This is a genomic window from Veronia pacifica (assembly GCF_001707825.1).
GTDB lineage: Bacteria > Pseudomonadota > Gammaproteobacteria > Enterobacterales > Vibrionaceae > Veronia > Veronia pacifica.
On record NZ_LYBM01000038.1, the window covers coordinates 1 to 50133 of the forward strand.

The 50133-nt window shown below is 45.1% G+C and carries 39 protein-coding genes and 3 pseudogenes; 22 read left to right on the forward strand and 20 right to left on the reverse strand.

Annotated features, from left to right (window positions below; translation table 11 throughout):
* A pseudogene (locus A8L45_RS25040) lies at nt 1–746 on the reverse strand (hypothetical protein); the annotation flags it as partial.
* A gap of 186 nt (nt 747–932) precedes the next feature.
* Between A8L45_RS25040 and A8L45_RS24650 the strand changes: the two are divergent.
* The 8 genes from A8L45_RS24650 (at nt 933) to A8L45_RS17525 (ending at nt 8674) form a co-directional block, all read left to right on the forward strand.
* Entirely contained in the window at nt 933–1106 is a 174-nt protein-coding gene (locus A8L45_RS24650; RefSeq protein ID WP_175402015.1) for a hypothetical protein, read from the forward strand.
* A gap of 480 nt (nt 1107–1586) precedes the next feature.
* Complete coding sequence (locus A8L45_RS17495; RefSeq protein WP_068904657.1) at nt 1587–2774, forward strand: UDP-N-acetylglucosamine 4,6-dehydratase; 1188 nt, start codon at nt 1587–1589, stop codon at nt 2772–2774.
* Between the two features lie 10 nt (nt 2775–2784).
* Entirely contained in the window at nt 2785–3945 is a 1161-nt protein-coding gene (locus tag A8L45_RS17500; RefSeq protein ID WP_068904658.1) for a LegC family aminotransferase, read from the forward strand.
* Nucleotides 3946–4012: 67 nt separating this feature from the next.
* Nucleotides 4013–5173 (forward strand): UDP-N-acetylglucosamine 2-epimerase, encoded by a 1161-nt coding sequence (neuC, locus tag A8L45_RS17505; RefSeq protein ID WP_068904690.1) that lies wholly within the window; start codon nt 4013–4015, stop codon nt 5171–5173.
* Nucleotides 5174–5183: 10 nt separating this feature from the next.
* Nucleotides 5184–6257: an N-acetylneuraminate synthase gene (gene neuB, locus A8L45_RS17510; RefSeq protein ID WP_068904659.1), complete on the forward strand. Its 1074-nt coding sequence runs from the start codon at nt 5184–5186 to the stop codon at nt 6255–6257.
* Nucleotides 6250–6918 (forward strand): acetyltransferase, encoded by a 669-nt coding sequence (locus A8L45_RS17515; protein WP_068904660.1) that lies wholly within the window; start codon nt 6250–6252, stop codon nt 6916–6918. Before neuB ends, A8L45_RS17515 begins: the two co-directional genes overlap by 8 nt.
* Nucleotides 6915–7970 carry a nucleotidyltransferase family protein gene (locus A8L45_RS17520; RefSeq protein ID WP_068904661.1) on the forward strand — a complete coding sequence of 352 codons (1056 nt, stop codon included), beginning with the start codon at nt 6915–6917 and terminating at the stop codon, nt 7968–7970. Before A8L45_RS17515 ends, A8L45_RS17520 begins: the two co-directional genes overlap by 4 nt.
* Before the next feature lie 2 nt (nt 7971–7972).
* Entirely contained in the window at nt 7973–8674 is a 702-nt protein-coding gene (locus A8L45_RS17525; RefSeq protein ID WP_068904662.1) for an acylneuraminate cytidylyltransferase family protein, read from the forward strand.
* A gap of 413 nt (nt 8675–9087) precedes the next feature.
* Here A8L45_RS17525 and A8L45_RS17530 read toward each other — a convergent pair whose 3' ends face one another.
* From A8L45_RS17530 to A8L45_RS17550, 5 genes are all read right to left on the reverse strand, one after another.
* Nucleotides 9088–10353: a phospholipase effector Tle1 domain-containing protein gene (locus tag A8L45_RS17530; protein WP_083228399.1), complete on the reverse strand. Its 1266-nt coding sequence runs from the start codon at nt 10351–10353 to the stop codon at nt 9088–9090.
* 262 nt (nt 10354–10615) lie between these two features.
* Nucleotides 10616–11098 carry a GNAT family N-acetyltransferase gene (locus tag A8L45_RS17535; protein WP_349267004.1) on the reverse strand — a complete coding sequence of 161 codons (483 nt, stop codon included), beginning with the start codon at nt 11096–11098 and terminating at the stop codon, nt 10616–10618.
* 49 nt (nt 11099–11147) lie between these two features.
* Entirely contained in the window at nt 11148–11720 is a 573-nt protein-coding gene (locus tag A8L45_RS17540; protein WP_068904665.1) for a hypothetical protein, read from the reverse strand.
* 181 nt (nt 11721–11901) lie between these two features.
* A complete protein-coding gene (locus A8L45_RS17545; protein WP_068904666.1) occupies nt 11902–13881 on the reverse strand; it encodes a methyl-accepting chemotaxis protein in 1980 nt (659 codons plus the stop codon).
* A gap of 437 nt (nt 13882–14318) precedes the next feature.
* Nucleotides 14319–15221, reverse strand: a complete 903-nt coding sequence (locus A8L45_RS17550) for an EamA family transporter (protein ID WP_068904667.1) — start codon at nt 15219–15221, stop codon at nt 14319–14321.
* Nucleotides 15222–15415: 194 nt separating this feature from the next.
* On the opposite strand from A8L45_RS17550, the pseudogene A8L45_RS17555 reads away from it, so the two are divergent.
* Nucleotides 15416–16791, forward strand: a pseudogene (locus A8L45_RS17555) (aminotransferase-like domain-containing protein).
* On the opposite strand, the gene A8L45_RS17560 reads toward A8L45_RS17555, so the two are convergent.
* The gene (locus tag A8L45_RS17560) at nt 16781–17242 is read right to left on the reverse strand and encodes a GNAT family N-acetyltransferase (RefSeq protein ID WP_068904668.1); all 462 of its coding nucleotides are present in this window, start codon (nt 17240–17242) and stop codon (nt 16781–16783) included. The pseudogene A8L45_RS17555 and the gene A8L45_RS17560 sit on opposite strands and share 11 nt — an antisense overlap.
* Nucleotides 17243–17398: 156 nt before the next feature.
* Here A8L45_RS17560 and A8L45_RS17565 point away from each other — a divergent pair, with 156 nt between their 5' ends.
* The 3 genes from A8L45_RS17565 to A8L45_RS17575 all read left to right on the forward strand — a co-directional run bounded on the left by A8L45_RS17565 (nt 17399) and on the right by A8L45_RS17575 (nt 19514).
* Nucleotides 17399–17623, forward strand: a complete 225-nt coding sequence (locus A8L45_RS17565; protein WP_068904691.1) for a ParD-like family protein — start codon at nt 17399–17401, stop codon at nt 17621–17623.
* Nucleotides 17616–18392, forward strand: coding sequence for a type I methionyl aminopeptidase (gene map / locus A8L45_RS17570; protein ID WP_068904669.1), 777 nt, complete (start codon nt 17616–17618; stop codon nt 18390–18392). The genes A8L45_RS17565 and map overlap by 8 nt, the downstream gene beginning before the upstream one ends.
* Nucleotides 18393–18698: 306 nt before the next feature.
* Nucleotides 18699–19514, forward strand: a complete 816-nt coding sequence (locus A8L45_RS17575) for an alpha/beta fold hydrolase (RefSeq protein ID WP_068904670.1) — start codon at nt 18699–18701, stop codon at nt 19512–19514.
* 111 nt (nt 19515–19625) lie between these two features.
* On the opposite strand, the pseudogene A8L45_RS25735 reads toward A8L45_RS17575, so the two are convergent.
* The 5 genes and pseudogenes from A8L45_RS25735 to A8L45_RS17600 form a co-directional block, all read right to left on the reverse strand.
* A pseudogene (locus tag A8L45_RS25735) lies at nt 19626–20224 on the reverse strand (pentapeptide repeat-containing protein).
* 93 nt (nt 20225–20317) lie between these two features.
* Nucleotides 20318–20758 (reverse strand): YtoQ family protein, encoded by a 441-nt coding sequence (locus A8L45_RS17585; protein ID WP_068904671.1) that lies wholly within the window; start codon nt 20756–20758, stop codon nt 20318–20320.
* Between the two features lie 215 nt (nt 20759–20973).
* On the reverse strand, nt 20974–21486 hold the full coding sequence (locus tag A8L45_RS17590; protein WP_068904672.1) for a lipocalin family protein: 513 nt from the start codon (nt 21484–21486) through the stop codon (nt 20974–20976).
* Between the two features lie 153 nt (nt 21487–21639).
* Nucleotides 21640–22332, reverse strand: coding sequence for an alpha/beta fold hydrolase (locus tag A8L45_RS17595; protein WP_068904673.1), 693 nt, complete (start codon nt 22330–22332; stop codon nt 21640–21642).
* A 115-nt stretch (nt 22333–22447) separates the two neighbouring features.
* Nucleotides 22448–23323 carry a CE1 family esterase gene (locus tag A8L45_RS17600; protein WP_068904674.1) on the reverse strand — a complete coding sequence of 292 codons (876 nt, stop codon included), beginning with the start codon at nt 23321–23323 and terminating at the stop codon, nt 22448–22450.
* A gap of 181 nt (nt 23324–23504) precedes the next feature.
* Here A8L45_RS17600 and A8L45_RS17605 point away from each other — a divergent pair, with 181 nt between their 5' ends.
* Together A8L45_RS17605 and A8L45_RS25045 are read left to right on the forward strand one after the other, a co-directional pair.
* Entirely contained in the window at nt 23505–24062 is a 558-nt protein-coding gene (locus A8L45_RS17605) for a GNAT family N-acetyltransferase (protein ID WP_068904675.1), read from the forward strand.
* 166 nt (nt 24063–24228) lie between these two features.
* The gene (locus tag A8L45_RS25045; RefSeq protein ID WP_217492179.1) at nt 24229–24474 is read left to right on the forward strand and encodes a VOC family protein; all 246 of its coding nucleotides are present in this window, start codon (nt 24229–24231) and stop codon (nt 24472–24474) included.
* 96 nt (nt 24475–24570) lie between these two features.
* Here the strand turns inward: A8L45_RS25045 and gcvP are convergent, their stop codons facing one another.
* The 4 genes from gcvP to A8L45_RS17630 form a co-directional block, all read right to left on the reverse strand.
* Nucleotides 24571–27435 carry an aminomethyl-transferring glycine dehydrogenase gene (gene gcvP, locus A8L45_RS17615; protein WP_068904676.1) on the reverse strand — a complete coding sequence of 955 codons (2865 nt, stop codon included), beginning with the start codon at nt 27433–27435 and terminating at the stop codon, nt 24571–24573.
* Nucleotides 27436–27450: 15 nt separating this feature from the next.
* The gene (gene gcvH, locus A8L45_RS17620; protein ID WP_068904677.1) at nt 27451–27828 is read right to left on the reverse strand and encodes a glycine cleavage system protein GcvH; all 378 of its coding nucleotides are present in this window, start codon (nt 27826–27828) and stop codon (nt 27451–27453) included.
* Nucleotides 27829–27887: 59 nt separating this feature from the next.
* The gene (locus tag A8L45_RS17625) at nt 27888–29183 is read right to left on the reverse strand and encodes a serine hydroxymethyltransferase (protein WP_068904678.1); all 1296 of its coding nucleotides are present in this window, start codon (nt 29181–29183) and stop codon (nt 27888–27890) included.
* 64 nt (nt 29184–29247) lie between these two features.
* Nucleotides 29248–30648 carry an L-serine ammonia-lyase gene (locus tag A8L45_RS17630; RefSeq protein WP_068904679.1) on the reverse strand — a complete coding sequence of 467 codons (1401 nt, stop codon included), beginning with the start codon at nt 30646–30648 and terminating at the stop codon, nt 29248–29250.
* Nucleotides 30649–31170: 522 nt separating this feature from the next.
* On the opposite strand from A8L45_RS17630, the gene A8L45_RS17635 reads away from it, so the two are divergent.
* From A8L45_RS17635 to A8L45_RS17650, 4 genes are all read left to right on the forward strand, one after another.
* On the forward strand, nt 31171–31830 hold the full coding sequence (locus A8L45_RS17635) for a helix-turn-helix domain-containing protein (RefSeq protein ID WP_083228402.1): 660 nt from the start codon (nt 31171–31173) through the stop codon (nt 31828–31830).
* 97 nt (nt 31831–31927) lie between these two features.
* The gene (gene gcvT / locus A8L45_RS17640; RefSeq protein WP_068904680.1) at nt 31928–33046 is read left to right on the forward strand and encodes a glycine cleavage system aminomethyltransferase GcvT; all 1119 of its coding nucleotides are present in this window, start codon (nt 31928–31930) and stop codon (nt 33044–33046) included.
* Between the two features lie 361 nt (nt 33047–33407).
* Nucleotides 33408–34016 (forward strand): DNA-J related domain-containing protein, encoded by a 609-nt coding sequence (locus tag A8L45_RS17645; RefSeq protein WP_068904681.1) that lies wholly within the window; start codon nt 33408–33410, stop codon nt 34014–34016.
* A 143-nt stretch (nt 34017–34159) separates the two neighbouring features.
* Nucleotides 34160–34429, forward strand: a complete 270-nt coding sequence (locus A8L45_RS17650) for a hypothetical protein (protein WP_068904682.1) — start codon at nt 34160–34162, stop codon at nt 34427–34429.
* On the opposite strand, the gene A8L45_RS17655 is transcribed toward A8L45_RS17650, so the two are convergent.
* From A8L45_RS17655 to A8L45_RS17665, 3 genes are all read right to left on the reverse strand, one after another.
* Nucleotides 34420–37446: a hypothetical protein gene (locus tag A8L45_RS17655; RefSeq protein ID WP_068904683.1), complete on the reverse strand. Its 3027-nt coding sequence runs from the start codon at nt 37444–37446 to the stop codon at nt 34420–34422. The two genes, A8L45_RS17650 and A8L45_RS17655, sit on opposite strands and share 10 nt — an antisense overlap.
* A 523-nt stretch (nt 37447–37969) precedes the next feature.
* Nucleotides 37970–39574, reverse strand: coding sequence for a hypothetical protein (locus A8L45_RS17660; RefSeq protein WP_175402016.1), 1605 nt, complete (start codon nt 39572–39574; stop codon nt 37970–37972).
* A gap of 29 nt (nt 39575–39603) precedes the next feature.
* Nucleotides 39604–40650 carry a hypothetical protein gene (locus A8L45_RS17665; RefSeq protein ID WP_068904685.1) on the reverse strand — a complete coding sequence of 349 codons (1047 nt, stop codon included), beginning with the start codon at nt 40648–40650 and terminating at the stop codon, nt 39604–39606.
* Between the two features lie 360 nt (nt 40651–41010).
* Between A8L45_RS17665 and A8L45_RS17670 the strand changes: the two genes are divergently transcribed.
* Nucleotides 41011–41280, forward strand: coding sequence for a hypothetical protein (locus A8L45_RS17670; RefSeq protein WP_068904686.1), 270 nt, complete (start codon nt 41011–41013; stop codon nt 41278–41280).
* Between the two features lie 177 nt (nt 41281–41457).
* The gene (locus A8L45_RS17675) at nt 41458–45306 is read left to right on the forward strand and encodes an ATP-binding protein (RefSeq protein WP_175402017.1); all 3849 of its coding nucleotides are present in this window, start codon (nt 41458–41460) and stop codon (nt 45304–45306) included.
* A gap of 506 nt (nt 45307–45812) precedes the next feature.
* Here A8L45_RS17675 and A8L45_RS17680 read toward each other — a convergent pair.
* Nucleotides 45813–47465: an AMP-binding protein gene (locus A8L45_RS17680; protein ID WP_068904687.1), complete on the reverse strand. Its 1653-nt coding sequence runs from the start codon at nt 47463–47465 to the stop codon at nt 45813–45815.
* 447 nt (nt 47466–47912) lie between these two features.
* Here A8L45_RS17680 and A8L45_RS17685 point away from each other — a divergent pair, with 447 nt between their 5' ends.
* Entirely contained in the window at nt 47913–48374 is a 462-nt protein-coding gene (locus A8L45_RS17685) for a TetR family transcriptional regulator (RefSeq protein ID WP_068904688.1), read from the forward strand.
* Nucleotides 48375–48655: 281 nt separating this feature from the next.
* Nucleotides 48656–49852 carry an acetate kinase gene (locus A8L45_RS17690; protein WP_068904689.1) on the forward strand — a complete coding sequence of 399 codons (1197 nt, stop codon included), beginning with the start codon at nt 48656–48658 and terminating at the stop codon, nt 49850–49852.
* Nucleotides 49853–50133 lie beyond the last annotated feature (281 nt).

Here is a 50133-nt window from a genome sequence, read left to right on the forward strand (position 1 = left end):
CTACCTTGGCATCCACAGTTACCATAGCCACCATAACTGCCGTAGCCGCCAAGTCCATAGCCATCAAAAAAGCCGTCGCCATAGCCATGGTTATAGCCATAACCGTACCCATGGTTATAACCGTTACCGTAGCCCTGACTGTAACCTTGGTTGTAGCCATTCCCAGCACCAGCTCCATGACCAGCTCCGTTTCCGTGTCCAACGCCATCTGGCTTGTAACCGGATGCACCAGCTGGGCCGCCTAATTCGAATTCTTTCTTTCGAATTTTTAAAATGTCAATTTTGAAATTTACTCTTTCAAGCAGGTGTTCTCTCTCTTTAATTTTGTTTTGTGCATTGTGGCGATTTGCTTTCGCATGCTTGAGGTTTAACTTGTATTTTTCAATGTGTTCTTGTCTTTTCGGGCTGTAGTGTTGTTTTTGCTGCTCTTCAAGGTGATGGATCTTATTCTCAAGCCTTTTGATCCGTGCAATGTGTTTCTGGAGCAACTCTTTCTTTTTGTTTAGTTGTTCTTCCAACACCTGTTTTCTGTGTTTCTGTTGTTTGAGTTTTTGTAGCGTGGTTGCTTTGTCAAAATGGTCGGCTTTTGTGGTGTAAAAGTGCTTAAAAGCCTCTATATCCTTTGGGCCATCGTAAATGCTTGTCGCACTGATGCCACCGTGTGTTGAATGATCATGATCGTCGTATGGATTATACGCTCCACCAGATCGGTAGTGTCCTCCTCCTACTCCACCTACTGCTACCATCTGTTATCCCCTCATTTTTACTGTTTTAAGTGGTCCTGAACATCAAATATATGCAACAAGATCTTCAATAATTTCCGATACTTTTTAACTGTTAACTCTACTTTAAGAGCTCAAAAAAGTGACTTCAGTTGGTATGTGACTCAATGAATCCGATAGTTCCCTGGTCAAAAAGAGAGACTGGCAAATATGATGCTTAAAGATTCGCCTGAAAAAATCGAATTAGCTGAAGTCATCGCTCTGTATGGACTAAAAATAATTATTAAATTAGAGAGTTATGAGGTGTTTTTTTTCGCTCAGATTCAGTGGTCTGCTATACAAGTTGAACGAGAAGCGTATAATTGGGCGAAAAAAAAATTTTAAAACAAATGCTCTATTCAGAATAAATTTATCACTTTAAATACAACCAGTTGCATTCAATCAATTGCATTATATTTACCGTGTCAGGACTTTGCAGCGCAGCGACTACCAGATAGCTATTATTTGGAAATCATTAGTCGGTTATCAGTGAAGTTTTGTGGCAGACGCATTTATTCATGAACCGCACAGAGATTTTATTACCTCGCTAGGTTACAGGTAAGCATTTTCACTCAATATTGTCTGGCGTGTCCGTGCCTTCATAATAACCCTCTGAGATAGGTTGATTAGTACTCAACAGATAAATGTTATTTGCATTTTCAGCGGTGATGTTTCATCCGAGATTAAAAACAGTGCGCAGGGTTCGGAAAACAAGATAAAAATTGGGTGGAAACTGCTCGTTGGTTGAATTAAGTATTACAGTAAAACATAGGTTTAACGTCATATCTGCCAGCGTTAGTCTGCAAAGTTAACCAAAGGAAAATTATGTCTACCATCTTGCCTCTTATCGGCCGTCAACATGCATTGTTTACATCAGATATTCTTGCCAGTGAGGAGCGTTTGTCCAAAGAGGTGTCCGGCTCACGTTTTCTGGTACTTGGAGGTGCTGGCTCTATTGGGCAGGCGGTAACCAAAGAGATTTTCAAACGGCATCCCAAGAAGTTGCACGTAGTCGATATCAGCGAAAATAATCTTGTTGAACTGGTGAGAGATATTCGTAGCTCCATGGGATATATCGAGGGCGATTTTCAGACATTTGCGCTCGATATTGGGTCAGTGGAATATGACGCTTTCATCCAGTCTGATGGTCAGTATGACTATGTATTAAATTTATCAGCGCTGAAGCATGTCCGAAGTGAAAAAGATCCCTTCACTCTGATGCGGATGGTTGATGTCAATATTTTCAATACCGACAAGACGATTCGTCAAGCGATAGAGAGAGGTGTAAAAAAATACTTTTGTGTCTCGACTGATAAGGCTGCTAATCCTGTCAATATGATGGGGGCGTCAAAGCGGATCATGGAGATGTTTCTCATGCGAAGAAGCGAGCAGATAGCCATTTCCACCGCTCGTTTTGCCAATGTAGCTTTCTCTGACGGCTCGTTGTTGCATGGCTTTAATCAGCGTTTGCAAAAACATCAACCCATCGTGGCACCAAATGACATTCGGCGTTATTTCGTCACTCCGGAAGAATCGGGCGAGTTATGCCTCATGTCTTGTATTTTCGGTGATAACAGAGATATTTTCTTTCCAAAACTTAGCGAGTCACTGCATTTGGTAAGCTTTGCTGATATTGCAGTCAGTTATCTGAGGCAACGTGGTTATGAGGCGTTGGTTTGCAAAAATGAAGAGGAGGCGAGGGCACTTGCCAAGGTGCCTCCTGAAGGCAAATGGCCCTGTCTGTTTACGACTAGCGACACGACAGGCGAGAAAGATATTGAAGAATTTTTCACTGCGAATGAACAGTTAGACATGCAGCGATTTGAGCATCTGGGGATCATAAAAAATGATCTCGATTACGTCTCGGAAACGCTGCTGATGTTTGAGCGGGAAATTGACCGTATGAAAGCCGAATTAAGCTGGACGAAAGATGATCTGGTGGCGTTGTTTCACCAGATACTGCCAGATTTTGGGCATCGTGAAACCGGCAAATACCTTGATGGCAAGATGTAAGGTGCCCGCAATGACTCCTAATGACCTTGTCGATTTTGTCAGAGACGTATATACCAGTAATGCGTTTATTCCTTTGCATGCGCCTGAATTCAATGGCAACGAGAAACAGTACGTGTCCGAGACCATTGACAGTACGTTTGTGTCCAGTGTCGGTCAGTTTGTTGATGAGTTTGAAAAGCGTGTTGTGAATTATACTGGCGCCTCTGCCGCTGTTGCGACAGTGAACGGGACAGCGGCACTTCACACGGCGTTACACCTCGCTGGCGTGCGTCGCGGCGAGATAGTTATCACTCAGGCGCTTACCTTTGTAGCAACCTGTAACGCTATTCATCATATGGGTGCAGAGCCAGCCTTTGTCGATGTGTCGCCACATAGTCTCGGCATGTGTCCTAAAGCGTTGGATGAGTTTCTTCATCAGCATGCTGTTTTACGTGACGACCACTGCGTGATTAAGTGCACAGGTCAAGTTGCTCGTGTCGTTATGCCCATGCATACCTTTGGTCACCCCGTCGAGCTGGATGAGTTATTGACTGTGTGTCAGAAGTGGAACCTGATATTGGTGGAAGATGCTGCCGAAAGTCTGGGTTCTTTGTACAAAGGCAGACATACGGGTACTTATGGTGATTATGCTGCGCTCAGCTTTAATGGCAATAAAGTTATCACAACTGGTGGTGGCGGTATGGTGCTGTGTAAGTCTGAGATATCTGCAGAGCGCGCCAAACATTTAACCACCACTGCTAAAATATCCCATCCCTACGAGTTTTATCATGATGAAGCGGGTTTTAATTACCGGATGCCGAACATTAATGCTGCGTTAGGGTGCGGGCAAATAGAAAAATTGGACACGCTGTTACAAAGGAAGCGGCGTCTAGCGTTAAACTACCTCTCTTTTTTTAATGGCACTGATTATCGCTTTGTTGAGGAACCGGATTATGCGCATTCCAACTACTGGCTCAATGCAGTTCTGTGCCCGGATAAAGAGAGTCGTGATCAGTTCTTGAAGGTGACCAATGACGCCGGGGTGATGACCCGACCGGCCTGGCAGTTAATGCACCTGCTTCCAATGTACTCCTCGGCCTTGCGCGGTGAGTTGACCCAATCTGAGTATATTGCAGCCAGACTGATTAACCTGCCAAGTTCAGCCCCACCATTCGAGCAACCTGCGCCATAAAGGAAATAACTCAATGCCGCAAAAGAACCTTTCTGTAACGCGCCAACACAATAACGAGAGCAAAAATGTGCCAGCAACAAACAAAAAGGTCGCTGTGTTTACTGGCACACGCGCTGAATACGGTTTGCTCTATTGGTTATTAAAAGATATCGAAGCTGACCCCGGACTTCACTTGCAACTTCTGGTTTCTGGATCTCACCTGTCGCCTGAGTTTGGTGAAACCTACCGCCAAATTGAACAAGATGGCTTCGCCACGAGTGAAAAGGTTGAGATGTTGCTGTCGTCAGATTCACCTGTTGGCACTGCCAAAAGTCTTGGGCTCGGTATTCTCGGTTTTTCCGATGCACTCAGTCGCATGCAACCTGACGTACTTGTCGTGTTGGGTGATCGCTTCGAAGCATTGGCGGTGACACAAACCGCATACATCCTAAAGATCCCGGTGTTGCACCTACATGGTGGTGAGATCACCGAGGGAGCCTATGATGATGCATTTCGCCATGCGATCACCAAACTCAGTTATCTTCATGGCACGTCAACCGAGTCGCATCGCCAGCGCGTGATCCAATTGGGTGAATCTCCGGACCGGGTTAAAAACGTCGGCGCAATAGGTCTCGATCATTTAGTTCGCGGCGAGTTTCTCTCACAACAAGCACTCTCTGACTCAATAGATTTTACCTTGGATCGTCCTTTTTTTGTGGTGACATACCATCCAGTGACGTTAGCCAGCGAGGATCCGGAAAAGAGCTTTGATGAGTTATTGGCCGCCCTCGATCATTTCCCCGATCACAAGGTCATATTGACTTATCCCAACGCTGATGACGGTGGAAGAAAAATTATCCCTATGCTCGAAACGTATGCAGCAGAGCATACTGACAGGGTGCTTGCTATTCCCTCTCTGGGCCAGGTCCGATACCTTAGCGCGATAAAACATGCCGACGCAGTGATCGGAAACTCTTCCAGTGGGATCATCGAAGTCCCTTCATTCGGTGTACCTACCGTAAATATTGGCAGTCGACAATTAGGGAGGGCAGCGGCAAATTCTGTCTTTCATGCCGAGCCTGAAGAGGCATCAATTTTGCAAGCGATTAATAGTGGTATTTATTGGCGTAATAAACATCCAAACCAGCCGGCCGATAACCCGTATGGGGAGGGGAAAACCAGTGAACAGGTGATTGCGATGATCCATGCTCTGGACTTCAATCCATGTAAAACATTTTTTGACCTTTAGAGAGAGTATCATGACCTTGATTATTGCTGAGGCGGGTGTCAATCATAATGGCGATGAAAAACTGGCCTTTAAGTTGGTTGATGCTGCTGCTAAAGCTGGTGCTGATATTGTTAAATTTCAGACGTTTAAAGCAACTGAGTTAGTCACAGAGCAGGCGGTACAGGCTGATTATCAGGTGGCGAATACTGGAAAAAAAGAATCTCAGCTCTCAATGCTTCGTCGTCTTGAACTATCTCCTTCCTGTCACTTTGCTCTGGCTGAACATTGCAAGAAGCGGGGGATTGAGTTTCTTTCAACCGCATTTGACTCTGTCAGCCTACGTTTTTTGGTGGATGAGCTCGGCATCCAACGTCTCAAATTGCCGTCCGGTGAGTTAATCAATGCCCCCTTGGTGTTGGAGCATGCCAGAACAGGGCTGGATATGATTGTCTCGACAGGTATGGCGACGCTCTCTGAGGTGGAAGCAGCATTGGCAGTGATTGCTTTCGGTTACACAGCGGGTCATGACGCGGCACCGAGTGAGGCGGCATTCCGGCAAGCTTATTCCTCTGTTGAGGGGCAGGAGGCACTCAAAAGTAAAGTGACTCTACTGCATTGCACCACCGAATATCCTGCACCAATGTCAGATATTAACCTGAGAGCCATGGATACCTTGTCTGAACATTTCTCGCTTGCTGCTGGATACTCAGATCACAGTGAAGGTATCACTATTCCGATTGCAGCTGTTGCCCGCGGGGCGGCAGTGATTGAGAAACACTTTACTCTTGATAAAACTCTTAATGGCCCAGACCACAAAGCATCCCTTGAGCCGGATGAACTTGTTGCTATGGTGACTGCTGTGAGACAGGTTGAAACGGCGTTGGGTGATGGAATTAAAGCGCCCGCAGCGTCAGAAATAAAAAACAAAGCCATTGCACGAAAGAGCTTGGTCGCGGCATCAGATATCAAAGCGGGAGAAGCCTTTTCTGACGCTAACGTAGCAATAAAACGCCCGGGAACAGGTATGTCTCCTACAGCCTATTGGCAAGTGCTTGGCTCTTGTGCAAGCAGAGCCTATCAGGCAGGGGAGTTGATTCATGAGTGAGGGCAAACACCTGCCGTTAGTGATCATTGGCGGGGGCGGACATGCCAGCGTATTGGTCGACATGCTCCGGCAGCAACAGCGACGCATTCTTGCGGTGATCTCTCCCGATCTCATTGATCGCGGTGAAGTATTTGGCGAGATAAAACAACTGACAAGCGACGAGGATATCCATCAGTTTGGCTGTGACGATATCAGGCTGGTAAATGGACTGGGGATGCTACCGGGGCAAAACCTCCGTCGTAAGGTTGGAGAAAAGTTCAGAGAACTTGGATATCGGTTTGAAACCGTCATTTCTTCGAAGGCCATAGTGTCACCATTCGCTACCCTCGCCGAGGGTGTGCAGGTTATGCCCGGGACGGTGGTTCAGGCTGGTAGTCAGATTGGCCAACACAGTATCATCAATTCCGGCGTGATCGTAGAGCATGACAGCCAGATTGGTGACTGGAATCATATCGCCCCCGGCGTGACCCTGTGTGGACATGTCAGTACAGGTGATGACGTATTTATTGGAGCAGGCGCAACCGTCACCCAGATGGTTTGCATTGGCTCTGGAGCTATTGTCGGTGCGGGTACGACGTTGACAGAAGAGCTGGCTGCCCATCACATCTGCTACCCGGCTAAAAATACACAGCAAGAGATAAAACCAAAGGTGACACTATGACACAGAGTTGGAGAAACGTTCTTATCCGCCCTGACAGATCAATTCGGGAAGCTCTGGAGATCATAGACAGAGAAGCATTGCGGGTGGCGTTGGTAGTATCAGAAGAAGATCACCTTTTTGGCGTAGTCACTGACGGCGACGTCCGTCGCGGATTATTGAATGATATTTCGATGTCAGAGCCTGTTTCCCGGGTAATGAGTACATCACCGATCACTGCCTCAGTCAGTTCCACCCGTAAGCAGTTAATTGATCTGATGGAGGAGAAAAATATCCTTGCGGTGCCATTGCTTGATGGCGAAAAAATCTGTGGCATGGAGACCTTGCATGGTGCGTTAAACAAACCCAAGTTAGACAATCCGGTGCTCTTAATGGCTGGGGGGTTTGGTACCCGCCTCAGGCCACTTACTGAAAGCAGTCCCAAGCCAATGCTCAAGATTGGTGATAAGCCGATTTTGGAGACGGTGATCCGAAGCTTTATGAAAGCGGGTTTTGAAAACTTTTTTATCTCCACTCACTACATGCCCGAAAAGATCCATGAGCATTTTGGCAATGGCTCGGTATTAGGCATAAACATTACCTACATCCATGAGGATCAGCCTCTGGGAACAGGGGGTGCTCTTGGGCTCCTGCCAACAGATTTACCTGACGACAAGCCGCTGATTGTGATGAACGGTGATGTATTAACAACTGTCGACTTCGAACAATTAGTCAATTTTCACACTGAGCATGGCGCAGATGCCACCATGTGCGTCCGTGAATATGAATATCAGGTTCCTTACGGCGTGATTAATGGCAAAGGCAATAAAATTGTCAGTATGGAAGAGAAGCCAGTTCAGCGCTTTCATGTCAACACTGGCATATATGTCGTTTCTCCCCATGTTTTCCGCTCTGTTGAAAAAAATGAAGCCATCGATATGCCGACATTACTTGAGCAGCAAATGCTGGAGCGCGATAACGTGCTAATGTTTCCGATTCATGAGTATTGGCTTGATATTGGCCGACCTGATGATTTTGACCGTGCACAACAAGACATTGTTCGACTGGGTATTTAGTTATGCTGTTCGGAAAAAAAGTGATGGCAGTGATACCCGCACGTGGCGGCAGTAAACGCCTGCCACGGAAGAATATTTTACCCCTGGCCGGCAAACCTTTGATTGGTTGGACCATAGAAGCCGCGCAGCAAAGCCAATATATTGATGAGGTTTTCGTCAGCACTGACTGCAGTGATATTGCCGATGCAGCCGCTTCCTTCGGTATTCGAATTCCTAAGCTTCGGGCAGCAGAGCTTTCGGGAGATACCGCAACAAGTGCGTCAGTACTCGTTGATGTGCTAACCACGTATGGCAAACATATCGATATTGTTGTTCTCCTGCAGCCAACGTCTCCACTCCGGCGAGCAGAGCATATCGATGAAGCGCTTGAAATGTTCGCTGAAAAACAAGCATCGAGCGTTATTTCGGTGACGCCGTGTGAGCACAGTCCTTTGTGGGCAAACACATTGCCGGAAGATCGATCTCTTTTCAATTTTATCCGACGAGAAGCAAGTGTACGCTCTCAAGACCTTCCGCAATATTATCGCCTCAATGGTGCCATTTATGCCCTTGATGCCCGACAGCTAGTCCGCTCAGGCAACATTGACTTCAATCTAAATGCGTTCGCATATGTGATGGAAACCACAAACTCGATTGATATTGATGTACAGCTTGATTTAGATTTTGCCGAATTTTGCCTATCAAAACTGCCCATCCCCAGATGAGAACTGGTTTCAACATGATATTGATTCTCGTTTGAATAATTTTCCTCAGTAAAAAAGTGGTTGAATTTTGTATCCGGAGAGAGATACTTCCGTGTGATATTCATTACAAATATTTACAATTTCGTGTTTCATTATTTTATGGTCATGGAGCGTTCGTTTTGATCCCGGATAAAAGACTGCTATTAACCCTATTTTGCTTCACTCTTGCCTTAGTGATGTATTTCGTCGGCCAACAATACAGTGCAATGTCTTTGTTGTTGCTAGGTGTCGTTTTTGAAGGCGCATTCTGGTTTGGCGTCTGGGGTACACGACATACACAGTCGGACTAGTCAAAGAGAGCGGTGAGCCAGTCAAGGCGTGTTATTTGTGGTAAAGCTGATTACTCATACATATCAGCTTTATGACTACTCTCCTTATTTGACGAGAGACAAACATCCACTTTCTGTCTTGTATCGCAATCCTCCGTTTACCGTCTCAAAGCAAGAGGCGAAAGCGTCTTCCTTATGCCATTGGAACTCAAAAGGTGCTGGCGCAATGTGTCTCAGCCGTTCAATGACTGAATGGTGAACCTTGAGTAAGTTATTGTTATAGCCACTATAGCGGGAGTAAGCCGCCAGGTTTCGGTTTTGCTTCCGATATACTAATCCCCATAAACCAGACTCTGGATCATGTGTTTTATCCTTAATGTCGGCAAATACCTGAGTATTATCTGGTGTCAGGCGATAGGCTTCGATCTGATTTAACATCCAGTTCAAAGACACACCACTGATATGGGTGTCATCATATCCGCCACCAACGTCAGAATGTGCGCCTGCAAACCAGACTTCGTCAACAACGTCATCAATCACTATCCACGGACAGGTGCGGGTCAGATCAGGATTGGTCAGCAATACAGGGGTAAATATGCGGGCTCTGCTGTCATCAATCGCTACAGCGTGCGCCGCTTTTTCAATATTACAAAGCTGGTCGCCATAACGTTGATTTGGGTCACGCCAGTTTTCCTCATAATCTGGAATACCCAGCGCCTCCACTGTATCCCACAATCCCATAAATTTTACATCGACTGGCACAGGGTCACGGCCCAATACGGCTTTGACTGCCTCTCGCCTCTCGTCTTCAGACTTTATCCCCTTATATGCGTTATAAATTGCTTCGATGTAGGCGTATTTTTGCTTTTGTGGAATGGAGGAGAGGTCTGGAAGGCCAGCAACGTAAAGCATCGCGGCGAGTATTCTTGCTGCAAATGCACCGCGACTGAAGCCAAAAAGATAAATGTTATCGCCACGTTCATGGTGATAGTTTTCGGCTAGAAATAAGTACGCCTCCCTGACATCGTGTCCAATACCCCAGCCAAGTGCCATCCCCAAGACTCGCCCATCAGTTCCCACGCCTTTTATGTAACTTGAGCGAATGAAAGGCGTATTCTGGAGTGTCACAAGATTATGTAACTTAGAGACATTGGTATGACTGGACTCGTTATTCGCGGTGCCATCCAGAAACACAGTGAGGCTGACTGGACCTGAACTGTCGCTAACAGGGATATGATTGACGGCTGTCATTGACTGACAGGCTGAAAGCGCAGAAATGCACAGCATTGCAATGAGTATCCGAACACAGGGGATAAATCTTGGCAGAGAATAAAAATAACGGACAGCCTGAACCGATGTCGTATTTTGCATACTTTATTTATAAGTTTTTATTTTTGATCATAGGCTTAGAATAGTAAATTTTTAAACCTGCGCCTGTCTTATAACAAAGATCTTGCCACCTTGATCAGCATCGTGAACATATTTAGTGACTGTCCATATTCAATTTCACTAAAACGCCGGATCGACATGGTCAGAGATGAAATCTCTATGTTGTCTGTAGATAGTTTTTAGAAAATGAAATACCGGACAAATGAAAGACTGAGCAAATGATAGATATTCTCTTAGGGGGCTACTAACTAGGCCATGTATCCAGAAAGAGCTCCATAAGCTGACCTTTTGGTCCCTCATGGCCTACTGGCCGCCAGCCGTGTTTTTGATAGAACTTTTTTCCACCTGTGTTGTTCCAATAAAAGCGTAATGTCGCTTTTTTGCAGCCTCTGGCTTTGAACGCATTCAATGCATATTGCTGCAACTGTTCCCCGAGTCCTTTATGGCGATACTCGGGGATCAGATAGAGCAAATTAATGTGACCAAACAAGACTCCTTCGTGATCCTCAAGCGCGTTCCTGAACTCTACCTGTCCAATGCACTCACCTTTGTTCATCACGAGATAAAAACCGACGTCCGGGTGTGTGCTGATTGCCTGATACCAGTTCTTTGTGATGTCTTCATCGAACCCTTCAGTATGACCAAAGCTTAACTGATAGGCATCTTTGCGGAAGCCAAGACACAGTGAAAGGTGGCGAGATAAATCGACGGGTACAAACTGCATCATGGCTCCTGGGTTGAACGTTTATAGGCGAAGAACAATTACAATCACAGTGTTATTTAAAGTTTATACTCCCCGTTTCAACCAGTAACGTAAGTGTAGAAGCAGAGGTTGACTGGGTATTTACCAAGGTACCTTCTGCACCCAGGGGGAATGTTCTTGATACCAATGAATAGGTGTTTTTGCCCTCAATACCGCCGATATCTACCTGCGCAAAAGCTTTTTTGAAGTTTGTAGAATGTCGGATATCTGGCGCATATATTTCGCCCAAATCCAGTGAAATAGAGTGACTATACTTAGGATCGATTTCAACCGTGATAATCGTCCCTTCGTTGCGGCCTTTGCCAAAACACGATGTCTTGTGTTCCACCTCAGAGTGAAGTCCCGATGTGTTGATGGCTAAATCAGGAACACACTTTCCTTGTGGCCGATAGCTAATGCGATGTGGCTCATCCATTGCGTGCTCAGCAATTTTTACCACCACGGTACCCTTGTCGATATTCACTGAGGGCGCAGAGAGATTCATCTCTGGTTGGCCGGAACACCCAATGGACAAAAAGCACAACAACAGGCAGCCACTTTTAAGATTTGCATTCACTTTTTTTACTGACGGTCTAGCTTTTGACATATGGTCCTCTGCCTTTTTTATTATTTTCTTCTCGCGGAAAATGTTAGCAAACCATGTTTACGACAGATGAAATATTATTTTGGTGTGACTCTAAAGGTAATTAAAAAGTGATTAGGTCTTTAGTGTGGAAATAAAAAATAGGGAAATTAAAACGGCTCGCTGAGAGCCGTTTTAAAGGTGGTCAGACTGTAAACTGATTCATTGAAGACTGGAGTTGTGCGTTGTTGGCATTAAGGTTTTGCGTTTCTTCGACTGCCTTATCCATCTTTCCTGCCGTCTCAGTGCTCAGGTCATTGACTCGGTTGACGTTCTGACTGATGTCCGCCACGACTTGCGTCTGTTCCGCAGTCGCGCAGGCAATCTGCTCTGCCTGAGCTTGAATACCCGTGATAGCGTCCATCATTTTTTCAAGCAATTGGGTCTGTTCACGTGCGCTTTCAACGGTATCGTTGGCCTGACTGCGGTTTTGCGACATGACAGCATCAACCTGATGGGTCTGGCTTTGCAGTTTTTCGATGATCTCGCGAATGCTTATAGTCGATTCCTGAGTTTTGCTTGCCAGGTTTCGAACCTCTGATGCCACGACTGCAAAACCTCGGCCCTGATCTCCTGCCCGAGCCGCTTCAATCGCTGCGTTGAGAGCCAGCAGGTTGGTTTGCTCGGCGATATCACCAATGACATTCAGAATCTGACCGATTTGATCGACATCCTGCCGTAACTGAGTCACCATTTGTTCAGCCGAGATAATATCAGCCGTCAACTGCTCAACTTTTGACGTTGATGCAGAGACACTGGCTTTACCGTTCGAGACCAATGTTTCTGCATCTGAGGTCATCTCCCGGGTACGATCTGCATTGTTTGAAATCTCATTCACAGCATGGCCCATCTCGGTGGCGGCGGCAGCAATAAGTTCCAGCTCATTTTTCTGAGCATTAATGGCGTCGTGGGTATCTACGACAACCCGCTGCATTTCTTCGCTGTTTTGTTGAACCGCCCCCGCCAGTGTTGTGCTGTCAGAAACCAGATGATGTATTTTTTCAGTGAACAGATTGAACGCGCTCGCGACCTGTCCAACTTCATCCTTACGTTCGTTGTCGAGGCGTTGTCGTAAATCGCCATCACCTTGCGCAATTTCGCGCATCGCTTCCGCGGCATTGTTCAGCGGGAGCAGTGCTCGCTTGGCGAATACGCCAATGGCTGCAACAAGCATGGAGAGACAGACAGCAGCAAAGAATAATGCGCTCATTGTCGCCGATTTAACAGGCTCGTTTATCAAGGTGGCAGGTACCATTAATGCCAAAGACCATTGCATATTAGGCCATTCTGACTTAATGGTGCGAACTGCAAGCACTTGCTCCTGTCCCATCCAGGTAACATGCTTAAAGGCGGTTTGATATTGAGCATCAACATTGACCAAAGATGAAAATCCTTCGCCCTGCTGATCCAATTTATTCAAGGTCAGCGACTTTAATTCCTCAGGTTTCTTACCTGAGAAGAGAACGACGTCGCCTTTTTCGTTGAAGACAAATGGAATGCCTGCTCCTTGATACCTGAGGTCGTCGAGTAGACTCTTTTGAATCCCGGTAACATCAATATCTGCTCCGCCAATGTAAAGCAGTTTTCCGGTCTGATCGTATACTGGCGAGTAAATTGCGCCACTGAGATTACCCGTCCGGATATCAATCGCGGTAGTGAGCCATGGTTTCTTTTCTTTGATTGAACGCTGCCACCAAGGTCTTGATTTGAGATTGACCTTAGGGTCGAAATAGCGACCTGATAAGTCATAGTACTCGCCTGTACTACCAACGGCGAAAAAGGTAGTGATTAGCTTTTGGTCCTGATCAGCCAGTGTTTTGATATCGCCCTGAATTTTTTTGAAAAGAGGGGTATCGTAGGGGATATCTTCGCTGGTTCTTTGTTGAGCAAAAGTACGAATATCACTATTGCTAAGAAATACATCGACGATGGCTTGATAGCGCTGGAAATAACCTCTGGCAAATTCCGCTTTATCGGAGATTTGCTCTGAAAGCGCGCTATGTGCGTTTTCTTCGGTTAAATCCGAGATCTGGCAAACAGCAATCCATGTGGCAATACCAGCGATAATTATCGCAAGAAAACTGGTTCCAAAAATCAGTTTCCTAACAATAGACATATTTTTCATTCCCGACTCCTTTGAAGGGGATAATGGCAAGTCCGTTTTGTACGGATCTGGGTATAAGCGTTTTACTTCGGGAGGTATGGGTTATATTTCTCCATTGCCGTCAATATTGCCCCAAGAATCCCCAGTGCATATCAACAATAAGAGAAAAAGTGAACCAAGATCTCTTCATGGAAATAAAAAGATTGTTTCATGAAGTAAGTTTTACATTACGTTTTACGTAACAGTTATCAGTAGAGCAGATGGTGAGCGAGAGTTTACCGGGGGATATGGCGTTCTTCGACAATGAAGTGCCACTTAGAATCTTCGTTTATATACAAAATCACAGGGTCAGGCAAATACGTTGTTTGTGTCATTGTATTCTTTGCCTGACACACGTGAATATAAAATCTGGCTTATCAATTATTGGTATCAGTCAACTAAAGGCTGTTATTAAAAACCTACCTTGTTGAATTAGCGTGTTGATGTTTTGCCGACGTATTTTGCTTTTTTACTGGCCCTATAACAATCATCAGTATCCCACACAGAAACAAACCACAGGCGATAATTTGAGGATTTGTAAGTGTCTCGCCATACATCAGATATCCGCTGAGCAGAGCAAAGATCGGTACCAAAAGGGTCAGCGGTGCTACGGTACTCAAAGGGTATCGAATCAGTAAATTATTAAACACCCAGTATCCGAAAAGGGTAGTGGGGTAGGCTTGAAATAGTATCGCCATACTTGTGTCCACATCCCACGCATGAAATGACTCTATTATCACAGCATCACCATTTATGAACAGGGTGAGAAGAACAAGCGGTATTGGAGCGAACGCCATTCCCCACACATTAAATGCAAAGGCCTGCTTCACTTTTGCTGATTTCACAATGACACCAACCAATGCCCACGAAATGGCCGAAAGCGTCACCAGAATAAGTCCAAATAGAGTCACGTTACCGTTGGTGTAGATAACTGACACTATTAGCCCTGCGATGGCAAAGGAGACGCCAAACAGCTTTCTTTTTGAGAGTCTTTCATTAAAAAAGAATACACCGACAAGAATGCTGAACAGTACATTTGTTTGCATCAGAACGGATGACATGCCAGATGATAATCCTGCAGTAATAGACCACGATGCCATGCCCCACACACCGACACCGAAAACGACACCATAAGCGACGAGGTAGCGCCATGCTACGTCGGGTTTGCGGATAAAAAAGATCATAGGAATAACTGCTGCTGTGAAACGCGCTGCTGTGGCGAGTAATGGATCGACAGCAGACACGCCCATCTTGATCATTGAAAAGTTAAAGCCCCATATCAGCATAACCAATGTTGCCAGAGCTAAGTCGCGTGTTGACATTGTTTCTCCTTAATCCGCGATACTGTTTGCTCAGTATGAACAGCATTTTTCTTTAGGTACAGATACAGATAAAGCAATAAATATCAGTACAGTTTGTAATGTGAGTACCACATTAATCTATAAAAATATCCGTTTAGTCTTATCTGAAAAAAGCGTACAGTTTTCTAAATGGATAAAATATGGGTACAGATAGGATGCGATACAAACAGCTGGCAGAATCTTTCATCAGAGATATTAATGATGGCAAGTTAACGCGGGGGAGTAAAATGCCATCGTTGAGGATGCTGGCTAATCAGCATGCAGTCAGTGTTTCGACGGCAGTCAGTTGTTATCAGGAACTGGAGTCTCTGGGTTGGATAATTTCTCGCCCAAAAGCAGGCTTTTATGTCGCGGCAAAACCCCTGCAGCATTGCAATAGGCCTGATCTTCTGCAGTTTGTCAGTCAGGTCACTGAACCCACTACCAACATCGTACAGCCTAACCCATTGAATGGGCCTCTTGGTGTATCCAGTACAACAATGGACAGCAAAGCAAAAACGGCTATTGAGAGGAGCTTTCGCTGCGCTTTCAAAAGGCTCGACGATCGTCTGAGTCACTACCCGGATTATCAGGGGGAGCCATTACTGCGGCAGGCACTTTCACAACATTTTTCTCATCACGGGTTTGCATTCAAATCAAATGAGCTGGTTATTACAGGCGGCTGTATGTCGGGAGTGAAGACAGCATTGGAAATATGTACCTCAGCGGGTGATGCCGTCGCCATTAGTTCTCCATGCTTTAACGGGCTTATCACCCTTCTGGCGACCATGGGGCGGAAAATAGTTGAGATCCCCTCAACAGAGAGTGGGATAGATCTTGACCAACTTGAGTGTCATCTTGAGCAAGGCCACATCAAGGCAGGGTTGTTTTGCACTACCCATATGAATCCGCAGGGCATTACCATGTCAATTGAACAGAAAAAGCGGCTGGTGGCGTTGGCAACTAAGTTTCGAACCCCCATTATTGAAGATGACGTGTACATTGAATTGTCTCATCAGGAAACATTCCCATTACCCGCAAAGTACTTTGACCGACACGGCTATATTTTGTGGTGCGGTTCGATTTCGAAAACACTCTCTCCCTCTTATCGATTGGGATGGTGTCTACCCGGGCGTATCTCACAGAATTCATCGATTTGTTCGCTGCGGGCAGTTATGGAATCTCCAGTCAGATTCAACTGACATTGGCAGACTTCATTTTAAACGGTAACTATTCTGCCTATTTACGACGAAAAAGATTTCAATTACAGGCCAGTAAACGGGAATACACCGCTTACCTAACCAATGAACTTGGCGATAAAATTCGTATCAGCCAGCCTGATGGAGGGTTGGTGCTTTGGCTCCAGATCCCCGGAGTGGATTCTGAGCGTTTGAACAAACACCTTGCTGAAGCATGTGTAGATGTCAGGCATGGCGCGTTGTTCACGTCTTTGAATTTATATCGAGATTGCTTTCGGATTAATATGGGTCACGATTTTACCGAGCCCGCACAAAGCGAACTGAAAAAGTTGGTTTCGGCCATTAATAATTGAGACTAAGAGCTTTTGCGTTGGTGGCATTCCAGCAATAGTAACTGTATTTGCTACATTCTTTGTACAAAATAAAACCGTGTCTCTGGTACAAAGATGCAGAAGGGTTGCCATGAAAAACGGCAAGCCGAATGCCAGTTGGTGATTCCGCGAACATTTTCTGAAGGCGTTTAACGACAGCAGTGCCAATACCTCTGTTTCTGAAATCGGCAGAGACAAAGAACTTACGTAAAAATGTCACCTCATCTTCCTTTTCCAGACAAAAAAATCCAGCTCTTTCACCATTGTACAAAATGATAACTGGCGGCGTTTTACGCCATTCTTCGTTGTAAAGTTGGTGTTGAAAATCGGTGTCCCAGCCAAAATGTCTAGTTATATAGGCGCACTCGCAATCAGTCCGAAGGTCAAATGCCCAGTTTTTATCTTCTTTTTTGGCAGCTCTAAATGTGATCATAGTTTCATTCTTCCATTTTTTTCAATAAGTTAACGCTAAATGGTCACCGGAAATACACTCATGATCATGACAGTTTATTTTTTCCGACATATTTCACAACAAGAATTATTTGATTTATATATATTTCATATATGTTTTATATACAAAGTGTCGACTATGGGTATTGTTAAGATTTCTGAAGACCTTCACGAAGAAATTCGAAAGGCCAGTAGTGTCATGTCGCGTTCAATTAACTCTCAGGCAGAGTTTTGGATCAAAATGGGTATGCAGGCGGAGCTTCATCCCAATCTGTCGTTTAATGACTTGGTGGCTCAGATGATGAGTCAGGCCAAAGTCTGTACCGATAATCTGGCATCTAAACCGGATCAAGCTGATGACTAGACCCGTGAATATTAAGTCACAGCAAGAGATTATGCTGATGAATAGGGCAGGCCAGTTACTTGCCACGGTTTTCAGAATGCTGGACAGCATAGTCAAACCGGGAATAACCACGATGGCTATCAATGATTGTGTTGAGTCATTCATTGTGAATGAACTGCGAGCACGTCCAGCGAGTAAGGGACAGTACGACTACCAGTTTGTACTCAATTCATCGCTTAATGATGTGGTATGTCACGGTGTCCCGAGCAGCAACCAGAAATTAAAAGACAGCGATATCTTGAACATTGATATCACGCTGGAGAAAGATGGCTTTATTGCTGATTCAAGTAAAATGTATCTTATGCCACATGCAACTCCCCTCGCTCGACATCTATCAGAGGTCACTTATCAGGCAATGTGGAAAGGCATTGAGCAGGTAAAGCCGGGTGCAACACTTGGGGATATTGGCCATGCTATTCAGCGATATGCGGTGAGTCATGGCTATAGCATTGTGCGTGAGTACTGTGGTCATGGTATTGGCCGAGAAATGCATGAAGCGCCTCAGATACTGCACTATGGTGAGCCGGGGACAGGAATGACGCTGAAACCGGGTATGACGTTCACGATTGAGCCGATGGTGAACCAGGGGAGCGCCAAAGTGAAAACGAAGAGAGATGGCTGGACAGTTGTCACCCGTGATAAAAAGCTTTCCGCCCAGTGGGAACATACAGTATTGGTTACTGGCTCCGGCTATAAGGTGCTGACGTTGCGTGAAGAAGAAAAGTGTTAAAACGCTTTTGGTCGTTTCTTTTGGTAGGTTAATGCGTCGTAGGTTCAGACTGTATCTATCTTGAGTAAAGTGCTGAATGGTTCGTGCGAGGTGAAGTTAGCCACGGAGAGGGGGGCTAAGAAGCGTTCAATAATGATGCAGTTGCCTCTCCGTTTGGTTTTAGCCGCAACACATCAAGGCTGTTTTCTTACAGTCTACGCTGCGAAAAACGTCTCTTTGTTATTGAACATTTTTCCAATGAAGACCGAGAGTTAGCCTTGATGTTAGTGGTATGATTGCCATGAATAACCATACATGGATACCACAATGAATACATTTGAAATTGAAGGTCAGAAGCTGGCTTATTTAGACAAGGGTGAGGGGCCGGTGTTGCTGTTTGGACACAGCTTTTTGTGGGATAGCCAAATGTGGGCCCCACAAATTGAGGTACTGAGCCAGTCTTATCGTTGTATCGTGCCTGAGCTGTGGGCACACGGCAAGTCTGATGCGGCTCCAGCTTCTATGACCTCCTTGGTTGACTATGCTCAGCATTTGTTGGCATTGATGGACCATCTCGACATTGAGCATTTCTCCATTGTTGGTCTGTCTGTTGGCGGTATGTGGGGGGCGGAGCTGGTGTCTCAGGCACCTCAGCGAGTCAAGTCTCTGGTACTGATGGACACATTTATTGGTCTGGAACCCGAAATTACCCATCAGAAATACTTCGGTATGCTCGACACTATCAGTCAGCTGAAGGCTGTCCCTGCGCCGATTATTGATGCTGTCGTGCCATTGTTCTTTGCTGATAACGCTGAGAAAGACAACGCTGCTATTGTTGCATCTCTCAAGCAGTACCTTGGAAGCTTGACCGGTGAGTCTGCAGTCGAGGTTGCCCGGGTGGGACGTATGGTCTTTGGCCGCCGCGATCTGATTGAAGAAGCGGAGAAATTCGCCCTGCCAACCTTAATTGCAGTAGGCCGTGAGGATAAGCCGCGCCCGGTATTTGAATCCTATTTAATGAATGATTGTATTACTGGCAGTGAATTGGTTGAGATCCCCAATGCGGGTCATATCAGCTCGCTGGAGCAGCCTGAGTTTGTCAATGACATGCTGCTGCGTTTCCTAAGTAAGGTTTACGCATAATAGTTTGCGGAATAAAAAACTCGGCGCAGCGCCGAGTTTTTTTGGTTCAAACGTTCAGACATTTTGCCGATAAAACGTAACTAGGCTCGCTAATATTGCCGAATGAGAGAGTCAGTCCACCAGCTCAATATCAAGGCTATTAAGTAAGTTCAATGCCTCGTAGCGTGAAAACGTCGCCCCTTTTATTTGATTTTCTAAAATGTCGATAGCGTATGCGGTTGAATCGGTGAAGTCCACGTCCTGCAAGTTAGTACGCATAAATAAGCTATACGAGAAGTCACTGGCGACCATTTTTGAACGGACAAAATTCCCTTCTCTGAAGTCCACATCGTGTAATTTACACTCGTCTATTGCTAACTCATTTAGCGTCAAGCCAAAAAACGAGCTGTCATTTAAAATACAGCGCTCAAAAGTCAATTCAAAATCAAGGTGGTAGACCGGCCATGTTGCTTTGGTCCAGTCTACGCCGACGAGTTTGGTATCCAGAAACCGGATGCCAAATAGTTTTGATGCTGAGAGATCGGTAAGGCTTAAATTACACCGTTCGAATACACAGTTGGTAAATTTACAACGTTGAAAAATAGCCGATGAGAAATCACAGTCTGTAAAATGGCACTCTTCAAATTCGACATCAACAAACTCCTCGTAAGAGGAACTGAGTTTATGGAAGAGTGATCGACATAGCTTTCGTTATTATTGATCTCTGACATTACTACCTCTGGTTAGCCCAACACTGACATGCTTTATCGTGAGGTAATTCTGTATCGGATACAACGAAAATTCAGCGAGTCAGATACGCTAATTTATTTACTGGTAACATATTTGAGCAGTTCCACCACCTGTTCTGGCGTCTCGGCCCAGGCCATTGCTGCACCATCAACCTCTTTGAGTGGATGGATCAGAGAGTCATCGTGCAGTGTAATAAACGGCTTACCAAGCGCAGCCAGCATGCCAGCGTCAAATGCGGCATTCCATTGACGATATTTATCGCCAAAACGCACAACGCCGATATCGCATTGTTTGATCAGCGTCGAGGTGCGAATGGCATTAACTTTTGACGATTGATGATCGCGCCAGAAACCCGATTCGTTCTCTCTTAACACATCACCAGCTGCATCACTTGCATCATGATCAGTGTTTGCCGAGTGGAACACGATACTGAGTCCCTGTTGCTCAGCACCATCGATGATGCGCTGACGCCAATCGGTATGAATTTCTCCGCTGAGGTACACATTCCATATCATTTCTTGCTTCCTTTTCGTGTTATCTATTTATGAGTTATTGAGCTGACGATGGCAGAGCAGTCGCTGTCCACCCTCTTAAAACCCCTGATGCATAAATTGTACACAATAATAAAAAGCATTGCACACAGAGTTTTACCAAAATAATTCAGCATATTAATGGGTATTCAGACTGCTAAGAATATGTCGGATTCTTCTGGTCTGAGATATCCGGCTGTCTACTCCTGGTCAACGTAGATCAGAGCGTCGGTATCGAAGCCCCGTGATTTGGCCTCGGCAACGAATTTATCAAGGATATCTTGGGAAACTTGTGGTGTTCGGGATAACAACCAGAGGTAGTCAGTGTCAGGGCCGGAAATAAAAGCATACTGATAGTTTTCTTCCAGTTCAAAGATGACGTAAGAACCGTAGAAGGGGCCGAAAAATGACACTTTCAGGTAACCTTCTGACTTCGTTTTTACAAAATAGGCTTTGCCTTCAGCCTCTTGCCATTCATTGTCCTTGTTTGAAAAGCCTCGGTTTATGACTTTGACACCGCCATCAGGTCTGACACTGTATGTGGCAGTGACCTGATTTAGCCCTCGCTCAAAGGAGTGGTCTAAACGGGCAATTTCAAACCACTTGCCAAGGTATCGGTCAAGTTCAAAATTATCAATGGGAGAGACTTGCTCAGGCATCCCCAAGCAACCGCTTAATAGAGAAGCGCTGATGAATGTGAGGAATTTTTTCACTGAAATCTCCTTTCCATGTTTTTATTAACGGCTCAAGTTTCTCATAGAATGTGTTTGTTACATATCACTAAAAACACCTTTATATTGTTCTTTTCCGCTAATAAATAAAGCGCTAACGTTGCAATATGCTGACATTTTGGTATCGAGGCTATATTACTGGCTAAACCAGCTATTTATTTGTTCAGCAAGCTCCCGCGGCTTTTCCAGCGGCAACATATGACCTGACCCAGAAGTTCGGATAACGGAAACCATTGGATTCTTGCTGAACTGATTGAATCCAGTTGCCATAAGCAGGGGATCGTTTTCACTAATGTAAAAATGGGTAGGGAAGTTGAATGATTGTATGGCTTCCGTTAGATCCTCGCGCTCTGATGTTAGTTGATACTGGCTGACGAAGGTCTCAGATCCTAATTCTTTGTCCATAGAAAGAATGATCTCAATATTGCTATCACTTACGTTTCTTTGATCCAGTAGTGACGCTGCTTTTCTTTGGCTGATGCCGTGATAACCGTTACCTTTCACCCAATGTAGAATCTGTTTACGCTGCACTTGTTCCTCATGGGGCAGACCTGCGGGATTGTTAGATATGACAAAAAGCTTGCTTACTCTCTCCGGGTAACGCGCTGCAAAAGAACATGCAATGTAACCACCAAGAGAGAAGCCAATCAGACAGGACCTTCCATCGTCCATCATGTCTTCATATTCATCAGCTATTTGAGCGAAGGTTTTGTTCGAGGGAATATCAAGAAATACAGGCTCAATGGTGGGATTGAGAAAAGGGGCAAGCTTTTCCCACAGCCTTTTGTTACACATGGTGCCAGGTATAAAATACAGCCGTTTGTTCACATTCACTTCCTCAATCAATCCACTGACTGTTGCCCGATAACAATATCTCAAACGTGTTTGATGGGTGATCTGAATTTGGATAATTCAGGATCTTACAGGCCATATTGTGGCCTTATCAACGTTTACCATTAAGGTCATATTGGGACAGAAACTGCCAAAGCTGCTCACTTGTGTTTAGACCATCGGTACCTTGGGTAAACCAGATATGTTCGCCCCCTACGACCTTGTAATGCTCAACCGCTATCCCACTGTTGTTATTGATATATTGTGAGTATTCGACATTGGCATTTTGTCGGGTATTAGTCGGGGTTGTTTCTGTACCGTTAAACTGGATCCAGTGATTAAGGACTGTCTCAACGGAGTTCCAATCTTCGTCTCCCTCATAGGGGATAACACTGTCTTCCGTGCCATGAAAAATGATCACGGGTATTGGACGCAATGGATTACAGTCTCCATCGAGCATGGTGCCTGACACAGAACCAATAGCCGCGATCTTATCACTTAGTTGACAAGCGAGCGCATAACTGAACATACCGCCATTTGAGTATCCGACTGCGTATATTCTTTCAGCATCTATGGTGTAACTTTCTGAGAGTTGCTCAATCAGCGCGCGGGTGAAACCAAGGTCGTCGGCACTACTTTTATTATCGGGACCTGGCAGGCTTGCATTCCAATGACTCACTCCGTTCAGCAAGCTGCCCTGCGGATATACCAGAAGAAACGGTGCAGATTGAGCTTCTGGCCTCATGTCTGCTTCGACTATGTATTCCTGAGCTTTTCCACCATAACCGTGAAAATTTAACACCACGGGCAGGGCGGTTTCACCGTCATAGTTGTCGGGCAAAATGACAGCATACTCTCGGTTAACACCATCATGGGTCAAGACGAATTTCTCACTGCCAGACGCGACCTGTTTACTATTGCCTCCACCTCCACAGCCAGTGATTAAAGCGAATGCGAAGAGAACAACAAAATATACCTTTTTATACATGATGATTCCTTTTCATTGACGATGAGGGGTGTCGGCGTCTGCCAGTATAACCACTGTCTTGACTTGAATATTTGAATCACGACGAGGAAATTGTCAGCTTTCAGCATAGCTGTCTCAAGCCAATGTATATTGGCTCATCACGCAGATAACAGAGCGCTATATTCACTGGGAGGGTAATGATTTGCAGCATGTCAGAGTGTTAGCGGAAGACACTGTCTATCAGATTCGACAACTGGTTGAGACAGACAGTGCTAGTCTCTATCGTCACTACAAATCTTGTCAGTCATCGGCAACGTTCGTGAGTTCGCCGTACCATCAACACGAGAGTGAAACGCTGATGGCGATTCAGCGCTGGCAGCAAAGTTATCAGGTATCCTCACCCAATGTACTGACTTACGGTATCGCGTTTGCCGATAGCGATGAAGTGGTGGGTTTGTTGGTGCTGGTATTCACAGATAAGCATGCAGAGATACACATCGGTCTTTCTGTCGCCCAATCGGGAAAAGGCTTGGCGACAAACGTTTGTTTGGATGGACTGAAGTATCTGAAACGATGTGGCTTTGATGAAGTAAGGACAGCTCCCCATTGTGAACACTATGCCAGTATTCGGGTTCTGGAGAAGTGTGGTTTTGAAAATAGGGGACTCCTCAAAAATTATGCGTCTTTTCCGCGACTTGGTAAGGGCATGTTTGACTGTGCAGATATGCGTATCAGTCTGTCTAAGCAGTCTTTTCTGTGAAGGGTAGAGATAAATGACAAAAGGAACCCTGAGCCATATCGAAATCAATGTATCTAATTTAAGTCAGTCCAGAGCATTCTGAGGATGGCTGCTCAATGAGCTCGGCTATGACGAGTATCAGGACTGGGATAAAGGCTTTAGTTGGCGTCTGGAAAATACCTATCTGGTGTTTGTTCAAACGGAGGAAAAACATCTTAAACCGTCTTATCATCGCTCACGGACCGGGCTCAACCACCTGGCATTCAATCTTCCCAGCCGTGACGAAGTTGATATTCTCACCGCTAAATTAACGAAGCGGGGTGTTCGCGTGTTATACCAAGATAGACATCCTCACGCGGGTGGTGCTGCTCATTATGCTGTCTATTTTGAAGACCCGGACAGGCTAAAAGTGGAATGTGTTGCCATTACTTGAAGTACAGGTTTGTTTGAGCCGCACAGCGAGCACAAAAAAGGCGAACCAAGAGGCTCGCCTTTTTTTCAGCCTTAACAGCTGGTTACCATATTATCATTACTCTTCGATGTAGCTCTCGATTGAAGGGCAAGAACAGATAAGGTTACGGTCACCATAAACATTATCGACACGGTTTACTGTCGGCCAGTATTTAGAGGCTTTGGAGTGAGTGCTCGGGAAACAGGCTACTTCACGGCTGTAAGCGCGCTCCCAGTTCTCAGCCATCAAATCAGCCTGAGTGTGCGGTGCATTTACCAGAGGGTTGTCCTCTAATGTCCATGCACCAGACTGAACCTGAGCCACTTCCTGACGGATAGCGATCATCGCATCACAGAAACGATCCAGTTCGTCTTTGTCCTCACTCTCAGTTGGCTCAATCATCAGAGTCCCTGCGACCGGGAAAGACATGGTCGGCGCATGGAAACCGTAATCCATCAAACGCTTAGCGATGTCTTCTTCACTGATACCGGACGCCTCTTTGATTGGACGAATGTCAATAATACACTCGTGCGCAATACGACCATGAGTACCGCGATACAGTACTTCATAATGGGGACGCAGACGCTCCATCACGTAGTTGGCGTTCAGAATCGCCAGCTCAGTCGCCTCGGTCAGGCCCTGCTCACCTGTCATGGCGATGTAAGCCCATGAGATAGGTAGGATAGACGCACTGCCGATTGGCGCAGCAGAGACGGCATAATCACTGCCTTGCTCAACGTGACCCGGCAAGAAAGGCGCAAGGTGAGATTTCACACCGATTGGACCCATGCCCGGGCCACCGCCACCGTGAGGAATACAGAAAGTTTTATGCAGGTTGAGGTGTGAGACATCTGAACCGATAAAGCCCGGCGTTGTCAGACCAACCTGTGCGTTCATGTTCGCACCGTCAAGATAAACCTGACCGCCTGCTTCATGAACCAATTCACAAACTTCTTGTACTGCTTCTTCGTAAACGCCGTGCGTTGACGGGTAGGTGATCATGATACAAGACAGGTTTTCGCGGTGTTTTTCAATCTTCGCCTTAAGATCTTCAACATCGACGTTACCGTCATCATCACAACCAACCACGACCACTTTCATTGAAACCATAGCGGCCGATGCAGGGTTGGTACCGTGTGCAGAACTCGGGATCAGACAGACGTTTCTGTGGTCATCACCACGACTCTGATGGTAACGCTGAATTGCAATCAGACCCGCGTATTCGCCCTGTGCACCAGAGTTTGGCTGCATAGACATAGCGTCATAACCAGTGATCTCACATAGCATCTTGCTCAGTGAGTCTGCCAGTTCAGCGTAACCCAGAGACTGGTCAGCCGGCACAAATGGGTGCAGGGCACCAAATTCAGGCCAGGTAACCGGGATCATCTCGGCGGCAGCATTCAGCTTCATGGTGCAGCTGCCAAGCGGGATCATGCCATGAGTCAGCGAGAAATCTTTATTTTCAAGCTTTTTCATGTAACGCATCATGCGTGTTTCGCTGTGATACGTGTTAAACACAGGGTGAGTCAGATAGTCACTGGTACGACGACAATTCTCTGGAACAGCACCAAATTCATCAGCTTCTACAGCCGCAGAAAACTGTGCTGCGTTACCCTCACCGGTCAGTGCTGTCAGCAACGCATTCACTTCTTCAAGGCTGGATGTCTCATCAAAGCTCACGCCGAGTTGACCGTCCAGCTTACGCAAGTTGAAACCTGCATTCTGAGCAGCTTGATACAAAGCATCGGTGTTATCACCGCTTTCTAGCGTGACAGTATCGAAGAAATGCGGGTGCGCAAGCGTTAAACCAGACTGTTTCACGCCAGCAGCAAATAAGGCTGCGAGATGATGAACACGGCGACCGATCTTACGCAGGCCATCTGGGCCATGGTAAACCGCATAGAAAGATGCCATGTTTGCCAGCAGTGCCTGAGCGGTACAAATATTGGAAGTCGCTTTTTCACGGCGAATATGTTGCTCACGGGTTTGCATTGCCATCCGTAGCGCTTGTTTGCCGTTTGAATCAACTGATACGCCAATCACACGGCCTGGCATGGTGCGTTTCAGCTTATCACGGGTCGCCATAAAGGCGGCGTGTGGACCACCAAAGCCCATTGGTACACCGAAACGTTGTGCAGAACCAATGACTACGTCGGCACCCATTTCACCAGGAGCTTTGAGCACAGTTAGCGCCAGCAGGTCGGATGCGACAGCAACCAGTGTTTTGTTCGCCTGAGCCGCAGCGATAACATCTGTCAGATCTTTTACTTCACCCGTGGTACCCGGGTATTGTAGAAGTGCACCGAATACATCGTGCTCTGGCAGCGTTTCAGTGGCTGCAACAACAATGTCGAACCCGAAGAATTCAGCACGGGTTTTCACAACATCCAGAGTCTGCGGATGTACATCGTCTGATACGAAGTACGTGTTGCTCTTACTCTTACCGCCACGCTTACACAGCGTCATGGCCTCTGCAGCCGCAGTAGCCTCATCCAGCAGGGAGGCATTCGCCAGGTCCATGCCTGTCAAGTCCATCACCATTTGCTGGAAGTTGAGCAGGGATTCCAGACGGCCCTGAGATATCTCGGGCTGATATGGGGTATAGGCCGTATACCAACCCGGATTTTCCAACACATTACGCAAAATAACGTTTGGTGTGAACGTGTTGTAGTAACCCTGACCAATGAGGCTACGCTTAATAACGTTTTTTGACGCGATTTCTTTCAGACGCGCCAGCATGTTGTGCTCGCTCAGCGCCGCATCGAGCTTCATTGGCTCTGGCAGACGAATGCCCGCAGGGATCGTCTCTTCTATCAGATGCTCAAGGCTGGTGGCATTAACCGCTTTGAGCATATCTGCTTGTTCTTGCTGCTTGGGACCGTTGTGGCGAGCAACAAACTCGCCATCAGTTCCCAGACTGTCAAGTAAACGTGTATCTGTCATCATTGAGTTCCTGATTTATTCTTCAATGGAAGCTAGGTATTCCTCTGCTGAGCTCAGGTGATCTAGGTTGTGATCGTCTGCCAGCTTAATTTTTGCAAGCCAGCCACCTTCATACGGGGCTTCATTTACCAGCTCAGGGCTGTCTTCCAGCTCTTCGTTTACTTCAACGATCTCACCGTTAACGGGGCCGTAAATATCGGATGCGGCTTTAACAGACTCAACCAGTGAAAAGCTCTCACCTGTTTCAACTTCAGCACCTACTTCTGGTAGGTCAACGAATACTACATCGCCCAGCAACTGCTGAGCATGATCTGAAATACCGACGGTAACAGTGCCGTCGCCATTGTCTTTTACCCACTCATGCGAAGCAGTAAACTTAAGTGTTGCATCCATTTGAATATCTCCATAAATATGTAAAAGTTATTGCCCGGTTCTCTCCGGGCTAATTGTTATTAGTGGTAAAGTGGGAATCGTTGACAAAGTTGTTGTACTTCTTTGCGAACACGCTCTTCAACTTCAGGATTACCGTCGGGTGACTCAACAAGGCCATCAAGTACGTCGCCAATCCATTGGCCGACTAAACGGAATTCTTCAACACCGAAACCACGGCTAGTGCCAGCGGGGGTGCCCAGTCGAATGCCAGAAGTCACCATAGGTTTTTCGGTATCAAACGGGATACCATTTTTGTTGCAGGTAATGCCAGCACGCTCAAGTGCCACTTCCACCACATTACCTTTCAGCCCTTTAGGGCGAAGGTCGACAAGCATAAGGTGGGTGTCTGTGCCGCCGGTCACAATGTCACAACCGCGTGACTGAAGCACTTCAGCCAGCGCCTTTGCATTTGATACGACGTTGTCGATATAAAGTTTAAATTCAGGCTCCAGTGCTTCACCAAAAGCCACGGCTTTAGCAGCGATGACGTGCATCAGAGGGCCACCCTGTAAGCCTGGGAAAACAGCCGAGTTAATCTTCTTACTAACGGCTTCTTCGTTAGTTAGAATCATACCACCACGGGGTCCGCGGAGCGTTTTATGTGTGGTTGTGGTCACAACATGTGCGTGTGGAATCGGACTCGGGTGAGAGCCTGTAGCAACCAGACCTGCGATATGCGCCATATCAACCATCAGCAATGCGTCGACGCTATCAGCAATTTCGCGGAAGCGGGCAAAATCGACATGGCGAGGAATCGCTGAACCACCCGCGATGATCATTTTTGGCTTGTGTTCCTGAGCCAGTCTGGCGACTTCGTCATAATCCAGTTCCAGTGTATCTTCGCTGACACCATACTGGATAGCGTTGAACCATTTACCAGATTGAGCAGGGCGGGCACCGTGTGTGAGGTGTCCACCAGCATCCAGTGACATGCCTAAGATAGTATCACCGGGTTGCAGCAGTGCCAGCATGACGGCGCCGTTTGCCTGAGCACCAGAGTGAGGTTGCACATTGACGTATTCGCAGCCGAATAACTGCTTTGCACGGCTGATAGCGATAGCTTCGACTTCATCAACGTGTTCACAGCCACCGTAATAACGACGACCCGGGTAGCCCTCTGCATATTTATTGGTCAGACAGCTGCCCTGTGCCTGCATTACTGCTTTTGACACGATATTTTCAGAGGCAATCAGCTCGATTTGCTGGTTCTGACGTTTCTCTTCAGCCTTGATGCAGGCCATTACCGCACCGTCTGTCTCGTTCAGGTTGGTCGAGAAGAAGTTCTCATGTTGTGCTGTCTGATAGCGAGGTTTCATCTTTAAGTCCTTTGTCATACAGGGCCTTTGTGTCGGCACTTTGTTATTCTGGTATTGCTGTCTGTCAGCAAGCGACCACGTTAATCGGTATAGTGTTAGTGGCAAGCCCACCAAGAGACGTCTCTTTGTACTTGCTCATCATATCGAGTCCAGTTTCATGCATGGTTTTAATCACGGTATCCAGTGGTACGTGATGTTCACCGTCACCGTTCAAAGCCAGGCGAGTTGCGTTGATTGCCTTAACGGCACCCATGGTGTTTCGCTCAATACATGGCACCTGTACCAGCCCATTGATGGGATCACAGGTCAGGCCAAGATTGTGTTCCATGCCTATTTCGGCGGCGTTCTCTACTTGAGCGACGCTGGCCCCCATTGCAGCAGCAAGACCTGCCGCAGCCATTGAACAAGCCACGCCAATTTCACCCTGACAACCTACTTCTGCAGCGGATATTGACGCATTTGTTTTGTAGAGTGAGCCCACCGCAGCTGCGGTAGCCAGAAACGTACGAATACCTTGGGTGTTGCCCGGAGAAACAAACTTGTTGTAGTAGGCCAATACCGCTGGTATGACGCCAGCTGCACCATTTGTCGGCGCAGTAACCACTCTCCCGCCTGCTGCGTTCTCTTCGTTTACCGCCATGGCGTACATGTTTACCCAGTCATTACTGTCTAGTGGGAGCCCGGTATGACCCATTTTATTGATTGACTGGAAGAGAGATTTAGCCCGTCGCTTAATCTTGAGACCGCCCGGCAATAAACCGTCTGATGCTATTCCCCGCTCAATGCAATCGAACATGACTTGCCATATCGCATCGATCTGCTGGTATATGTCGTCCAGTTTTGCGTCTGGGTTTTCTGCGAGAGCACGGGCCATTTCGTTATCAAACATGACGTCTGCAATCGTTTTTTCGGCATTGCGACAGTGGCCTATTAACTCGGCGGCACTGGTGAAGGGGTAGGGAAGCGCAACGGTGTCACTGTCTGCTGATGTTTCGCCTCTTTCGACAACAAAACCACCGCCGACGGAAAAATACGTATTGGTATGAATTACAGCCCCTTTTTTGTCGTAGGCTGTTACCTTCATGCCATTGGGGTGTTCGGTCAACACCATGTCGTTGTGAAAAACGATATGTGTTTCCCAGTCGAATGAGATGACGTTTTTACTGGCAAAAGAGAGTGATTTGGTTTGTTTGATTTGCTCGGTCAAAGATGGGATAAGGTTGGAGTCGATACTTTGTGGCCATTCACCAAGTAAGCCCATGGCACAGGCTGTGTCTGTTGCGTGACCTTTACCTGTTAATGCCAGAGAACCATAAAGGTCAACGACCACTTCTTTCACCTTGTCGGTCAGCTGATAACTTTCAACATCTCTAACAAAACGGGCGCAAGCGACCATGGGTCCGACAGTGTGAGAACTGGACGGACCGACTCCTATTTTAAATAAATCGAACATGCTGTGGCTCATCGCATGTCTCCTTACTCTATTTGCCTCATTACGTGTGTACGCTGAGGCGCCTACATTCAAGCCCGCATTGTTTGAAACCAGCGAACCTGCGTGTGTATCCCTTGTTATTCGATAACATACAAAACACCTGCTACTTCCGCAAAATAAATTTCCTATAGGAAACACGCACTGTGATCATTGTTGCAATTTATAGTTGCCAATCGTAACAGAGTTTGCGTCCGTAGCAAACGTTTGCTTATCTATTCTCTATAGCATGATATAAGTTGTTTAATCTCGCTATATTTATTTTAAAGTGCTGAAATTAAAGTGTAATTTTTTCTTAAATCTTTGCTGATTAAACCAAGGCTATTTTTTGATTCACCACTCCGGGAAAATCGGTTGTTTTTGCTACGTTTTGTTGATTTATTAAGTTTCCTATACGAAACTTTTATCCAAATCGTTAACTCAGACGATGAAAGCGACGCACGGAATGTGTATAAATAGTCAGAGATGAGTGCTGACCTCAAAGGAAATTTGTGGCGTATGACAGAGACAAATTCACAGGAAGTGCTTTCGGTCGTCACTCTGACGCGCGGCGAAAAGAATGCTGCAAGTCGTGAGAGCGCACATACGGCTGATACACAGATCGCTCCGCTTAAACTCGGTGAGCGGTTGAAAGAAATTCGAATGGCCGGAGGATTGACTCTGGAAGAAGCCAGTCAACGCACCGGGCTGGCGCGCTCCACGCTGTCGAAAATTGAAAATGAACAAATTTCTCCGACATTTCAGGCAATGCAAAAATTGGCAGCAGGCCTGAACATCGACATTCCTCAGCTTTTTACCCCACCACAAACCAGAGCTGCTGCTGGCCGTCGTGATATTACTCGTTCTGGCCAGGGAAAGCCGCGTCCGACAGGGACGTATGAGCATGAACTGTTGGCGACTCAGCTAAGACATAAAAAAATGATGCCATTCAAGACCCGCGTCCGAGCAAGAAGCTTGGATGAGTATGGGGACTGGATTCGCCACGATGGCGAAGAGTTCTTGTTGGTACTCGAAGGCAGCATTGAGTTTTACTCGGAGTTTTATGAAGCGATCACCCTTGATGAGGGAGATAGCGTTTACTACGACGCAAACATGGGCCACATGCTGGCGTCAGTAAGTGAGAAAGATGCGTTAATTCTTTGGGTTACGGCGTCGTGACATAGCTCAGACGAGTAACTATTTTTACACGGCATCCTCTGGGGTGCAGGACAACAGTAGTAAGTGCGTAGATCACGCAGTTATCATGGAGCGAAACATGTCTCAGGAACTTCTTAAAACCCCATTTCACGCGATGCACATCGAAATGGGAGGCAAAATGGTCCCATTCGCAGGCTTTGATATGCCAGTGCAATATGGGTTGGGTGTCAAGAAAGAACACTTACATTGCCGTGAGCGTGCAGGCCTTTTCGATGTCTCTCACATGGGACAACTTCGCCTTCATGGCACAGGCGCAGCGGCGGCACTTGAAGCATTGGTACCCGTTGATATCCAAGATTTACCGGTAGGTAAGCAGCGTTATGCCTTGTTCACGAATGAGCAAGGCGGCTTGATGGACGATTTGATGGTGACTAACTTTGGCGACCATCTGTTTGTTGTCGTAAACGCAGCCTGTAAAGAGCAAGATATCGCACACCTTGAAAAGCACCTACCGGAAGATGTAACGCTTGAGCGCCTTGACGATCGCGCCCTACTTGCTTTGCAGGGACCTGAAGCTGCAGAGGTACTGGCAAAAATTAACCCAGCAGTTGCCGATATGGTCTTTATGGACGCGGCAAAGATCGAACTTAATGGCATTGAGTGTCTGGTGAGTCGTTCAGGTTATACGGGTGAGGATGGCTACGAAATTTCTGTTCCCGCTGCTCAGGCTGAAGCATTTGCAAGAACACTTCTGAGTGATGAGGCTGTAGAATGGATTGGTCTGGGTGCGCGTGACTCTCTCCGACTAGAGTGCGGTTTGTGCCTGTACGGTAATGATATCGATCCGACGACAACACCTGTAGAGGCAAGTCTGCTGTGGGCTATCAGTAAATCTCGTCGCGCAGATGGTGAGCGTGCAGGTGGGTTCCCAGGTGCAGATGTCATTCTTGATCAAATCGCGACAAAAGACGTTCAGCGCAAGCGTGTAGGCCTAGTTGGGCAAAGTAAAGCGCCGGTTCGCGAGGGAGCTGAGCTGTTTGATGCCGATGGTAATAAAGTAGGTAACGTCACTAGTGGAACATTTGGCCCAACAAAGGGCATGCCAGTGGCGATGGCTTACGTAAATACAGCGCTCGCTACAGTAGGGACAGAGCTGTTTGCTGAGGTTCGCGGCAAAAAACTGCCAATGACAATTGAAAAAATGCCATTTGTTCCTCAGCGTTATTACCGCGGATAAAATGTAAAACGCCACCTAAATACTCATGTTGAGTCTTAAGAAAGCACAACTATTACGTTGTGCTTTTTTGTTTTAATGCATTGTCATAACATTCAATTTATTTATTTTTTCTGCTTGAGGAAATAGAAAAGCACAAAAGAAGAGATATATTTTTTACCGTACAGTCAACAGTAAGTATCACTTTTAAGATGCCCAGAAAATTAATTTTGTCAAAAAAATTTAGGTGGGCAAAATTTAATGATGTGAATTAGCTCAGACTTAAAAACATTAGACAGCAGACATCAGTTTTCTGGATTAATGTCTAGTAAAGAAACGACTTTTCTGAAGGGTGAATCAGGTGACGGAAGGGAGGCCACTACCTATGTTAGCGGAGCAGAAAGGCGAAATTGACAATCCACTTATCTGGCCAGTTCTGAGTATTCTTGAAGCATCTCCGGACAGCTGGAAAGTTCACCATTTAATGGCTGAACTTCAGAAAACGACTATCATTGACCCGCTTGATGAGGATGTGCAGTTAGATTTATTCAAACGTAATTTTCTAATAATGAATGCACTCTATCAATTGCAGGAAATGTTATATCCAAGGCAGTGGCTTCAGGTGGAATCAATGAATATACGCCTGATGTTTCGTTCAACAAAACTTGGCTTAAGAAAACAAGAGATTGATGTTCAGGATCCTCTCAGAGAATATTATCTCAATTGGCGCAACTATAATGCGCAAGAAGAGGACGTAAAAGAAATGCTGCGCTCTTTTTGGAAGCGTTACCGTAGATATATCGGGCATTCAACTGATACCACCATTGAAAGAAGTAATGCTTTGGCAGCACTTGGCTTGCCCTCTGATGCCTCAGAAAAAGATATCCGTCAGCAATGGCGAAAAATGGCCTTGAAATGGCATCCCGACCGTCCAGAAGGCGATGCGAACGTGTTTCGCACCATGTGTGAGGCATGGCAGAGCTTACGCCTGTAAAGATATGGAGTGGTATGACATTATCACTCCATTCACCTCACGCCTTGATGCTTGTTGATTAACTCATCTGTACTAATGACATATTTTGCGCATAACTTTTTAAGTTTTTTTGGTCAGTACTGCGTAAGAGGCAGAGGTAAGTAATGCATCGCAACATTGTTCTTTTTTCATTACTTTGGTGTTGTCTATTACCGAGCGTGGCATGGGACCTTGTTGAGAAAGATGATATTGAAATTCCCAACGTTTTCTTCACTATCCATTGTAACAACGGCGATGAGATAGTTATTTCCGGTCACGCCGACGACAATTTATTCCATGATATTTTCGGTGACGTGCATGGTTCACTCGATAAAGCTGCACGAGTATCCTGCGACGAAAGTGCGAAAATCGAACTTATCAATGATCAAGGTTGATCAAAAACACACACAAGCCCCTTATCGTTACCCATCTTTATAGTCATCCAGAAGTGTTGTGATTTCATTTTGTTCTCTTCAAAAGTCATCAGCCAAATTCTGTAGCCAAGTGGCTCATCCGAAGAAAGAAAACGTTTTTTGCTCAGTGTATTGAGTAAATTATTATCGTGAAGGTATTGCCATAGTTTTTCGTACTCTTCTTTTTTCGCCAGTCTACTGCCCGGAATTTCGCAGCTTGTCCTAACTCCCCAGCCGTTTAAATCTGGATTAAGTAACTTATCATCGAGTACTTGATAGATTTTCCCATCAACCGAGTAAGATTCTGACTCAAGCAGCCTATTTCTGCTTATCTTGATGGTTGCAATACGGTCAACATCATCAACTCTTGCTCTTAAGAAGAGCGGACACTTAGGTGGAGATTCATAAGTGAGCCTAATGTGGGGGTTGTCTGGTGATGGATAGTAGGATAAGTCATAACTCCATTTACAAGAGGTTAGCACGTGGAGATTAACGCGTGAAATATCCAGATCACTGCTATTCACAAAGGTTAACGTCATACCAACATTATCAATTATACGCTGCTCGATAAGCAGTGGAGGTATGTGTGTTTTACCACGATTTTTTCGGGTCTCACTATCAACGACAAGTGGTAGATAAAATTTACTGAAGTGGTCAGCAAAGCCGTATGTCATGCCGCTTGAGTGACTCATACCCATGGCATGCCCAATTTCGTGATACCAAATGTTGTAGTATTGCCCATCGTAATTTTTAAAACTTTTGTGGTCTTTATTGACGTAATTTTGCCATATAGATGCCCATCCACCTGATTTGGTTAGAAATAGGCTGAGATTAGGGCTGCTACCGCCGCCAACACCTTCAGCTCTGTATTTATTTCTCATTACTTTGAGCGTCAACCTGTGACCTTCAGCCCCAAATTTTAGAAGATTAAATTCGCTATACGGTAAATCAACATCTTTATAATTTTCACACTGAGAATACTTACTACATTTTTTTTCAAAAAACGTCTTGATGTGCTCTGCGTAACTTTGGGTATTTACTTGGTTATAAATATTGATCACGGCTCGTTCTATCACCGGTCGTTGGGACGAATCTGGCAGGCTATAGCATGTCTGGGTGTCATCCGTGCATTTGTCTGATACGTCATTGGGGCCAACCGTGATTGTCGGATTAAACAGCTTGAACTGATGCTCAAATGCGATGCTTTCCACAGAGGACGTTGAGAACGATATAGCCGCTTTACTGTATTCCGGTAAGGTTTCTGACAAAGACAGGCGTGTAAGTGTGTTATCACTTCCCACCCTCACCGCTAAACTATCAATGGGCGTCGGGGTCTGGTTAATGAGATACCAGACATTGTCGACGCTTTCGAAGCTGATGCCGTCAAAGACGAATTTATCTGGCAAATCCAGCGTGTCGATACCATCGATTATTGCATCTAGTGTTTCGATGCTGCGTGGTGAAATAGGGAGAGAAAATTCTCTTGTTTTTACCTGATTGTGAGAAAGTGTTTCTTCAGCTAGAGGTTCAAATTCGACCACAATCTGACAATCTTCTGTGGGGTGTGTGACGGTGTATTGTCCGTCCTGCTGTGTACCACCACAACCAGTAACCGTTTTCACTTTTTGCAGCAGGCCAGGTTGCAGGGAGAAGACCCTAATGTCGCTGTGTGTCATCAATGTATCTGAAGGATAAAGGGCTCCGTCTCCTGTGATCTGACTCGTTACGTTGAACTGTTTGGCAGTAAATTCGGCATCAATTTCACAGTTGTCAGTAACACCAGTAAGACGATATATGTCATCTATGTGTGCCCCGTTGCAGCCAGTGATAGATGACAACTCGAAATATTGCTCAGGCTCGATGGTCAGATCGACCTGCTCGCTATGAGTAATTGTTCCCTGAGGGGAAGATAGGTTGCCATTGCCTTCCACCATGGTTGTGTATTGGTATTCTGTTTCGGAAAACACGGCATTCATGATGCAGTCTGAAACTGGGCGTTGAATCTTATACTCACTGCCGTTGAGTAAGCCGTCACAACCTTCGATGCTTTCAAGCTCTGAATGCGGATTGGCTTCGAGCATGAAAAGGTAAGTATCACTGTGAGTCATTGTCATCGCAGTTGGCATAGTATTCATTGGTTGCTGGTCATAAAGGATTGTTCCGTCGCCAGTGACCCTGCTGCCAATGGTGTAATGGATGGGTGAGAATGACACGTCTAGTGAGCAGTTATCGGTTAGGCTCTCAACGATATATTGATCATTAGATAGCTGCTTTACGCCGCAGCCTGAAACATTGGTAATTTCATGATGTTCACTCGGAGAGGGGGTAAAAACGTGTTTTTCAAAATGTGTCAGGCTTTTAATTACTGGTGATATAGCGCCCGAGCCGTTAAGTTGGATGGCGATCTCGAAAGACTGGGGAACAAACTCCACATTGACATTACAGTCATTACTCAGGTTCTTAATAGTAATTTGATCATTACTCATTTTTGCCTGACAGCCGTCGATGGATCCAACGAAAAAGTATTGTTCTGGGCTGACAGTGAAGACTTTTTCCGAGCCATAAGGAAGCTGCCAACTATCCGGGCTGACTGAGCCGTTACCGATACTATTGATCTTTACGCTGAAGACATCGGGCTCAATGACAATATCGACTACACAATCCTTTTCCATACTCTCTACGACATAAGATGTACCGCTGTATTTACCGCCGCAACCCTGTGCTTTGACCACACTATGAAATTCAGCGGAAGCAACATCTATGCGAACCATTTCCCCCAGTGCTATCTTACGGCTGTTATTCCCTGCAATCATATCTGTGCCCATAAATTGAGCAATGCCCTTGCCCTTAACATTGACTTCGACAATAGCCAACCCAGGTTCACTGATTAATTCATCTGGGTTTACAGGTTCACGAGTTGTGTTGCTTTGCGGGCTGTCAGAGGCATCGCAGCCAACAATCAATAATATAGTGATGATGAATAGAAAACGACGACTCATTAAGTGTTGCCCCGGTAAGTTTAAGGTATGAAATACTTTTAAGTCAGAAAGAGTTCACAGTAAAATTATAGTTGTAAATTATATCCAGATATTAGTTTTTATATTTTATTAAATATCATTAATTAATTAACTGAGATCTCTTTATAAACAACGGGGGTACAATATTTTTAGTCATGTATACTTATTATTGATAATCAATTAGATTAGTGTGTGACTGATAATGTTAGGGTGAAATGAGATATATTAATAATCTATTATTATATATTTTTTTACTGCTGCTGATTTAATGATGATAAAGAAGGGTGTAGCTAGCCAAATATTATATTATTATTTTAAATAATTTAAAAAAATATAAATCAATAATACGTCTATTTTGTTTGTCCGAAAATATAGACTAGACCCATATCTGTACCCACTTTTTCAGCTATATGTTTTTGTATAGAATTCACTTATGAATCTTCAATTTTCATTAGCCACACTCTCCTGATTCTTGATGAATCGTATGTAATAAAACGTCTCTTGCTCAGTGTATTAAGTAACTTATTATGGTAATGATATACTGCCAAAGTAATTTGTACTCTTCCTTTTTCGCCAGACGGCTGCCTGGTATTTCGCAGATTTTTCTTACTCCCCATGCACTCTCATACGGTTTGAGCAAACTATCATTGAGTATTTGGTAGATTTTACCGTCAATGTGGTAGCTATTTGACTCTACCAAGGTATTTCTACTGATCTTGATGGTTGCTACTCGATCCGCGTCATCAACTGTTGCCCGTAAAAATAACGGGCAATGTGGTGGTTCAGTGTAGCGAATGGTCACATTAGGGTTATCAGGTGACGGGTAGTAGGCGAGGTCATAATTCCACTTACATGCAGTTAATACATGCAAGTTGACTTGTGATATGTCAAGTTGACTGGTATTCACAAAGGATAGCTTGATACTATTTTGATTGATAATAGCATGGTCAATGAGAATTGGCGGTGTATGTATTTTACCCCTGCTTTCTCTCGTCTCGTTGTCAATGGCCAGCGGTAGATAAAATTTACTAAATCGGTCGGCCCATCCGTAAGTCATCCCGGTGGAATGGCTCATTCCCATGGCATGGCCAATCTCGTGATACCAAATCATATATGCGTGGGGTTTGAATTTGCCATATTTAGGATGTTCATGGTTTATAAAGTCTTCCCAAATAGACGCCCAGCCACCGCTGCTTGAACGAAAATGGCTGAGATTGGCTTTACTGCCGCCTCCCATACCTAATGCTTTTCTTACATTCCTAATTATTCTGGGGAATAGATTATGTCCCTCAGCACCAAACTTAAGTAAGTTAAATTCGTCATACGGTAGATCAACATCTGTATACGCCGCGCACTTCGAGTAGTTTCCGCAGTACTTGCCAAAGAATTGTTTTTTTAGTTCTGAGTAGCCTTTTGTATTTACTAAGTTGTAGATATTGATCACTGTCTTCTCGATGATGTCTCGCTGCTGTAAATTAGGCGCGCTGTAGCATATTTTGGTTTCATCCGTGCATTTGTCCGCTACGTTATTGGGGCCAATCGTGATTGTCGGATTAAACAGCTTGAACTGATGCTCAAATGCGATGCTTTCTACCGAGGATGTTGAGAAAGATATGGCTGCTTTGCTGTATTCCGGTACGGTTTCTGACAAAGACAGGCGTGTGAGAGTGTTATTACCGACCACTCTCACTGCCAGAGTCTCAATGGGAACAGGAGTCTGGTTGATGATGTACCAGACGTCATCAATGTTTTCGAAGCTGATCCCATCAAAGACAAACTTATCCGGTAAATCCAGCTCGTCGAAACTGTCGATTGTCGCATCAAGAGTGGCGATATCACGAGGTGTAATGGGGAGAGAAAATGTCGCGGTCTTCATTTCAGTTTGAGACAGAACCTCCTCTGCTATGGGTTCAAATTCGACCACAATTTGGCAGTCTTCCGTGGGGTGGGTGACGGTATATTGCCCATCCTGAAGGACCCCTGAACATCCAGTCACAGTTTTAATTTTTTGGAGCACATCAGGTTGCAGCGAAAAGACAGTGACTTCGCTGTGCATCATTTGTGCATTAGAGGGATAAAGCACCCCGTCTCCCGCGACCTGACTGGTCACGTTGAACGTTGAGGCAACAAAGTCGGCGCTTACTTCGCAGTCGTTAGTACGCCCGCGAGACGGTAAGTAGTATCTGTGAGTATTCCGTTACAGCCAGTAATGGACGACAGTTCGAAATATTTCTCAGGCTCAACGGTCAGGTCGACTACCTCGCTGTGAGTGATTACTCCTCCAGCAGAAGACAGGCTGCCACTACCTTTCGCGCTCGTAGTGTATTGATATTCTTTTTCAGAAAAAACAGCACTAATGGTGCAGTCTGATACTGGATGTTGAATTCGATATTTACTTCCGTCGATCGAGCCGTTACAACCGTCGATACTCTCAAACTCTGAATGCGGTTTGGCCTCGAGCATGAAAAGGTAAGTATCACTGTGAGTCATTGTCATAGCGGTCGGCACTGGCTGCTCTTTGAAGAGAATGTTTCCGTCGCCAGTTACCCTACTATCAATGGTGTATTTGATGGGTGAGAAAGATATCTCCAGTGAGCAGTTATCGGTCAGGCTCTCGACCATATATTGATTATCAGACAGTTGTTGTGAGCTGCAGCCTGAGACGCTGGCGATTTTATGATGCTCGTTGGGAGACAGGGTGAATACTTGTTTGTCAAAATGCGTCATTCTCCCATTTGTCGGTGACACAGTGCCTAGACCATTAAGCTGGGTGACGACCTCAAAAGAACGCGGTGCAAAGGCTACGTCTATATTGCAGTCGTTGCTGATATTTTTGACCGTGATTTTGTTGTCGGACATCACTGACTGACAGCCCTCCACGGATGAAACGTAGGAGTATTGCTCAGGTGTAACGGTGAAGACTTTTTCAGACCCGAAGGGAAGTTGCCAGCTATTTGGGCTGACTGAGCCGTTGCCGATACTATTGATTTTTACGCTGAAGACATCGGGCTCAATAACAAAATCGACTACACAATATTTTTCCACACTCTCTATGACATAGGATTTACCGCTATATTTACCGCCGCATCCCTGCGCTTTGACCACGCTATGAAATTCAGCTGAGGAGACATCAATACGCACCATTTCTCCCAGTGCTATCTTATGGTTGTTATCCCCTTTAATCATACCCTTGCCAACGAGTAGAGCAGTACCTTTACCTTGAATGTTAATTTGAATAACGGCCCATTCAGGTTCATTGACGGGTATACCTTTAGAGGGTAAAGGGCAAATCTTTGCTTGCAGAATTTTGTGTGTTATCAGATGTGTTGCAACCGAAAATTAACAAGGAAGTGAGTAAAACTAGAAGGTAGCGTCTCATTATATCTCGTCCCGCTGTAATCAAAGCACTGGATTCTTTCACTGTTAACGTTAACAGTGTAATTATTTAAACATGCTTATATTTACTGTTGAATGAAAGGTAAAAACGACAAGTTTTTCTTGGTATGGTTTATATTTATCTATATAGGATACAAGAGGTATTTCTCTATGAGATTCTTTATTATGGTAAAAATTGTCTTTATATTTTTATTCATTTCTTCTTCATCATCGGCGTGGGAAGTGATATCGCAAAGCGCGGAAGGCCATGGAAATATGTTTTATTACGAAATTCGTTGCGAAAACAATATGGTACTCTCTCTGTCAGCTGATCTCGAAAAAGAAGAATATTTTGATGTTGAGGGAAATATTCACAGCACTCTCGACGATGCCGTTAATGCATCTTGCACTACAGAATACACATCCGATGGTTATTTATGACGTATACGGATAGTACTAACATAAATGTCTATCTTTTTATATATTATTTTTGGATATTAGGTTATAAAATTTGCACAAAGAATAATGAAAATAACAACTTGTCTATATTTTTGGCTTCTTATTGTAGCAATGTTTTTTTCTGTTTTTATATTTTGGTCTGTTAAAGAAATAAAGCATTTGGATGATGAGCTTAGCGGTATCCATAATCATATTAAGCAGCAAAATACACTGGCCCTTGATTTAAGTAACAGGGTTGATTTATCGACGCGTTTTACCAGTTATTTCGCGTCGACGGGTGATCCTGTTTGGTTCGCTCTCTACCACCAACTCCGGAATGACAGGAATGTAGGAAATGAATTCGCTGATAATTTCTGGGCTGGCAAAATTGTTGAGGCTGTTCAAGACAATTCCAAGAGCGTTGCCGGCACTGAACGCACTCTATTCCCACACTTTCTCGACACCCTCAAGGAGACAGAGACAAATGTGGCCGCTATTGCCATTATGGAGCAAGCTCGTGAGTCATTTGACGAACTTGAACGAGTAGAAAGAGGTGTTTTTGACCGTTCAACGGGGGTGCAGCAAGATTTTGGCCTCATCACACATTCACTCACTTACCTAAAAGACAGACAAAGAGCGTTATCAGCTATCGATCTCTATTTGCGCACTGTGAATGCTAGGTTGGGTAGAGAAATCGCAGGTATCGTAGAACAAAAGAACCGACTGCAAGAAACTATTGTGGTGGTCGTTTTGCTGCTGCTTGTTGTTCTTGCGTTGTCAGGGCGTCTTGTGTGGCTTCAGTTTTTTCGGCCTATTCATCTTATGCGTGAGGCTCTAGAAAATAGGGTTGATAATCTGTCAGCTAAATATGCAAGTGGTCAGTCAAGCTATGGTGCATTGACGGAACTGGCAGACGTGCAGCAACAAATTCTCCTTGAGCTGAATCATCGCTTTGTATTTACAGAGACCCTCTCACTCTTCTCCAATGACGGCAAGGATTTCAGCGCCACAGAGGCAATGAGTAAAGAGATAAGTCGTTATCTTAGCGAGTCATTTAACATCCCTTTGATCAATGTTTTTGTTGTCGATGATGGGCAACTGGTATGTCGCTCGAGCATTGGTGGTGACAGAAACTTACCGACCCCCGAAGTGCTACCTCCCTCCTATCGCCGCGCGTTTAGTGAACAAAAGATTCTAAGACTCAGCAATCGAGAGTCTTCTTTTTTGCTCCAACTGGGAATGGGAAATCTTGAGCTGCATGATATTGTGCTTATGCCCCTGTCCGTTAACGATGAGCCCTTGGGAATGATAGAGCTAGCCTCTGTACATTCTCTACAACAGGACGAAATAAAATGGCTTGAAGCAGTTAGGGAGGATATGGCGATTGCAATTCAGCTTGCCATCACAGCAGAAAAACAAGAAGCCGCCGACGCCCAAATGTCAGAGCAGCTGACGTTAAATCGTCAGATCATTAACGCCATTCCAAATCCTATGTATTACCGTGACAAAGAACGACAATATATAAATGTAAACAATGCTTTTACTGACTTTCTCGGCGTGTTCTATGCCGACGTCATCGGAAAGTGTCCCACCGAATTATTCAGTGAGCCAATTGGCGTACTCTTTGATAAAAATGAGCAAGAACTACTGGATTATCCGGGATCATTGTTTTACGACATTGAAATAGATAACGCCGCTGGAGAGCGGCGAAATTTGACAGTCATTGAAGCTACCTATTTCGACGCAGAGGGCCAACCACTGGGCATTGTTGGTCTCTTTGTTGATGTGACAACCCAGAAGCGTTTGGAAGCTGATTTGACCGCTGCGAAAGATCAGGCGACCAAAGCCAGCCGGGCAAAAGGTGAGTTCCTCGCCAATATGAGCCATGAGATCCGTACTCCCATGAATGCGATTCTTGGCATGACACAGGCAACGTTGCAGACAGCATTAACAAAAAAGCAGTCCCTCTACGTGTCTAACATTGAAAAGGCCGGACGTTCTCTACTTGGGATCATTAACGATATCCTCGATTTTTCTAAGATAGAGGCAGGTAAATTCATCATCGAGAATAACCCTTTTTCACTTGATGATGTGCTGGATAACGTTTGTAACATCACAGTAGGTAAAGCACGGGAAAAGAACCTTGATCTGATCGTAGATATTTCTCCGGATTTACCGGACAGACAAATCGGCGATCCGCAAAGACTTGGACAGGTGTTAGTGAATCTCATCGGTAATGCCATCAAGTTCACCGATGAGGGTCAGGTGATCGTACGAGTCAAGGCCGGAGATGATCAATTTTCTGATAACGCTTTTATGCTCCTGATCGAGGTGGAAGATTCAGGCATCGGGATGACAAATGAACAAGTGTCGCGATTATTTGAATCTTTTTCTCAGGCAGACAGCTCGATCAGTCGTCAATACGGTGGCACTGGACTGGGGTTGTCAATATCTAAAGGTTTTGTTGAGCTGATGGGAGGGAAAATATGGGTTGAAAGCTGGCCCGGCGTCGGCTCCAGATTCTCATTTACAGTGAAAACAAAACAGGACAAGTCGTTCATTGCGGATGACAATGATGCCACTCAACAGGAAGTGTTGCTAGACGGGGTAAAAGTGCTATTGGTTGAAAAAGAGGTGTCGGCTTCGCGTGATATGAACCGTTCACTCACTATACTGGGGCTCGATGTTGTCGCCGTTTCGTTCGATGCGAACGTGAATGCTGAACTTGTTGATGCCAGCGCACGTGGCTCCGGATACAGTATTGTGTTGATCGAGAACAAGGTGCCAGAGTCTGAAAGTAGCGCCACGATAAATAGCTACAGAGAACTCAACTTATCACCCGCACCGAGATTTATTTTAATTTCTGAGGATGAACACAAGGCCCACCCGCAATATAAAGATTCAAACGTGTACGACGATGTGATCGCGCCAAAGGTATCCACCAAAAAACTGAGTAAGCGTCTCCGTGATCTACTGAGTGAAGTCTGTTGTGAAAGTGCTGCTCCCTATGCTGATTTATCAGGTGTACGTATTCTTCTTGTCGAGGATAATTACATTAATCAGGAGGTGGCAAAAGCATTATTGGAACACTGTGAGCCGCAGCTAGAGGTTGCTGGAAATGGCAAAGAGGCGATTTCGCTAATAAGAAAAAATAACTACGACCTAGTGCTCATGGACATGCAAATGCCTGTCATGGACGGACTTTCAGCGACCCGGGCAATAAGGAAGATATCAGAGTTTACCGATTTACCTATTGTGGCGATGACCGCCAATGTACTGCAAAACGAGATAGATGCATGTATAGCTTCGGGTATGAATGACCATATCGCTAAACCTGTGGAGGCCAAGGAACTTATTGCAGTGATTTGTCGATGGACAACCGCATCAAACAAGCTGGACGTCAGCAGTACCAAAAAACCAGAAGAAATGGCGCGGGACACCCGCCACCTGTTGGATATTCACGAAGGCATACAACGCCTTGGTGGAAACGAAAGTACGTACTGGCGCATGGTGACAATGATGTTGGATACCTACACCGTCAAGCTTGAGAAACTCAGACAAAAACACGAAAAGTCAGACTTCCGTGATATCGAACTCTTAGCTCACACCATCAAAGGAACAGCAGGTAATGTGTCAGCAAAGTCACTCAGTTTGCTTGCTGCCAGGCTTGAAAAAGGAGCAAAACAAGGCAACGTTGAGATAATTCTTATCGATAAAATGTTGTTATTGATGAGTCAAATTTTGCTCTTGGTTCCTGCCGGGGCAGATCCTGAGGTACGAGAGGTAAATTTCAGTGGCTACAGCAGAAAAGAGCTAAGAATAGAATTAGAACAACTTGCTATTTTACTGGGTCAATTTGATGCGCAGGCGTTGGATTTTATCGAAGGAATAAAGCAAAGTGCAAACGAAATGAAAGTGGATTTGACAGCCATTCATATGGATATCCAGAAATTTGACTATGAGGAAGCAGGACAAAAACTTGAGATAACGATTGAGGCACTCCTCAAAGAGGAAATGCACTCTATCTGAAAGTTCACTTGGTTTTTATCTTCGGGATATTACCTTGCTTACAAAGCTCATATCGGAGCAGCTGCAACATGGCCTCTGATTCTCTCCTGTTAGTTGGTTTCCAACTTGAAATAACCTTGATTCTATTTTTCATAGCATGGCTCTCATCTTGGTTTAATTACCTTAATGATGCATTGAAGTGTAACTTTTATTGATTCAAAAATTACAAATACCGCCAAAACAACGAGATAATATGTGTTAAAAAATAAAAGAACTAACTGGGTATAATTTGACCGATAACAGAAAAAAATATCGTGATCTTTGTCTTAATATCCATACAAATCTGTATTGAGTGAGCGGTAAGTTACACCATAGATACCATCGATGTTTGTCGCTGATCGGTGACTACGCAGATAAGATAGTTAAACCAAGAAATGTGAGAGCCTGTCCGAATCGCTGGAATGGCAAGAAATAAAAAGCAGGCTTATGCCTGCTTGTTTTTTGATTGGAACGTTTTATTCGTTACCCTAGTTAGATTCCCACACGACCAGTTTGCCTTTCGGCCACTCGTCGCAGATGTTTTGGTATATTTTTTCGAGTTCATGTCGCTTGATTTTCAATGTTGGTGTCAGGATACCATTCTCAATGCTCCATGGATCTTCGACCATGAGAACACCTTTGATCTTCTCGTGGCTCTCCAGTTCACCATTTATCGTTGAAATTATCGACTCTACTTTTCGTTCGTAGCGTGCTTTGTCCATGTTCGGAAATTGATGAGGGACTGCGAGTAATATCGGAGCTGGCATGCCTGAACCCACCAAACACATTAGCTCAATATTACTGAGTTCAAAGAGGCGTTTTTCAATAGGTACTGGCGACACAAATTTACCCTTCGCTGTTTTGAAGGCATCTTTTTTTCGCCCTTCAATACTCAGGTAACCATCAGCGTCGAGGCTTCCCTTGTCACCCGTGTGAAGCCAACCATCAATAATGGTCTCATTTGTCGCTTCTTCATTTTTGTAATAGCCAGAAAACAAGCCTTTTGTTTTGACCAAAATCTCTCCATCGTCAGCGATTTTGACCTCAACACCCGGGCCAGCGTTACCCACTGTACCTACCTTATCGCTGCGATAGGGATAGTTAACAGTGCTGTATGCCATTGACTCTGTCATTCCCCATGCTTCGGTGATATTCATACCGATTTTCTCGTACCAGCGAAGTAAAGCTGGTGAGACTGGGGCGGAGCCACAGCCAAGGACACGACAGTTTTCCAGTCCAAGATTGGTCTGAATTTTTTTCTTAATCAAGCCTGAAATAATGGGGAGTTTGAGTAAGAAATTGAGTTTAGCGTCAGGCAGCTTCTCTTGAATTCGTTGCTGAAAAAGAGTCCAAAGACGAGGTACAGAAATGAATAACGTTGGCCGATGCATTTTGACATCGTCAATAAAGGTATCAAGTGACTCTGGGAAGGCGGTACACGTACCAGCAAGCATTGTCGTACTGAGTATGTAAACACGTTCGGTGATGTGAGCAAGAGGAAGATATGAAAATGCTCTATCGTTTTTGTACACACCAAGAAGCTCACAAACCTGTGTAGCAGCCCATGTAACAGCTCCGTAAGTCAGCATGGCACCCTTTGGCAGCCCTGTGCTTCCCGATGTGTAGACGATTGTCATTAAATCATCGTCCCCGTGTTCAGGACGATCATCACTGGGCTCATGTTTGACCAACAGATCATTCCAATCGTAGCCACAGTTAATGGTTGGGTAAGGGAAGGCAATCGTCAGAATTTCAGAACGTTCATCAATAGATTCCTTTACAGCCAGCGTGTCATCTAATTTTCCGATAAATAATGCTTTGGATTCGCTATGGTCAAGAACGTGCCCAATCGTTTCTTTTCCCGCGGTCGGGAAGATTGGAACGCTGATGAAGCTGCCGAGTGTCATTGCCAAATCTGAAATAAACCATTCGGCACAGTTTTTTGATATTAGTGCAACACGGTCGCCGGGCTGAAGACCCATGGCCTTGAGTGCGGTAACCATTCTCAATGCTTGATCAATAACATCTGAGTAGGTGAAATCTTTAAACTGTCGGTTAATGATTTGACGCAGAAAAACTTCATTGGACCTTTCATTCTCGGCGAACTGCAACATGCGTTCGTAAGGTTTAGGTAGGGACATCAGAGCACTCCATTTGCTGCGATAGAGGTATGGAAACATTCATATTATTGTTATCAACTCGTTAACTTAAGTAGCTCTGGTACGATGAGTCAAGACTTTGTCTAAAACGCTTGTTCAATCTTTGAAGTGGTCATTGGTTAAACACAACAGTGGCAAGTTTTTATCACTATTATTTTCAAACTTGTCTACTTTTCTTAACGCCATATGGGGTACGGAAAAAGTAGTAAATGCTTCAAAATTATCAAAATAAAGACGAAACAAGTGTTTTTGAGAATTTGTACTATTGTTAATAGAACTGGGTTAGGGAGTACCAGACGGTAACCTGCCGAATGTATTCAGTTTCGGTAAGGAGGAAATGACAAATTGGGTCTATCTGTGTCGGAGAAGGTAATGAAATTTAGGGGAATGGCCATTTTCCGTTACACAGTTTGAAACAGGAAAAAGACTATGCCTAAAAGAAGTAGGGAAGATACTGAAGAGACGATAAGAACGATCCTCGACGCTGCTGTTGACCAGCTCATCGTTCACGGTTACGACAAAATGTCTTATACCACGTTGAGCGAACAAACCGGAATCAGCCGCACGGGAATCAGTCATCACTTTCCCAAAAAAACCGACTTTATCAGCAAGCTTGATGATCGCCTGATCAGCATTTTGTTGGATAAACTTGATTTGGAAGGGGACCAGACAAGTTTTTCAGACAGTTGGAAAAGTGCACTGGCAAGTGATGAAAAATTCGCAGCAGTGCTTCGCCTGATCTTTCTCTTTCGAGCTACTGATGACAACGACATAAATTTTACCCGGCGAGTTTGCCAAAATTTGGAGTCAGAGGGGTGCAAGCGATTCGGTAATGGTTTCAAGCAAGAGCTGGAGTGCTTGGTAGGGAAGTCATTACTGACGATGAACTGATTCTATCTACTTTGTCGTGTCCTTGAAGGTACCTTATTTAACCGGGTACCTTTTTTGATCGGCTTTATAAATTCCTATCAACATAAATGTGCCCAGTTATTAACCATATTTCATTATTTATTTATCCCTTCAGCAGCATTGTTAATAAAACCCTTGATCCTAAACAGTAAAACGTCAGATTTTTAGGCTTTGCTTCAAAAAGATGTTGATAGATTAAAAAAAATTTAAATAATGGGCGTCTCTCACTTCAGTGTTTTTTTAGCTTGCCCAAGAGATGTTCCATGAGTAAACCATTAGTATTAGTCCTAAACTCAGGCAGTTCTTCCCTTAAATTTGCATTAGTCGAAGCCCAAACTGGCGACGCGGTCGTCTCAGGTATTGGCGAATGTTTCGGCTTGGATAATGCCTGTATTGCTTGGAAAGGAGAGGGCATTGATAAGCAGGAAGTGATTCTTCAGAGCGGGGATAACCATCATCAGCAGGCTGTTGATATTATTGTCTCACTGATTGAAAAGGAACACCTTGGCAGTGATCTATGTGCTGTTGGACACCGTGTTGTACATGGTGGAGAGCACTTCTCCCAAGCAACACTTATCGATGATAGTGTCATAGAGAAAATTGAATCTCTGAGTAGCCTTGCTCCTCTCCACAATCCATCTCATGTAGTTGGTATCCGTGCGGCCATCAGTGCTTTCCCACACTTGCCTCAGGTGGCAGTTTTTGACACCGCTTTCCACCAGACGATGCCGGCCAAAGCATATACCTATGCGATTTCACAGAAGCTATATCGCGATTTCGGAATACGCCGTTACGGCTTCCATGGCACCAGCCATTATTTCGTTAGTCGTGAAGCGGCAAAACAACTGGATAAAGTGCCAGAGCAAACTAATGTGATCACTGTGCATTTGGGTAATGGTGCATCGGTCTGCGCAGTAAAAAATGGTAAGAGTGTGGACACCAGCATGGGTTTCACACCCATTGCAGGTTTGATGATGGGGACTCGCTGTGGCGATCTGGATCCAAGTATTCCTGAGTTCTTGCAAAAGCAAGGTTGGACGCCTGAGCAAATTCATAAAGAACTGAACGGCAATTCCGGTCTTCTGGGGGTATCTGAACTTACCAGCGACTGCAGGGGTATCTGTGAAGCTGCAGGAGAGGGGCACAAGGGCGCGCAACTGGCGCTTGAATTGTTCAGTTATCGTGTTGCGAAATACATTGCCTCTTACATGGTTGCACTGGATGAGGTTGACGCTATCGTATTTACTGGTGGAATAGGCGAGAACTCGCTTCCAGTGCGTCATCTGATCATGATGAATTTACGGGTATTTGGCTATCGTGAAGATGTGGAAGCCAACGAAAAGGCGCGTTTTGGTCAACCTGGTATGATCAGTCAGCAAGGAACACCGATGGCACTGGTGATTCCAACAAATGAAGAGTTTGTTATAGCCTCTGAGGCACTGAGATTTACCATGCAATAAACAACCATTTATTCAATCAATGAGCTTCAGATTTTTCATCTGGGGCTCGTTAATTAAATATCAACACCTATCTTTTCTGCTTCAATTTTTCTCTCGATCTTTCTATTTTGCAAAATATGTTTTGATACAAAATTTGTATCGATCTTTCTTGCCTCGTACACGACAAAAGCACATATTTCCGATCTTCATTGATAATTTTGGTTTTGTTTTTTGAACGAAGTTTTTGACATTGCTCCTTTTAGTTGGCAGGGGGTGTTCTTGTGTGCCGCGACGGGTTGGCT

Excerpts from the sequence above, each read along its gene's own strand:
- A8L45_RS24650 (WP_175402015.1), top strand. The coding sequence starts at position 933 with ATGATGCTTAAAGATTCGCCTGAAAAAATCGAATTAGCTGAAGTCATC.
- A8L45_RS17495 (WP_068904657.1), top strand. The coding sequence starts at position 1,587 with ATGTCTACCATCTTGCCTCTTATCGGCCGTCAACATGCATTGTTTACA.
- A8L45_RS17500 (WP_068904658.1), top strand. The coding sequence starts at position 2,785 with ATGACTCCTAATGACCTTGTCGATTTTGTCAGAGACGTATATACCAGT.
- neuB (WP_068904659.1), top strand. The coding sequence starts at position 5,184 with ATGACCTTGATTATTGCTGAGGCGGGTGTCAATCATAATGGCGATGAA.
- A8L45_RS17515 (WP_068904660.1), top strand. The coding sequence starts at position 6,250 with ATGAGTGAGGGCAAACACCTGCCGTTAGTGATCATTGGCGGGGGCGGA.
- A8L45_RS17520 (WP_068904661.1), top strand. The coding sequence starts at position 6,915 with ATGACACAGAGTTGGAGAAACGTTCTTATCCGCCCTGACAGATCAATT.
- A8L45_RS17525 (WP_068904662.1), top strand. The coding sequence starts at position 7,973 with ATGCTGTTCGGAAAAAAAGTGATGGCAGTGATACCCGCACGTGGCGGC.
- A8L45_RS17530 (WP_083228399.1), bottom strand. The coding sequence starts at position 10,353 with ATGCAAAATACGACATCGGTTCAGGCTGTCCGTTATTTTTATTCTCTG.
- A8L45_RS17535 (WP_349267004.1), bottom strand. The coding sequence starts at position 11,098 with ATGATGCAGTTTGTACCCGTCGATTTATCTCGCCACCTTTCACTGTGT.
- A8L45_RS17540 (WP_068904665.1), bottom strand. The coding sequence starts at position 11,720 with ATGTCAAAAGCTAGACCGTCAGTAAAAAAAGTGAATGCAAATCTTAAA.
- A8L45_RS17545 (WP_068904666.1), bottom strand. The coding sequence starts at position 13,881 with ATGAAAAATATGTCTATTGTTAGGAAACTGATTTTTGGAACCAGTTTT.
- A8L45_RS17550 (WP_068904667.1), bottom strand. The coding sequence starts at position 15,221 with ATGTCAACACGCGACTTAGCTCTGGCAACATTGGTTATGCTGATATGG.
- A8L45_RS17560 (WP_068904668.1), bottom strand. The coding sequence starts at position 17,242 with ATGATCACATTTAGAGCTGCCAAAAAAGAAGATAAAAACTGGGCATTT.
- A8L45_RS17565 (WP_068904691.1), top strand. The coding sequence starts at position 17,399 with ATGGGTATTGTTAAGATTTCTGAAGACCTTCACGAAGAAATTCGAAAG.
- map (WP_068904669.1), top strand. The coding sequence starts at position 17,616 with ATGACTAGACCCGTGAATATTAAGTCACAGCAAGAGATTATGCTGATG.
- A8L45_RS17575 (WP_068904670.1), top strand. The coding sequence starts at position 18,699 with ATGAATACATTTGAAATTGAAGGTCAGAAGCTGGCTTATTTAGACAAG.
- A8L45_RS17585 (WP_068904671.1), bottom strand. The coding sequence starts at position 20,758 with ATGATATGGAATGTGTACCTCAGCGGAGAAATTCATACCGATTGGCGT.
- A8L45_RS17600 (WP_068904674.1), bottom strand. The coding sequence starts at position 23,323 with ATGTATAAAAAGGTATATTTTGTTGTTCTCTTCGCATTCGCTTTAATC.
- gcvP (WP_068904676.1), bottom strand. The coding sequence starts at position 27,435 with ATGACAGATACACGTTTACTTGACAGTCTGGGAACTGATGGCGAGTTT.
- gcvH (WP_068904677.1), bottom strand. The coding sequence starts at position 27,828 with ATGGATGCAACACTTAAGTTTACTGCTTCGCATGAGTGGGTAAAAGAC.
- A8L45_RS17625 (WP_068904678.1), bottom strand. The coding sequence starts at position 29,183 with ATGAAACCTCGCTATCAGACAGCACAACATGAGAACTTCTTCTCGACC.
- A8L45_RS17630 (WP_068904679.1), bottom strand. The coding sequence starts at position 30,648 with ATGAGCCACAGCATGTTCGATTTATTTAAAATAGGAGTCGGTCCGTCC.
- A8L45_RS17635 (WP_083228402.1), top strand. The coding sequence starts at position 31,171 with ATGACAGAGACAAATTCACAGGAAGTGCTTTCGGTCGTCACTCTGACG.
- gcvT (WP_068904680.1), top strand. The coding sequence starts at position 31,928 with ATGTCTCAGGAACTTCTTAAAACCCCATTTCACGCGATGCACATCGAA.
- A8L45_RS17645 (WP_068904681.1), top strand. The coding sequence starts at position 33,408 with ATGTTAGCGGAGCAGAAAGGCGAAATTGACAATCCACTTATCTGGCCA.
- A8L45_RS17650 (WP_068904682.1), top strand. The coding sequence starts at position 34,160 with ATGCATCGCAACATTGTTCTTTTTTCATTACTTTGGTGTTGTCTATTA.
- A8L45_RS17655 (WP_068904683.1), bottom strand. The coding sequence starts at position 37,446 with ATGAGTCGTCGTTTTCTATTCATCATCACTATATTATTGATTGTTGGC.
- A8L45_RS17665 (WP_068904685.1), bottom strand. The coding sequence starts at position 40,650 with ATGATTAAAGGGGATAACAACCATAAGATAGCACTGGGAGAAATGGTG.
- A8L45_RS17670 (WP_068904686.1), top strand. The coding sequence starts at position 41,011 with ATGAGATTCTTTATTATGGTAAAAATTGTCTTTATATTTTTATTCATT.
- A8L45_RS17680 (WP_068904687.1), bottom strand. The coding sequence starts at position 47,465 with ATGTCCCTACCTAAACCTTACGAACGCATGTTGCAGTTCGCCGAGAAT.
- A8L45_RS17685 (WP_068904688.1), top strand. The coding sequence starts at position 47,913 with ATGCCTAAAAGAAGTAGGGAAGATACTGAAGAGACGATAAGAACGATC.
- A8L45_RS17690 (WP_068904689.1), top strand. The coding sequence starts at position 48,656 with ATGAGTAAACCATTAGTATTAGTCCTAAACTCAGGCAGTTCTTCCCTT.